At 45.7% G+C, this 57,671-nt stretch carries 45 protein-coding genes (2 of these 45 cut by a window edge); 23 read left to right on the forward strand and 22 right to left on the reverse strand.

Features of this window, described 5'->3' with window-relative positions; all coding sequences use genetic code 11:
- Both AWH61_RS11670 and AWH61_RS11675 read left to right on the forward strand, forming a co-directional pair.
- Positions 1-910 carry the 3' portion of a cyclic di-GMP phosphodiesterase gene (locus AWH61_RS11670; RefSeq protein WP_075177149.1) on the forward strand. Its footprint begins 290 nt before the window's first position, so only the last 910 of its 1,200 coding nucleotides appear in the window; its start codon lies beyond the left edge, outside the window; its stop codon occupies positions 908-910.
- A 350-nt stretch (positions 911-1,260) separates the two neighbouring features.
- Positions 1,261-1,902 carry a YiaD family glycine zipper/OmpA-like lipoprotein gene (locus tag AWH61_RS11675; protein ID WP_014951442.1) on the forward strand — a complete coding sequence of 214 codons (642 nt, stop codon included), beginning with the start codon at positions 1,261-1,263 and terminating at the stop codon, positions 1,900-1,902.
- 52 nt (positions 1,903-1,954) lie between these two features.
- Here the strand turns inward: AWH61_RS11675 and AWH61_RS11680 are convergent, their stop codons facing one another.
- A complete protein-coding gene (locus AWH61_RS11680; RefSeq protein WP_075177150.1) occupies positions 1,955-2,422 on the reverse strand; it encodes a nuclear transport factor 2 family protein in 468 nt (155 codons plus the stop codon).
- A 201-nt stretch (positions 2,423-2,623) separates the two neighbouring features.
- Here AWH61_RS11680 and AWH61_RS11685 point away from each other — a divergent pair, with 201 nt between their 5' ends.
- Positions 2,624-3,793 (forward strand): acetyltransferase domain-containing protein, encoded by a 1,170-nt coding sequence (locus AWH61_RS11685; protein ID WP_075177151.1) that lies wholly within the window; start codon positions 2,624-2,626, stop codon positions 3,791-3,793.
- Between the two features lie 140 nt (positions 3,794-3,933).
- On the opposite strand, the gene AWH61_RS11690 is transcribed toward AWH61_RS11685, so the two are convergent.
- Genes AWH61_RS11690 through AWH61_RS11700 form a run of 3 tightly spaced genes read right to left on the reverse strand, consistent with a single transcriptional unit; the run spans position 3,934 to position 7,943 of the window.
- A complete protein-coding gene (locus AWH61_RS11690) occupies positions 3,934-4,935 on the reverse strand; it encodes a LacI family DNA-binding transcriptional regulator (RefSeq protein ID WP_075177152.1) in 1,002 nt (333 codons plus the stop codon).
- Between the two features lie 45 nt (positions 4,936-4,980).
- Entirely contained in the window at positions 4,981-6,588 is a 1,608-nt protein-coding gene (locus AWH61_RS11695) for an MFS transporter (protein ID WP_075177153.1), read from the reverse strand.
- 17 nt (positions 6,589-6,605) lie between these two features.
- Positions 6,606-7,943, reverse strand: coding sequence for a GH1 family beta-glucosidase (locus AWH61_RS11700; RefSeq protein WP_075177154.1), 1,338 nt, complete (start codon positions 7,941-7,943; stop codon positions 6,606-6,608).
- 525 nt (positions 7,944-8,468) lie between these two features.
- Between AWH61_RS11700 and AWH61_RS11705 the strand changes: the two genes are divergently transcribed.
- From AWH61_RS11705 to AWH61_RS11715, 3 genes are all read left to right on the forward strand, one after another.
- Positions 8,469-11,399: a TonB-dependent receptor gene (locus AWH61_RS11705; protein ID WP_014977831.1), complete on the forward strand. Its 2,931-nt coding sequence runs from the start codon at positions 8,469-8,471 to the stop codon at positions 11,397-11,399.
- Positions 11,400-11,541: 142 nt separating this feature from the next.
- Positions 11,542-13,215: a tryptophan halogenase family protein gene (locus AWH61_RS11710; protein ID WP_075177155.1), complete on the forward strand. Its 1,674-nt coding sequence runs from the start codon at positions 11,542-11,544 to the stop codon at positions 13,213-13,215.
- Positions 13,193-14,698 (forward strand): tryptophan halogenase family protein, encoded by a 1,506-nt coding sequence (locus AWH61_RS11715; RefSeq protein WP_075177156.1) that lies wholly within the window; start codon positions 13,193-13,195, stop codon positions 14,696-14,698. The genes AWH61_RS11710 and AWH61_RS11715 overlap by 23 nt, the downstream gene beginning before the upstream one ends.
- A gap of 158 nt (positions 14,699-14,856) precedes the next feature.
- Here AWH61_RS11715 and AWH61_RS11720 read toward each other — a convergent pair whose 3' ends face one another.
- Positions 14,857-15,720 carry a YicC/YloC family endoribonuclease gene (locus AWH61_RS11720; protein ID WP_075177157.1) on the reverse strand — a complete coding sequence of 288 codons (864 nt, stop codon included), beginning with the start codon at positions 15,718-15,720 and terminating at the stop codon, positions 14,857-14,859.
- A gap of 301 nt (positions 15,721-16,021) precedes the next feature.
- Here AWH61_RS11720 and rph point away from each other — a divergent pair, with 301 nt between their 5' ends.
- The 3 genes from rph to tusA are packed head-to-tail and all read left to right on the forward strand — an operon-like array spanning position 16,022 to position 17,684.
- The gene (rph, locus tag AWH61_RS11725) at positions 16,022-16,735 is read left to right on the forward strand and encodes a ribonuclease PH (protein WP_014951432.1); all 714 of its coding nucleotides are present in this window, start codon (positions 16,022-16,024) and stop codon (positions 16,733-16,735) included.
- Positions 16,736-16,792: 57 nt separating this feature from the next.
- Positions 16,793-17,434 (forward strand): orotate phosphoribosyltransferase, encoded by a 642-nt coding sequence (pyrE, locus tag AWH61_RS11730; RefSeq protein ID WP_075177158.1) that lies wholly within the window; start codon positions 16,793-16,795, stop codon positions 17,432-17,434.
- Positions 17,424-17,684: a sulfurtransferase TusA gene (gene tusA / locus AWH61_RS11735; RefSeq protein ID WP_014951430.1), complete on the forward strand. Its 261-nt coding sequence runs from the start codon at positions 17,424-17,426 to the stop codon at positions 17,682-17,684. Before pyrE ends, tusA begins: the two co-directional genes overlap by 11 nt.
- 21 nt (positions 17,685-17,705) lie before the next feature.
- Here tusA and AWH61_RS11740 read toward each other — a convergent pair whose 3' ends face one another.
- The 6 genes from AWH61_RS11740 to AWH61_RS11765 all read right to left on the reverse strand — a co-directional run bounded on the left by AWH61_RS11740 (position 17,706) and on the right by AWH61_RS11765 (position 22,023).
- The gene (locus tag AWH61_RS11740; RefSeq protein WP_014951429.1) at positions 17,706-17,885 is read right to left on the reverse strand and encodes a hypothetical protein; all 180 of its coding nucleotides are present in this window, start codon (positions 17,883-17,885) and stop codon (positions 17,706-17,708) included.
- A 25-nt stretch (positions 17,886-17,910) separates the two neighbouring features.
- Entirely contained in the window at positions 17,911-18,372 is a 462-nt protein-coding gene (locus AWH61_RS11745) for a hypothetical protein (protein ID WP_061486861.1), read from the reverse strand.
- Positions 18,373-18,534: 162 nt separating this feature from the next.
- A complete protein-coding gene (locus tag AWH61_RS11750; protein ID WP_075177159.1) occupies positions 18,535-19,125 on the reverse strand; it encodes a YqaA family protein in 591 nt (196 codons plus the stop codon).
- A 24-nt stretch (positions 19,126-19,149) separates the two neighbouring features.
- Positions 19,150-20,442 carry an amidohydrolase family protein gene (locus AWH61_RS11755; RefSeq protein WP_075177160.1) on the reverse strand — a complete coding sequence of 431 codons (1,293 nt, stop codon included), beginning with the start codon at positions 20,440-20,442 and terminating at the stop codon, positions 19,150-19,152.
- 149 nt (positions 20,443-20,591) lie between these two features.
- The gene (locus AWH61_RS11760) at positions 20,592-21,176 is read right to left on the reverse strand and encodes a DUF1285 domain-containing protein (RefSeq protein WP_069945233.1); all 585 of its coding nucleotides are present in this window, start codon (positions 21,174-21,176) and stop codon (positions 20,592-20,594) included.
- Complete coding sequence (locus AWH61_RS11765) at positions 21,163-22,023, reverse strand: DUF3014 domain-containing protein (RefSeq protein ID WP_075177161.1); 861 nt, start codon at positions 22,021-22,023, stop codon at positions 21,163-21,165. Before AWH61_RS11765 ends, AWH61_RS11760 begins: the two co-directional genes overlap by 14 nt.
- 381 nt (positions 22,024-22,404) lie before the next feature.
- On the opposite strand from AWH61_RS11765, the gene AWH61_RS11770 reads away from it, so the two are divergent.
- Entirely contained in the window at positions 22,405-22,797 is a 393-nt protein-coding gene (locus tag AWH61_RS11770; RefSeq protein WP_014951423.1) for a hypothetical protein, read from the forward strand.
- Positions 22,798-22,887: 90 nt separating this feature from the next.
- Positions 22,888-23,196 carry a DUF6482 family protein gene (locus tag AWH61_RS11775; protein ID WP_014951422.1) on the forward strand — a complete coding sequence of 103 codons (309 nt, stop codon included), beginning with the start codon at positions 22,888-22,890 and terminating at the stop codon, positions 23,194-23,196.
- Positions 23,197-23,371: 175 nt separating this feature from the next.
- Here AWH61_RS11775 and AWH61_RS11780 read toward each other — a convergent pair whose 3' ends face one another.
- From AWH61_RS11780 to AWH61_RS11795, 4 genes are all read right to left on the reverse strand, one after another.
- A complete protein-coding gene (locus AWH61_RS11780) occupies positions 23,372-24,739 on the reverse strand; it encodes an ABC1 kinase family protein (protein WP_069945231.1) in 1,368 nt (455 codons plus the stop codon).
- A gap of 375 nt (positions 24,740-25,114) precedes the next feature.
- On the reverse strand, positions 25,115-25,534 hold the full coding sequence (locus tag AWH61_RS11785) for a hypothetical protein (RefSeq protein WP_014951420.1): 420 nt from the start codon (positions 25,532-25,534) through the stop codon (positions 25,115-25,117).
- A gap of 283 nt (positions 25,535-25,817) precedes the next feature.
- A complete protein-coding gene (locus AWH61_RS11790) occupies positions 25,818-26,402 on the reverse strand; it encodes a DUF6702 family protein (RefSeq protein ID WP_014977821.1) in 585 nt (194 codons plus the stop codon).
- Positions 26,392-28,854 carry a M1 family aminopeptidase gene (locus AWH61_RS11795; RefSeq protein WP_014980757.1) on the reverse strand — a complete coding sequence of 821 codons (2,463 nt, stop codon included), beginning with the start codon at positions 28,852-28,854 and terminating at the stop codon, positions 26,392-26,394. The genes AWH61_RS11790 and AWH61_RS11795 overlap by 11 nt, the downstream gene beginning before the upstream one ends.
- A 193-nt stretch (positions 28,855-29,047) precedes the next feature.
- On the opposite strand from AWH61_RS11795, the gene proB reads away from it, so the two are divergent.
- From proB to AWH61_RS11815, 4 genes are all read left to right on the forward strand, one after another.
- Positions 29,048-30,148 (forward strand): glutamate 5-kinase, encoded by a 1,101-nt coding sequence (proB, locus tag AWH61_RS11800; RefSeq protein ID WP_039228812.1) that lies wholly within the window; start codon positions 29,048-29,050, stop codon positions 30,146-30,148.
- Positions 30,149-30,273: 125 nt separating this feature from the next.
- Complete coding sequence (locus AWH61_RS11805; RefSeq protein ID WP_014951416.1) at positions 30,274-30,711, forward strand: acyl-CoA thioesterase; 438 nt, start codon at positions 30,274-30,276, stop codon at positions 30,709-30,711.
- Between the two features lie 3 nt (positions 30,712-30,714).
- Positions 30,715-31,716 carry a D-2-hydroxyacid dehydrogenase gene (locus AWH61_RS11810; RefSeq protein ID WP_075177162.1) on the forward strand — a complete coding sequence of 334 codons (1,002 nt, stop codon included), beginning with the start codon at positions 30,715-30,717 and terminating at the stop codon, positions 31,714-31,716.
- A gap of 24 nt (positions 31,717-31,740) precedes the next feature.
- Positions 31,741-32,643, forward strand: coding sequence for a DMT family transporter (locus AWH61_RS11815; protein WP_075177163.1), 903 nt, complete (start codon positions 31,741-31,743; stop codon positions 32,641-32,643).
- 16 nt (positions 32,644-32,659) lie between these two features.
- Here AWH61_RS11815 and AWH61_RS11820 read toward each other — a convergent pair whose 3' ends face one another.
- Positions 32,660-32,935, reverse strand: coding sequence for a hypothetical protein (locus AWH61_RS11820; RefSeq protein ID WP_014951413.1), 276 nt, complete (start codon positions 32,933-32,935; stop codon positions 32,660-32,662).
- Positions 32,936-33,145: 210 nt separating this feature from the next.
- On the opposite strand from AWH61_RS11820, the gene AWH61_RS11825 reads away from it, so the two are divergent.
- Together AWH61_RS11825 and AWH61_RS11830 are read left to right on the forward strand one after the other, a co-directional pair.
- Positions 33,146-33,652, forward strand: a complete 507-nt coding sequence (locus AWH61_RS11825; protein WP_014980752.1) for an RNA polymerase sigma factor — start codon at positions 33,146-33,148, stop codon at positions 33,650-33,652.
- The gene (locus AWH61_RS11830) at positions 33,645-34,265 is read left to right on the forward strand and encodes a hypothetical protein (RefSeq protein ID WP_075177164.1); all 621 of its coding nucleotides are present in this window, start codon (positions 33,645-33,647) and stop codon (positions 34,263-34,265) included. The genes AWH61_RS11825 and AWH61_RS11830 overlap by 8 nt, the downstream gene beginning before the upstream one ends.
- A gap of 42 nt (positions 34,266-34,307) precedes the next feature.
- Here AWH61_RS11830 and AWH61_RS11835 read toward each other — a convergent pair whose 3' ends face one another.
- Positions 34,308-38,180 carry a translocation/assembly module TamB domain-containing protein gene (locus tag AWH61_RS11835; protein WP_075177165.1) on the reverse strand — a complete coding sequence of 1,291 codons (3,873 nt, stop codon included), beginning with the start codon at positions 38,178-38,180 and terminating at the stop codon, positions 34,308-34,310.
- The gene (locus AWH61_RS11840) at positions 38,177-40,015 is read right to left on the reverse strand and encodes an autotransporter assembly complex protein TamA (protein ID WP_061486851.1); all 1,839 of its coding nucleotides are present in this window, start codon (positions 40,013-40,015) and stop codon (positions 38,177-38,179) included. The genes AWH61_RS11835 and AWH61_RS11840 overlap by 4 nt, the downstream gene beginning before the upstream one ends.
- Before the next feature lie 617 nt (positions 40,016-40,632).
- On the opposite strand from AWH61_RS11840, the gene AWH61_RS11845 reads away from it, so the two are divergent.
- Together AWH61_RS11845 and AWH61_RS11850 are read left to right on the forward strand one after the other, a co-directional pair.
- The gene (locus AWH61_RS11845) at positions 40,633-42,624 is read left to right on the forward strand and encodes an alpha/beta hydrolase family protein (RefSeq protein ID WP_075177166.1); all 1,992 of its coding nucleotides are present in this window, start codon (positions 40,633-40,635) and stop codon (positions 42,622-42,624) included.
- A gap of 140 nt (positions 42,625-42,764) precedes the next feature.
- Positions 42,765-44,012 (forward strand): multidrug effflux MFS transporter, encoded by a 1,248-nt coding sequence (locus AWH61_RS11850; RefSeq protein WP_170870510.1) that lies wholly within the window; start codon positions 42,765-42,767, stop codon positions 44,010-44,012.
- A 133-nt stretch (positions 44,013-44,145) separates the two neighbouring features.
- Here AWH61_RS11850 and ilvC read toward each other — a convergent pair whose 3' ends face one another.
- A complete protein-coding gene (gene ilvC, locus AWH61_RS11855; protein ID WP_014951396.1) occupies positions 44,146-45,624 on the reverse strand; it encodes a ketol-acid reductoisomerase in 1,479 nt (492 codons plus the stop codon).
- Between the two features lie 157 nt (positions 45,625-45,781).
- Here ilvC and ilvY point away from each other — a divergent pair, with 157 nt between their 5' ends.
- Positions 45,782-46,654 carry an HTH-type transcriptional activator IlvY gene (gene ilvY / locus AWH61_RS11860; protein ID WP_014977812.1) on the forward strand — a complete coding sequence of 291 codons (873 nt, stop codon included), beginning with the start codon at positions 45,782-45,784 and terminating at the stop codon, positions 46,652-46,654.
- 20 nt (positions 46,655-46,674) lie between these two features.
- Here the strand turns inward: ilvY and AWH61_RS11865 are convergent, their stop codons facing one another.
- A complete protein-coding gene (locus AWH61_RS11865; RefSeq protein WP_075177167.1) occupies positions 46,675-48,189 on the reverse strand; it encodes a YifB family Mg chelatase-like AAA ATPase in 1,515 nt (504 codons plus the stop codon).
- Between the two features lie 226 nt (positions 48,190-48,415).
- On the reverse strand, positions 48,416-49,033 hold the full coding sequence (locus tag AWH61_RS11870) for a trimeric intracellular cation channel family protein (RefSeq protein ID WP_014951393.1): 618 nt from the start codon (positions 49,031-49,033) through the stop codon (positions 48,416-48,418).
- A 442-nt stretch (positions 49,034-49,475) separates the two neighbouring features.
- Here AWH61_RS11870 and ilvD point away from each other — a divergent pair, with 442 nt between their 5' ends.
- Both ilvD and ilvA read left to right on the forward strand, forming a co-directional pair.
- Positions 49,476-51,326 (forward strand): dihydroxy-acid dehydratase, encoded by a 1,851-nt coding sequence (ilvD, locus tag AWH61_RS11875; RefSeq protein ID WP_014977810.1) that lies wholly within the window; start codon positions 49,476-49,478, stop codon positions 51,324-51,326.
- Positions 51,326-52,879 carry a threonine ammonia-lyase, biosynthetic gene (gene ilvA / locus AWH61_RS11880; protein WP_014977809.1) on the forward strand — a complete coding sequence of 518 codons (1,554 nt, stop codon included), beginning with the start codon at positions 51,326-51,328 and terminating at the stop codon, positions 52,877-52,879. The genes ilvD and ilvA overlap by 1 nt, the downstream gene beginning before the upstream one ends.
- Before the next feature lie 245 nt (positions 52,880-53,124).
- On the opposite strand, the gene plsB is transcribed toward ilvA, so the two are convergent.
- Entirely contained in the window at positions 53,125-55,578 is a 2,454-nt protein-coding gene (gene plsB, locus AWH61_RS11885; RefSeq protein WP_075177168.1) for a glycerol-3-phosphate 1-O-acyltransferase PlsB, read from the reverse strand.
- 267 nt (positions 55,579-55,845) lie between these two features.
- Between plsB and AWH61_RS11890 the strand changes: the two genes are divergently transcribed.
- On the forward strand, positions 55,846-57,671 hold the 5' portion of the coding sequence (locus tag AWH61_RS11890; RefSeq protein ID WP_014951389.1) for a sensor domain-containing diguanylate cyclase. It continues 460 nt past the right edge of the window; the window shows 1,826 of its 2,286 coding nt (coding positions 1-1,826); the start codon lies at positions 55,846-55,848; its stop codon lies off the right edge, out of view.

A 57,671-nucleotide genomic window follows, 5' to 3' on the forward strand; every position in this document is an offset into this window, starting at 1 on the left:
AAAGCTTCACGAGCAAGGAAAGGCAATTCAAAAGTTGTTACTTGCCAATGTACAAAAAGAGACGCCTTTTGATGCGAGTATTCCCAAAGCATTTTCAAACAAGTTGGTAGAGTCGGTAGATAGAAACCCCGATGCGTTGCTTTGTCTAACTAAAATTCGAGAAAAAGACGACTATTTACTAGAGCATTCTCTGAACGTTGCTATTTTACTCGCCAACTTTGGCAAGTATTTAGGGATGTCTGAAGAAGAGGTGCAAGACCTTTCCTATGCTGGCTTTCTACACGACTTGGGCAAAATCAAAATTCCAGATGAAATTCTTCATAAGCCAGGCCGCCTTACGGACAGCGAAATGGAGATCATGAAAGGTCATGTAAAGCACGGGGTCGACTATTTAAAAAGTACGGAAATTGCGCAGCCACTGATTCAAGCGATTAGTGAGCATCATGAGCGATTGGACGGGTTAGGCTACCCTGCTGGGACCAAAGGTGAGGATATTAGTCAAGCAGGCCGAATGCTTGCCATTGCCGATATGTACGATGCACTCACCGCGGACCGGGTGTATAAGGCCGGTATGTCTAGCCAAAAGGCATTCTCTATTTTGATGAGTGATGCGCCAACGCGTCTTGACCAGTCGCTCGTTCAACAGTTTATAAAGTGTCTGGGCGTATACCCCGTAGGGAGCCTAGTTCTATTATCAAATGATAAATTAGCGATGGTGCTTGAACAGAGAGACTCCCCGCTTACGCCACTCGTAAAGGTTTTTTATTCGGTTCGCAGTAATCACTATCTAACGCCGAAAGATGTTGACCTATCATCGGATAAAACAATCAGTATCAACAAAGCCGTCATAGCGTCTGACTATAAGATTGATGTGAACGCATTTTTTGAGCGTTCAGTTTCAATAGGCTAAAACGTTACTTTTTAGCAACACAGTGTAGTATTTACACTGTGTACCAACGCATTTTTTCTTCTTTATTCCAACGTTCATTTAGCTAACGTTCAGGTTTGATGTCCTACAATCCTCTAAACATGAAGTGCTGTAGTGCCTATGAGTGCTGATTTTTAGGAAAAGTTAAGCAGGAAACGAACTCGTGGCGCTCAGATACTCGTTATTGCTTACATACAGAATATTTGCCAGTGGAACGCTAATTGCTATCACTGTAGTTGTTTAATGCAAAACTAACACTGAGCTTATTGAGAGTGGCAATGGATAAATGAAACTCATCAATATTGAGCTTTTAATTGAAATAAGAGGAAGTTATGAAAAAGACTCTTGCTGTAAGTTTGATTGCTGCGTCACTAACGGTAGCAGGTTGCGCAACTGATCCGAATAATACGCAAAAAGGTGCCGCTATTGGTGCAGTAGTAGGCGCATTGCTGGGTAAAGCGACAGGTGATAACGACAAAAGTCGTTATGCGTGGGGCGCTGCGGTAGGTGCAATCGCAGGTGGTGCGATAGGTAACTACATGGACAAACAGGAAGAAGAGCTTCGAAATGAGCTTTCTGATACTGGCGTTCAAGTTGTGCGAGAAGGCGATAATCTGCGATTGATCATGCCGGGCGACATTACCTTTGCTACTGACAGTTCTAGCATCAGCCCTAACTTCAATCCGGTTCTTCAAGACGTTGCCAAAGTCGTAAACAATTACGAAAAAACCGTTCTTATGATCAAAGGCCATACGGATGACACTGGTTCTGAGCAGTACAACCAGTCTTTGTCTGAGCGTCGTGCAGGAGCGGTTAAGAATTTACTTATTAACTATTCTGTTAACCCGACGCGTATCACGACGGTAGGTATGGGCGAATACGCACCTAAAGTACCTAACAATAGTGCAGCAAACCGCTCGATGAACCGTCGAGTAGAGATGGAAATTCAACCACTCACACAGTCTAATACCTAAAGGTAGTTAAGATTTAAAGAGAAACAAAGGCCCCGTTACGTCGGGGCTTTTTTTATTGCATGGTTTTAATTTGATTAGCAACGCTATCTGCAAGCGCGTTGGGGATAGGGATTGTTAAATGGTATTGGGTTACTTTCCACTTCGCTCCCTCTTTTATTAAGACACCCGTGCCTCGTGTTTCTCCCAGGCTTTCATTATCGAGCAGTTCATCAAACCAGGCTACATCGTGTTTAGGGGAAAAATAGATATGCCTGTCTCGCGGGTGGTATGTCCATCCTCTGCCCTTGTCAAAGTGAGGTTTGGCATACGCCTTAAACGCTTCTTTGGTCCATACCTCAGATGCGTCGGTGCCAATAAAGATCGCGCTGTCGTGATACAAACCAAAATACTGCTCAAAGTCTGCAATAGACGCATTGTGATGTAGAGCATTAAGTGTCTGATTCACTGCGTCGCGGTCGTTGTTCGCAACGGCCGTCGTCGCAACAGCAAGCATGACCAGACCTAACAATAGATATTTCATAGTGACTCCGTTTTTCTTCTAGTATTTCTTATTATGCTGTTGAACGCATCATTAGTATATTCGAAGCAAATAATTGCCACTGTTTACTGCAATGTTATAGCATTGGGTTAATCGTTTAACTATCGATGCTGTGAGTGGCTAAAACTACCGCTAAATTCTGAACGAAGTTGTGTTGATAGCAAATATTTCCTCCTTGATGTAATGGCTAAAATGTCTTCTAGTATTCAACGAAACCGTATTCGAAGCATCGATATGATGCGTGGCTTGGTCATGCTGATTATGCTTATCGATCACGTGCGAGAGCGCTTTTTTCTGCATTTGCAGGTATCTGATCCTATGGATATCGATACCACGTCACCTTCTCTATTTTTCACACGGTTAGCCGCCCATTACTGTGCACCCACATTTGTGTTTTTGACGGGGCTGTCTGCATGGCTCTATGCCAATCCAATGGACTCAACGAATAAGGCCAAGCCGACACGTAATGTCAGAGAGTTCTTAATTAAGCGTGGATTGTTTATTTTGTTCTTAGAGGTCACATTTATTACGTTTAGCTGGGGGGCGAGTTTCCAAACGCTTTATCTTCAGGTGATGTGGGCCATAGGTATCAGTATGATTGCTCTGGCTGTATTGAGTTATCTTCCAAGAACTCTGTTGCTCATTTTAGGCCTCTTAATCGTCTTTGGACATAATGCACTAACGCCAATTAGCTATGTTCCACATGAAACAGGCTATACGCTTTGGACAATGCTGCACGATAGAGGATATATACTTCAGTCAGCCGCCCTAAACATTAAAGTGAGTTATCCCGTACTTCCTTGGATAGGGGTAATACTGCTCGGTTATGCATGTGGGCCCCTTTACAGTCAACAGCTTGATAAAGCGCGACGCGGTCGGTGGTTGCTTGGTTTATTTGCAGTGTCGCTCAGCCTATTTTTCCTACTTCGCGGTTTAAATATTTATGGTGAGACCTTGCCTTGGGAGCTACAACAAAGTGCCATCACTACGTTGATGTCATTACTTAATTTGACCAAATACCCCCCATCTTTAGCATTTTTGCTCTTTACGCTGGCCGGCATGTTTCTATTGTTGTTTGCTTTCGAGCGCGTTAAGGATACGCAGTTTGCGTTTCTCGACACCTTTGGCTCGGTCCCGATGTTTTTCTACATCCTGCATTTGTACGTATTGCTGGTGATGTACGGTATTGCATTCTTTATTTGGGGGGCGAATAAAGGAAAATACGTGGGCGTAGACCATATTTATCAAATATGGTTAATAGCTGCTGGCCTTAGTTTAGTGCTTTATTTCCCTGTTAAATGGTTTAGCGCCTATAAATCAAAGCACCACGCCCCTTGGCTTAAATACTTGTAAGACAGGCCTTCGCGTCTATTGTGGGTCGTATCATTATTAAGGTGGATAGCAAAGTGCGCTATTGGGAGCGAAAGGCACTTAATTGAAAGTTTTAATTAAGAGTTTAGATGAGCGTCGGTTTTCGACTTACCAGCTTGGCTTCATCCTTCATGTTTTACCGTAGATTCCCGAACAACCAAGGAAGGTTCGAAATACAGCTGAACGTTATTAGCCTGACCATATACTTTATTAAGAATGTACTTGGCTGACATTTCAGCCATTTCCGCAATTGGGTTACTGACCGTGGTAAGACGAGGAAAAACATGGTGGGCAAATACCACGTCATCGAAACCAACCACAGACAAGTCGTGGGGAAGGCTCATGCCTAAATCTCTCGCGCAGCTTATCGCACCCGATGCCATCCAATCGTTGGCGCACACTAAAGCCGTGAAAGGCACATAGCGCGCCATGAGCTCTAACAGGCCAATCTTCCCGTCTTCTTCAGAATAGTCGCCGTTAAATATCAACTGTGGGTTTATGGGCAACCCTGCTTCCGACAAGGCGCGTTTATGTCCTTCCAAGCGCAAGCTCGCGTCACACTTGTCAGTCGGTCCAGAAATATATGCAATGTCTTTATGGCCTAGCTCGAGTAAGTGGCGGGTAGCCAGATATCCACCCTTTTCATTATCGAGGCTAGTGCATGCCTCAGGTAGCCCTTCCACCTGTCTGTTAACCAAAGCAACGGGAAGTTTCGACTGGTTTAACTCCAATAAATACTCATCGGATAATGCTTCTGCATGCATGATGAGTGCATCGCAGTTACGGCTAATAAGAAACTCTACCGCATCTTTCTCTGTTTCTAGGCAATTTCGTCCTACCGAAATAATGACATGTTTATCTGCAGCGCGCAGCGTTGACTCTACTGCCTGCATCAGGTCGCCAAAAAACGGGGCGTTGAGTTCAGGTACAAGTACTCCGACGCTGTCAGTGCGGTTATTTGCCAATGAACGAGCGACAGAGTTTGGACGGTAATTTAGCTCTTTAACCGCTTTCTCTACGCGTTCTTTCAGTACTTTGTTTACCGAAGCCTTACCATTTAATACGCGGGATACCGTAGATAAAGAAACACCTGCACGCTCGGCAACTTGATAAATGGTGGGCACGTGATAAGACCTCGTTCTCTAAAACAATCACTCTAACTGACTGTATTATGCCGATATCGGCGGTTGTTCGCTACGTCGAGAGAGTAAAGCTTGTGTAACTTCTTTTTGTTTTTCGTCATTTAATGGGTACAGACAGATTAACGCCGCGCCAGCAAAGCCAAATAGCGCCGGTATCCAACTCATTAAAGACTTCATACCCGGGAGCGTTTGATTAATTGTATTGATATCAAGACCGTTATAGCCATAGCTTCCTAATACCAACAAGACGAGCGCCCCTGCGAAGCCTCCCCCTGTTTTTTGAACAAAAGAGCCTGCAGAGTAGACGAGTCCGGTGGCTCTTCGACCTGTCTTATATTCGCTGTAGTCTGCCGAGTCTCCTAGCATAGAGAAAAATAAGGTAGGCAATATGGCTGCAAAAAACTCTGCACTGCAACCTAGAATGAATATGGCGCTCACGCTTTTCTGAGGAACAAAATAAATGCCAGAGGTCAATACGCTACTTGCTAACAGCGCGATAATAAAGAGCTTCTTGCGACCAAACATAGCGGCTAATTTGGACGTTGCTAATGCGCCGAAAATCGACACCACCAGCAGTGAAATGAAAAAGTAGCCTGTGAGTAGCTCATTGCCCATGTAATATTTGAAATAGTAGGCAATAACGCCATATTTGATGCCATTAAACATCATGGTTAGAAAACCCATTCCTAACAAAATTAGCCAGGGTTTGTTGGAAAGCAGGTCGATAATATCCTGCTGAGAACGGGTGTTCTCGGCTTCCGGTCGGCGAGTTAACCGTTTAATTGCAATAGTAGTAAGCGCTATAACAATAATGAAGATTGCCCCAGTTAAAACGTCTCGATAATAAAAGAAGGCGGTTATTGCTAAAAGAGGAACTAGAATTAACGGTAGTTGCTTTCCCAAGTCGATGAGTTCAGATGTTAGTGAACGAGGAGCGGGCGCTACTTGGGTACCTGTCTCTGTTTTTGGAGAGTCGAGTTTAGTGTCTTGAGGCTTTGAAAGCTGCTGCAACGTAACGCGCTCTTTCGTGGTAAAAACTGTTACACACATTAATATGACAAGCAACGTGGCAAACAACCACATGGTATATTGATATCCTACAGCAGTGTTCCCTTGGCCTAGCAAGTCCACCAGCATAGGCAAACATCCCATAACAAGCAGTCCACCAAAGAATGCCCCAGCAAAACGAAAGCCAGACAAACTTGTACGCTCTCTATCATCACTGGTCATCACGCCCATTAGCGCTGAGTACGGTACATTATTAACCGTATACGCTAAGGTTAGTCCGATGTAGGTCAGGTAAGCGTAAATGAGTTTGCCTGAATACGAGAGATCAGGTGTGGTAAAGCAAAGGACCATGAAAAGGCCAAGAAAAGGAGTGGAGCCTAATATCCAAGGGCGAAACTTTCCCATCTTAGTCTGGGTTCTGTCAGCAATCATTCCCATGATAATATCGGTCACACCGTCAGAAAGACGAACGACAAGAAATAGCATCGCAGCTGCAGCGGCTGTAATACCGAAAGTATCGGTATAAAATACCGCCAAATATGCAAGTGCGCCCCGCCAAACTAAATTGGCCGCAGCGTCGCCCATGCCATAACCCACTTTTTCTTTTAATGTCAGCTTATGGTTCATTGCTATTTCCACTGTTGTTATGTTCGACTTGCTATGAGCGCTTTATAAGCATTGGCGCTAAGTTTAAGCGTACGCTTTTGCGTTTCAAAATCCACATAAACTAGCCCAAATCGCTTTTCATATCCTTCCGCCCACTCGAAGTTATCAAGGAGGCTCCATGCGAAGTAACCACTCACTTCTACTCCATCAATCACTGCGTTGTGTACCATGTTTAAATGGGCATTGTAGTAATCAACCCGATCTACATCATTAACAAGACCATCTTTGAGTTCGTCTGCCATTGCAGCACCATTTTCAGTTATAAAAATGGGAGGGAGCGTATATCGTTCGTTTAATGAAGTAAGTAAATCATAAAGCGCTTTTGGATAGATTTCCCAACCAATATCGGTTAATGGACCTTGATGAGGATGCTCGAAATACAATGCGCCTTTCTCTCTGGGGGCAGAATAGTGTAATCGCGTGTAGAAATTTACCCCTAAGAAATCGATGGGCTGACAGATTGTCTCCATATCACCAGCTTCAACTGGTGGTCTATCCGCTTCGTCTATATCAAATAACACTTCGGGGTAGCTTCCCTCCATTACAGGCTGCATATACCATTGGTTGATATAGTCATCTGCTTTGCGGGTGGCTAAGAGGTCTTCTTTCTTTTGTGTAGCGGGGTAGCATGGCGTAAAATTCAATACTATACCGGCTTCGCTATTTGGGACATTTTTTCTAAGCACCTTCATCCCAAGGCCGTGTGCTAGCAAAATGTGATGAGCCGCAGTTCTTCCGTATTTTCTACTTGTTCTGCCCGGGGCGTGTACGCCTATTTCATACCCTAAATAAGCACTGCAAAAAGGTTCATTGAACGTTGCATAGGAAAAAACGGACTCGCCTAACGCCTGCGTAATTTTGTCAACATAGTCTTCAAATGCAAAAGCAGTTTGTCGGTAAAGCCACCCACCTTTATCTTCCAGGTGCTGAGGGAGATCCCAGTGATAAAGGGTAACAAATGGCTTAATGCCTTTTTCATTTAACGCATCAACTAGCGTTTTATAAAAGGCAACGCCTTTTGGGTTTAGCTCACCTTCTTGAGTGATAACGCGCGGCCAAGAAATAGAGAAACGGTAAGCATCTACATTTAAGTCTAACAAAATGTCGAAATCTTCTCTCCAGCGAGCAATATGATCACAGGCGACATCGCCATTGGAGTGATCAGCGATGGCTGAAGGCCGTTCACAAAATCTATCCCAAATACATTCGAGACGGTTATCGACATCCCCTTCTATCTGAAAACTTGACGTGGCAGTTCCATAAAGAAACGAATTTTTGAGTAAGGGACTGCCTGCGGGAAGCGAAATGTTTTTCATATGTCGATAACCTTTTTCTTACTGCACAAATTCTAAACGGATGCTGGCAGTACAATGAATCTGAAATAACAAAGCGGTTTATAGCACAAATAAAAAACAATTAGAAAGCGCTTTCTCATATTTATGTCATTTTTACGTTAATGGAATTAAGTGACTGATAATATTTAAATGACTATTACCGGAATCTAATGGAGCTTTGGTTTTCTTGTAAAGTATTGAATTAAATTGTTTTTAATTTTCCTGTGAGAAGTTTGGTGTTCTCGATACAGTTGTTGCCTGTGAATTAATTGTAAAAAATGTGTTGATCTTAAACTTTTGTTGAATTAATGTTCGGAAAGCGCTTTCTTACGTCTGGGTGTTCTAGCTTCTCTTTGGGAAAGCCCTTTCTGGTAGCGCATAAGGTTCACAACTCACATAAAAGCCACTATTAAAGAGAGATAGACCGTGACACAAACAACACCAAATAAAAGCAAGATCGCAGCAAGTTTGTCATTGATACTCGGGACCGCTTTGAGTAGCGGTGTGATGTCATCTGCGACGGCGCAAGAAACAGAAAAAGACATAGAAGTTATTCAGGTATCAGGTATACGAAGTAGTGTTCAAGAGTCGATGGGTATCAAGCGTGACTCTGCTGGTGTTGTTGATGCCATCTCAGCAGAAGATATTGGTAAATTTCCTGATACCAACTTAGCAGAGTCACTACAGCGTATCACTGGTATTTCAATTAGTCGGAATAATGGTGAAGGAAGCCAAGTCACAGCGCGCGGTTTTGGACCTGACTTTAATATGGTAACGCTGAATGGACGTACGATGCCTGGTTCTGCGTTACCTGGTGGTGGCGGAGCAGCAAATTCTCGCGCCTTCGATTTTTCTGACCTTGCTTCTGAAAGTGTTAGAGCGGTTGAAGTGTACAAAACAGGTAGAGCGAGTATTGCAACTGGGGGTATTGGGGCTACGGTAAATATACGAACAGCACGTCCCTTTCAAGCATCTGACAATGGCATTACCGCAAGTGTAGGCGCAAAAGCACTGCATGATACGACTAACCGTGTAGGTGATGATGTTACGCCTGAAGTCTCAGGCTTTATCAATTACCTCAATGATGACAATACCTTTGGCGTTACGTTTACCGGTTCATTCCAACAGCGTGACAGTGCTGCACAAGGTGCGTTTGTGAACGAGTGGCGCGTAAATCCATTTGATGGCACGGTGCCCCAATCACCTGATCCAGCGAACCCAGATAGCGGTGACCCAATTGTGCTGAACAACGCACCAGCCATGGGACAGCTTTTCGCCATTCCCTCAGATTTACGTTATTACATGGCAGACCGAGAGCGTGAAAGAACGAATGCACAGCTAACGTTCCAGTTTGCTCCTTCAGAAAAAATGACGGCCACGCTTGATTACACCTATTCAAAGCAAGACTTATACGAAGCTCGAGCCGAGCAATCGATATGGATGGATGATAGGTACTTCACCGAACTAACCTTTGATGATGAAACGGTAAAAACGCCAGTATTGATAACTCAAGAACGCCGAGATTTGCTACCTCGTGATCTAGGCTTGGCGCTTCAAGAACTAAACCAAGTTAACGAAAACAAGTCGATCGGCTTAAACCTTGAGTACTTCGTAAATGACGAGCTAACTCTAGTCTTCGACCTTCATAATTCGACGGCAGAAGGACGCCCAGATGCGCCCTATGGAACGTGGACAAATCTTGGTTTAGGCGCAAACGTAGTTAAAGGGCAAGGTGTCGATTTCAGAGGCGACTTCCCTATTATGTTCGTCGATTTTGACGATGAAGCTCGTGATAATCTTAACGGAAATGGCGTGCTTGACCAAGATGATGTAGGTACATCGATATTGGACATGAATTTCTCGTCGCAAGACACCGAAATTACTCAAGCTCGTCTTGATGGCTCTTACGTTATGGATACCGGAAGCATTAACTTTGGTATTGAGTCACGCTCAATGGAGAGCACATCGCTCCAATCTCTAACTCGCCACACCATGGGCAACTGGGGAATTGAGAACCCGGGTGAGCTTCCTGCTGGTTCTTTAACACCGCTGGATTTGGCGAGTGAGTTTAGCGATTTCAATACTGAGGGGATGTTCTCTCAGGGCTTTACCGGTAGTGTTGCGCAAATTGGTGCATTCGCTGCTCAAGAATACGGTTTTGATTTTCTTGCCAACAACCCGTTTGCAACTAACCGTACTATTGAAGAAGACATAACTGCGGTGTATTTCGAATTGGATTTATCTGGCGAGTTAAACGGCATGGAGTACAACCTGTTGGCAGGTGTACGCTACGAAAATACCGATGTAACTTCAATTGCAAATATAAGTTTACCTAGCGGCATTGCGTGGGAAGGTAATAATGACTTCAACGTCCGTTTTGGAAGCGATATGGAAGATGTTGAAGTTGAATCAAGTTACGACCATGTACTTCCTGCATTAGATTTCGATATCGAAGTTGTTGAAAACATGATTGCGCGATTCTCTTACAGTAAGACAATAGCGCGACCCACGTACAACAACTTGAGCGCCGCTGCGACAGTATCGCCTCAAAGCGGACCGACAATTCTTACTGACAGCATTACCGCCACCGCGAGTTCAGGTAACCCATCGCTGATACCATTAGAATCAGACAACCTTGATCTTTCATTCGAATATTATTTCGATGAGACAAGCTATGTGTCGGTTGGTTTTTACGATAAGCGTGTTAAGAACTTTATCGGTAATGAACAAGTTGAAGAAAATATCTTTGGGTTGAGAGACGTTACCAATGGACCGCGTGCAGAGGCGGCTCGCGCTGAATTAGAGGCGCGTGGTATTCCAATTAATGATACGTCATTGTTTAACATGGTTGCTGCGATGGAAAACGGTATCGAGTATGACTCATTGACTGACGAGCAGTTTGAGCAGCAATTCGATGTGCTGCCCAATAGCGAAGATCCGTTGATTACCTTCATTAACTCTAAACCTGTTAACAATAAAGCGGCGAATATTTACGGTTTCGAACTTGCTGCGCAACACTTCTTTGGTGATAGCGGCTTCGGGGTACTGGCTAACTACACCACAGTGCAAGGTGATATTGGTTTTGATAATGACGCAAATCCATCGATAACTCAGTTTGCCCTTGTGGGACTAAGTGACACAGCAAACCTCATCTTGATGTATGAGAAAGATGCTTTGCAAGCGCGTATTGCCTACAACTGGCGTGATAAGTTCCTTGATACAACCTCTCAGTACATTAATGAGCCGGGCTATACCGAAGACTATTCACAAATAGACTTCAATGTTTCTTACGACATCACTGAAGATCTTACGGTGTCATTTGAAGGGATAAACATCACAGATGAAAATATCCGTAGACACGGCAGAACAAGTGCTATGTTGTGGAAATTAGATGAGCTTGGCGCTCGCTATGCACTGGGAGTTCGCTACAAGTTTTAACGATTGGGGTGTGTTTACCCGCTAAAGTGCTTAGGGTTGCGCTTTAGCGGGTTTTTTTGTCATAGTGCTGTGTGAATAGTAAACAGTAATCAGATTAAAAAACTTAGTGGTAGTGCTTTGGATATTATCGTGGTTTTAGCGTATGAGTGATAAAGACAGTCATGGCAATATGCACAGGGTCGTCATTGTCGGTGGCGGCACCGCAGGGTGGCTTGCTGCTGGAGTACTAGCCGCAAAACTAAGCGCGAAACACACCATTACCCTTATCGAATCTCCTAATATCCCTTCCATAGGTGTTGGTGAAGGCTCTTGGCCATCACTGCGCGACACCCTTCTTGATATCGGCATTAGTGAAACTGAATTCTTAACCCTGTGTCAGGGCGCTTTCAAGCAAGGCTCCAGCTTTGTTAATTGGCGTAAAGGCGGGCACTCCTATCATCATCCATTTACCGTTCCAACAGGGTACAACGAACTTGATATTCATACTTGCTGGCAAGAACTCGCTCCCAATATGTCATACGAAGATGCGTTTTCGTTACAAGCCGCCATGTGTGCCGCAGGCAAGGCGCCCAAGCAAATTGCTACGCCGGACTACGCCCATGTGCTCAATTACGGTTACCATTTCGACGCCACAAAGCTTGCTGAGCTGTTAAAAAATCATTGCGTAGACAAGTCAAATGTCGCCCATGTTGTTGGTCATGTTGACAGTGTTCACTCTCATCAAAACGGAGATATTGAATGCGTATCAACAAAGGACGGGGAAAAAATAGTTGGCGATCTATTTATCGACTGTTCAGGCCACAGCGGCCTGCTCATCAATAAACACTTTACTATTCCCTGGATACCCGTTAAGCGCACAATGCTCAACGATCGCGCCGTTGCGCTTCAAGTGCCTTATTCAAACGAAGATGCTGAAATAAAAAGTACCACAGTGGCCACTGCACAAACCTGTGGGTGGACGTGGGATATTGCGTTGCAGCACCGCCGAGGTGTAGGCCTAGTTTACTCTTCTCAATTCACAGATGAAGATCAAGCAAAGCAGGTGCTGATTGACTACGTTCGTGAACGTTACCCTAGTGCACAAGATGCAGAGCTTTCTTTTCGTACACTCTCCTTTGAGCCTGGCTATAGATCACAGTTTTGGGTAAAAAACTGTTTGAGCTTAGGTATGTCTTCGGGGTTTGTTGAACCGCTTGAAGCATCAGCCATTGCTATGGTCGAGCTTGGCTTACGTATGCTCTGTGAGGCTTTTCCGCAAAACAAAGCACACATGGAAATAGTCAGTAAGCGCTACAACTCGCGCTTTGCATATCGCTGGCAGCGCGTTATCGACTTTCTAAAACTACATTATGCTTTAAGCGATAGAGAAGAGCCGTATTGGTTAGCGCAAAGAGAGAAGGCGTCCATACCCGATTCTCTCGCTGAATTGCTTGAACTGTGGAAGTATCAAAGCCCTTCACGCTTAGATCTTATCGAGAACGAAGAGATTTTCCCCTCTGCTAGCTACCAGTATGTACTGTATGGAATGGGCTTTTCTTCTTCTACATCGCCTTTACGGCTAAATGAAGAGCATAAGCGTAAAGCAGTTCACATTCGCGAAACCTTACAACAAACTAAAAACGCTTATCTGCAGGGATTGCCGTCTAACAGAGTTTTGCTCAATGATATTGCAAAGCGCTACAACAATGAAAAACAACACGTGCCCTCGCTTGTTCAACGTGAAAAGAACGAACACGCTTCAGCTTCGAGTTGTAATGACATAAAAAATACTTCAGATAAAAAGGACACCTCTTATGACCGTATCGGGTTTAGATAGCAGTAAAAATCAAACGCCCGTTAAGAACGTTGTTATTGCGGGTGGCGGTACTGCGGGATGGATGGCGGCCACAGCGCTGTCACGGCTTTTGGGTAAGTCAATAAACGTTACGTTAGTCGAGTCGAAAGATATTGGTATTGTAGGTGTGGGCGAGGCGACTATTCCGCCTATTAGAACATTTCACAAGTTGCTTGGCATTGACGAAAAAGCATTTATGCGTGCCACACAAGCCACGTTCAAACTGGGTATTGAGTTTGAAAATTGGCGTGAACAAGGTCACAGCTATATTCATTCTTTTGGTATAACCGGAAGAGAGTGTTGGGCTGGCGAGTTTCACCATTTTTGGCTGAGGGCTAAAGAATACGGATTTGGTGGTGAATTTGGTGATTATTGCTCGGAACTTATTGCCGCTAAACAGAGCAAGTTCGCCACATCAGAAGCCATGCCGCTTAACTTTGCCTATCATTTTGATGCCGTTGCTTACGGTCGATTTTTAAAGTCTCTAGCGTGTGATGCTGGGGTAACTCACAAGGAAGGAGATATAGAAAAGGTCGTAGTATGCCCGCAATCAGGCAACATCCAGTCCCTTCGATTAGCAAGCGATGAAGTCATAGATGGCGACTTTTTCATAGACTGTACAGGCTTTAAAGGGCTGCTTATTGAACAAGCCCTTCACACCGGTTACGACGATTGGCAACACTATCTATTTTGCGATAGTGCGGTAGCCATGCAAACTGAGCTTACAGCGCCGCCTGTGCCATACACCAAAAGTGTGGCACATCAGGCCGGTTGGCGCTGGCAAATACCTCTTCAAGAACGAATGGGTAATGGATTGGTATTTTGTAGCCGATTTATGAGCGATGAAGACGCCATCAATACACTTAAATCGCAGGTGACAGGCGCGCCCATTAATGAGCCGAGAGTGATTCGTTTTACTCCTGGAAAACGCAGGCGTGGTTGGAATAAAAACTGCGTGGCGCTAGGGCTATCCAGTGGCTTTATTGAGCCTTTAGAGTCGACCAGTATCCATCTAATCATGACTGGCCTTATACGCTTAATGCGCCTATTCCCTTTCGATGGCATAACCCAAAGCGCAATCGACGAATACAATAATAAGTTTGATAGCGAAATGTCGGCCATACTCGATTTTATTGTTATGCATTACAAGGTGACACAGCGCGAGGACAGCCCCTTTTGGCAGCAGTGTCAACGCATGGACATTCCGTCTTCTCTTAAACATAAATTGGATTTGTTTGCTGAATCTGGCCGTGTATTTTTAGATGACGGAGATATTTTCCGTGTTGATTCCTGGACCCAAGTATTAATGGGCCAGGGCATGACACCTAGCCAGTATCATCGTGTTGCCGATGAGATGAGTGAACAGTCACTTAAGCAGTTTATGGCAGGATTAAAGCAGCAAGTGGATAATCACGTGGCTAAACTCCCCTCGCATGAGGCCTTCTTAACACAGTATCTGAAATGAGTTATTAGAAGCGTTAGATGTTGGCGGCAGGTAGCGCGTCAACAGTGACTCAAGCAGCTCGTAACCGACGATCTACCAAACGCTCTACAGAAGTATCAAACCCAGCTAGAAAGCTGGGGTTGGTGTTATTTATTGAATGAGTTTGAGTCTGCTTTTAATTACTCAATATTCTGAATTTGCTCGCGCATCTGCTCAATCAGGACTTTAAGTTCAACCGCCGATTGTGTGATGTCGGTGCTGATAGACTTTGAACCTAACGTGTTCGATTCGCGGTTAAACTCCTGCATCATGAAATCAAGACGGCGGCCTACTGCTCCACCCTTTTTAAGGATATTGCGGGTTTCCTTAACGTGAGCATTCAGACGATCTAACTCTTCTGCCACATCTACTTTTTGCGCCAGCATGATCATTTCTTGTTCAAAACGGCCTGCATCAAGTTCAACCTTTGCCTCTTCAAAGCGGGTTTGCACTTTTTCTCGCTGCCACACCATGATTTCAGGCATACGTGCGGCCACTTTTTCAGCTTCCACTTCAATGGCATCTAGGCGCTGCGTGATCATACCTTTAAGGGCTTCCCCTTCGGTAGCGCGGGCACTGATAAAATCGTTAAGAGCTTGGTCGAACGCGGTCATTACGTCAGCGTGGATGGCGTCCATATCGGCTTCTTCCGCTGCAATTACCCCAGGCCAGCGCAAAACGTCTAGTGGGTTAACCCCCGTGGATTGGCCATGGGATTGCACCCAGTCAGCGGCGTGAAGCACTTGCTTAGCCAACTCTTCATTTAAGCTTAGCTTAGTTACAGCAGCATCGTTGGCAGTAAAACGCAGCGCACATTCCACCTTACCTCGGGCTAGCTTTTTACGGAATCGTTCACGTAAAACCGGCTCCAATGAGCGAAACTGTTCCGGCAGGCGAAAGTAAGTTTCTAAAAAGCGTTGGTTGACCGAGCGTATTTCCCACACGGCTGAGCCCCACTCTTTTTTGGTTTCTACGCGTGCAAACGCTGTCATGCTGTAAATCATAAATATCCTTTAAATTTAACTGAAAGCCTGCAAAAACAACCCGAACGTCGTGTTGTATACGTGAATATCTACAGCAGGTTTTCTTGTATTTTGTATATTAGCGCACATTTACGTAATTCAATAAGCAAACATGTAAAGTTCGTTTTTAACGGCCGCGGGTATTGCGTTATACTTAGGCGCAATTTCGTAGCTACATCGAATTTATAGGTTTTGACCGCGAATTGGGCTTTCTATTCACATATCGCCAATAAAACCTGTAAAACGCTACCCTTTTTTAAGCACTTACGTTGTGGAGAACACTATGCGTCCAAGCGGCAGAACCGCCAGTCAAATTCGCCCTGTTACAATTACTCGCCAATACACTTGTCACGCAGAAGGCTCTGTTCTTGTAGAGTTTGGTAACACTAAGGTGTTGTGTAATGCGACGGTAGAAGAAGGTGTGCCACGCTTTATGAAGGGCCAAGGGAAAGGCTGGATTACAGCTGAGTACAGCATGCTTCCACGTGCTACTCATACGCGAAGCGGCCGTGAAGCGGCGCGCGGTAAACAAGGCGGCCGCACGTTAGAGATCCAGCGTCTAATTGCGCGTTCACTACGCGCAGCGGTAGATTTAAAACTTCTGGGCGAAAACACCATTACGTTAGACTGCGACGTTATTCAGGCCGACGGCGGTACGCGTACAGCGTCAATTACCGGTGCGTGTGTAGCTCTTGTTGATGCACTTACTTACATGCGTGCAAAAGGCATTATCAAAACTAACCCGCTTAAACATATGATTGCCGCCCTTTCAGTAGGTATTTACGAAGGTACGCCAATCGCTGACCTTGAGTACACCGAAGACTCTGAGGCAGAAACAGATATGAACATTGTAATGACCGAAACCGGCAAGCTGATTGAAGTTCAAGGTACTGCAGAGGGCGAACCGTTCTCGTTTGAAGAGCTTGACGAGATGCTGAAAATTGGTAAGCACGGTTTACGTGAATTGTTCGACATTCAAAAAGCGGCGCTAGCGTAAGCGAGTCATCGACACGTAGTTAGAACCAACGCGTAAATTAGAAATTAAGAGGTCATCATGAAAGCGTTTCAGCGTGATTTTATTGAGTTTGCCATTGAACGTGGCGTACTTAAATTTGGCGAATTCACTTTAAAGTCAGGCCGCGTTAGCCCGTACTTTTTCAATGCCGGTTTGTTTAATCGCGGTGGCGATTTGGCTAAGTTGGGGCGTTTTTACGCTGATGCGTTAATGGACGCAGACGTTGCGTTCGATGTACTTTTTGGTCCAGCCTATAAGGGCATTCCTATTGCGACAACAACAGCCGTTGCATTGGCCGATAGCCACAAGCTTGATGTCCCTTATTGCTTCAACCGCAAAGAAGCGAAAACCCACGGTGAAGGCGGCAATCTAGTTGGCAGCCCACTAGAAGGTAAGGTTATGCTGGTGGATGACGTGATCACTGCGGGTACGGCTATTCGCGAATCGATGACCTTAATCGAGCAACAGCAGGCTAGCTTGTCTGGCGTGCTGATTGCGCTAGACAGACAAGAGCGCGGTAATGGCGAACTGTCAGCTATTCAAGAGGTCGAGCGCGACTTTGGCACTCAGGTTATCTCTATTGTATCGCTTGCCGATGTCGTGGCTTATCTGACCGAGAAAGGCGGGTTTGATAGCGAAATCAGCGCCATTAACACCTATCGTGAAAATTATGGCATCTGATTTTGACAGCGCATTTAGCGCGGCTAGTCAGCATTTAGATGCGCTAGGATTGCGTTGCCCAGAGCCAGTAATGATGGTGCGTCTGAATATTCGAAAGCTGGCCGATGGGGAAACTTTATCGGTCACGGCTGACGATCCCTCAACGGCCAGAGATATTCCTAGCTTTTGCCGCTTTATGGACCACACGCTGGTTGCGTCTCAAACCGAGACCATGCCTTACCAATACGTAATTAAGAAAGGGCGCGCTTGAGCGCCTTTTTTGTTACTGTTTCTACTCGCGGCCGCTAGCAGCCTGCAATAAAAGTTGCTTCAAAACCTGCTTGCTTCGCGAACAGGTACAGTGAATATCTGTCATGTGTAGCACTTCACCATTAAGCATTTTTTGAAGTACAGAAGCTCTAACGTTTAATGAGACAAAGCCGTCTTCGCTTGAAATTTGTTTCGACGCCATAACTATCTCCTTTTATCTAAAGTATTTAATGCACTGCCACAGAAGCGAGTCGTTTGCTTGCTTGGGGGACATAGGTTTGCTCAAGGGTATGCTGAATGGCCGCGATTAGCCTGCATATAGAAGGATTGGTGGCATGCAGGGGTAATATGGCAATAAGCTGTTGCTGACATTCTTGTAAAATAGCGTGAGATTCTCGCTTCCTATGTTCTTCGGCAAGCAGAGATGATAAGTACATTCCCATAGTGGAAAAAGCGAGTACGTCTTCTTGAACTACACTGACTTTCTGCAAAGAGGTAGGCTGAAGCGCATTAAGGATAACCTTTGCGGCCTCAAAGGTCTGGTAACCTAATTCTCTCGCATAATCCAATTTACCCTGTTGATGAGCCTGTTGCGTCTGCGCTTGCATAGCATAGCGATGCTGTCGCGCGTTTGAAGGGTTTAGCTGTAGCCACTTTTTGTAAACTGGGCATAGCCGCTGAACATTCATATAAGCACCTCCTGTTTTTTATTACATTAGTGCAAATAAGAATCATTATCAAATGTAAAGTTCAAAAAATCTATTGGGTTGATTTGATATTTACGTTGTCGTGAACCAACGGCATCGTTTGTCTCGCCTATTAAGTGCTTTGAGTCACTAGTACAGGCAAGCTTATTGGCTGATTAAATTTGAAAGCCACCATAAAAGAAGCACTGCAACTGTGATAGCAATAACCGCTTTCATTTTGTAGCGCTTAATGAGCTGCTCAGCTTTGTCTCCTGCGTAATAGACCACGGCTGCGAGTCCGAAATAGCGAATTGAACGTGCAATAACAGTAGCTAAAAGAAAAAGCGGAAGTGAGTATTGGGTTGCACCTGCTGCAAGCATCGCAACCTGAAAAGGGATAGGGGCAATACCTAAGGTCATTACGAACCAAAAACCTTGGTTTTGCATCTGCTGTTTAACATTATCAAATTGTTCCTGGCTGAAAAAAGTATCTATAAGCCACTGACCAACCATATCGAAAAGATAATAGCCAAGAGCATAGCCGAAGACTGCGCCAATCACGCAGCCTATGGTGGCCATCAATGCAATTTGCCAAAGCGACTCTCGTCTTGCTTGCATTAGTGGCACCATTATGGCTTCTAGTGGTATGGGAACAATGGTTGATTCTAAAAATGAGGCAAGAGTGATGCCCTTTAACATATGCTTAGAATCGACAAGTTTTTTGGTTTTGTGCTTAACCTTTTTACCTAGTTCCATGTAATCCCTACCACTTTATTTTCTCTACTGCTTGTAAACAACTCCGTCTTTCATCACAAAAGACACGCTTTCCATAAGCGATATATCGTCAAGCGGGTTGCCTTGAACCGCAACAATATCAGCCAACTTACCCTCTTCCAGCGTGCCAAGAATATCGCTGATACCTAGTAAATTCGCGCTATTCACGGTGGCACTTAGCAGCGCGTCGGCAGGCTTCATACCAGCTTCAACCATTAATGAAAACTCTTGCGCATTGTCGCCGTGGGCTGATACACCACTGTCTGTACCAAAAGCAATTTTTACGCCTGCTTTATGTGCTTGTTCAAAGGTATTTTGGATAAGCGGGCCAATGGCTGCAGCTTTCGGGCGCACCAATTCCGGAAAGAAGCCATCAATTTTGGCTTTGTCTGCTACAAACTTTCCTGCCAGTATTGTTGGTACATAGTAGGTGCCGTGCTTCTTCATTAATGTGCGAATTTCGTCGTCCATATAAGTGCCGTGTTCAATAGAGTCCACACCGGCTTCAATAGCCCGCTTCATGCCTTCTTTCCCATGCGCGTGCACTGCTACTGTCATACCGTAGTCTTTTGCCGTTTCAACAATTGCTTCTAGTTCATCGGTCATGAACTGCGGGTTTTGGCCGCTTTTAGCAACACTCAATACGCCGCCGGTTGCGGTGATCTTGATTAAGTCCGCACCATCTTGGTAACGAGTTCTTACTGCTTCACGGGCTTCAGCTTCGCCATTAACCACACCTTGCTTAGGGCCTACGTCTGGGCGAAGTAAATGAGATAAGCCATTACTTGGATCGGCGTGCCCGCCTGTAGTGGCAATAGATTTGGCAACGGTATAGATTCGCGGACCTGTAGCATAGCCTTTACTAATAGCGTTCCTTAGCGCAACGGTTTCGTTGTAGCCATCCCCTAAGTTGCGAACCGTGGTGAAGCCCGAATCTAACGTAATCTTAGCGTAGTTCGCTGCCCGTAATGCATAGTCGGCTTCATTTAGTGAAAAGCGCTCCAGATACGTTTGAGGACCACCATGTTGAGAAGACAAATGAACATGCATGTCCATCAGACCTGGCATAACGGTTGACGTCTTCAAGTCGATGACAGTATCGCCTTCTTGGGCTTCAGCAAACCCCTTTTTTACCGCTTTGATCTTGTTGTCTTCAACAACAATAGTCACATTTTCCTGAAGAGAGTTTGATGTGCCAGTAAACACTTTTCCTGCATGAATCAGCGTGTCGGCTACAGTGGAAAAGGGCGATGAAAGTAAGGCACTGGCAACGGCCAGCGTAATCAGAGGCTTTTTCATGATATAGGTCTTCTTGTTGATTGTTTTATAGACTATATCGAATGTAATGCAGTCAGAGGTATAACGCAAAACAAAGCGCTGTTAACGGTGCTTTATTGAAGATGAATTACGTTTTGATATGTTCGAAGAGACAGAAGCAACAAAGTAGGCTAGTTGCTTACTTCACCTAAAATAAAGGTGATGCCGTTTGACTGAATACTAAATTGCGTGCCGGCTTCATCCGGTTTTTCATCAGCTTGTTCAAGCAGTTGATAATAGGCATTTTGATGTAGTCTTGCCCACAAGTTTCTGCGAACGCATAGGTAGGGAATGGGCGTTGCCTCTGGATCTTGTATGGCTTTAGGCGGAACGCGAAGTTCGAGCTGATCAGCACGCTCTAACCTTACAATGTCGCCTGTTTGTGTGGTAAACACATAGGTGTTATCACTCGCTGATTCACCCTCTTCCCTATGCCATTGAGTTACAAGAAAAGGTGTGTCTTCAACGGTAATGCCTACTTTTTCTACGGGAGTAACTAAGAAGTACTTGTCACCTTCCCGCTTTAACACCGAAGCAAAAAGCTGAACCAAGCTTGCGCGCCCAATAGGACTGCCTTCATAAAACCATCTTCCATCAAGCGCTATAGTTAGATTAATGTCACCGCAAAAATCGGGGTTCCATTGTTCAACAGGAGGTAAAGGGCGCGCTTTTGACGACGTGCCCTTAAGCTGCTGCTGAAATCTAGTTAGATCCACGCTCTTCAACCAATACTTTTAGTTCGCGTAGCTTTGCCTTTATGCGACGCATGTTATCTGGGCCAGTACGAAGAAGTTGTTTCTGTGGCTCGTTTAAACTTTCTAGACGATCATCAGCATACTTATAGGCGACCGAGTCGGTATAAACCTCTACAGGAACCGGCACTTCAGGTGTATCAAGAAGCTGATCAATCGCTTCTAGCAATACGCTGTTGAAGTCTTGGTCAGGGCTTCCAATTTCGGCGTACTTCGCCTGAATGTCGTCTTTATAAATACCGTAGATGTTAAGCAGTGCTTCGTTATTGAATGACTCCAACATATCTACGTATGGTGTATAACGTTTATAGCTTGCTGCATCAATCCATTGCTTGCCTGCTTGAGAGTATACGCGGAAGTTCTGCTCAGGTGGCGTTAGTAACTGGTGATTAGGCGCCATTTCATCATTTGCTAGATTCGTAACCGACACCACAAAGCGTTGAATTAGACCTTCGTCAACCAGCATGCGGTTAACGGTTTCTTCGCTCGCAGACGAACTCTCAATAAGTGAAGCTTTCACCGCAGGATCGCTGGTATCCAGAGGTTCCGGTTCTGGTTCAACTGGCTCTGGAAGCGGCTCAACCTCGTCTTTTTCCTCAAGCTCTACTGTTGGGGCTGGCTGAGTAGGCTCAAATACTTCAGGCTCTTCTGGCGTAGTCACTTCAGGTTCAGTCACTTCGGGCTCAGGCGTAACTACTGACTCAGGCTCATCGTCGCTGGGCCAAAACACAACAGCCAGAATAACAACAAGAAGGATGCCTACAATGATAAAGTGTGGGCCTAACGATTTCTTTTCCGACGATTCGCTCATAATGACTCCGCTACAAAACTATCCTTTTGGTAATACTACCAGAGATAACACCCAAATTTAGAAAATCAATCAAGAGAAATGTTCCCTTAGATTGTAAATTCCTTATTTTGAACACTTTTTAACGTAAAAAAGTCACTTTCCGATTTCTTTTTATACAAATTTAGTGGAAAACCCTCATTTTTTCTTCTCATTCACATTCGATATTATGTAAATGCAAAAATTATTTTTAAACAAATGTTTAACAAATTGGGTTTGTGTACTAATGTGTTGATTAGTCATTGAAAAGCAAATGCTAGCTCGTTGTTATCTATAATAATTAGTGAATATTTCGAGCCTCACGACCCCGTTTCAACTTAAATGTGCCCTTATAGGATAATTAGCGTGAGTAAGTTTAGACAGTATCACCCTAAATTACACCGAGCAGTAAAACGCTACAGTGTTATGCAGCATCTAATCATGCTGGGAGTAATGCTTTATCTCCTTTTAAATATCAATAACTTGTCAACTAAGCATCAGATCATTGCTGTAGCGACTGTCATTGTTATGAGTATACAAAATGGCTTTATACTGTCTAAAGCGAAAGTCGCTTTAGCTGTTGAAGGCCCTAGGTTGCTGGTATTTCCATTACTATGGATTGCTTCTGGAATGGGAACGGCGGCGTTCCTATACAGTGCCTGCTCTCTTGCATCCTTGCTGGTGTTGGCAAATGCAGTACGGTTTAAAAACCACCGACCTCCGCTAGACCTATCTAATGAACCTGAGCACCTTGCTTAACGTATATATTCTGTTTTTTCGCCCTAACTTCCGTCATTAAATAAGAATATAGGGCGTGCAAGGTGCATACTTGGTTCATGAGGTAGAAAAATGCAGAAGTTCTATTTTCGAGATATTGAAGAGTCGCCTACCGCGATAGATTATCTGGAAGTTCAGTCGTATGAGATGAATGTTTACTTGGTTTATCTCACTATCGGCAGTCAAAGTGGCATGCTTTACGACAACAAAGATAAGCCCATGCGTTTTTTTAGTGCCGGCCACATTCGCGAAGCCTTCGCGCATTGTCATGTTCAGCAGGCGGTAATGAAGCACGATACGCCTTACGATGAAATGATTGGCAACCCGCCAAAAAGTAAAGAACAGATGGCGTTACCGTTCAGTATGGATTTGCCTTACTAGACTGTTGTGCGAGTGCTGTAGGCTTTTTGAAGTGGGTCCTATTTGAGTTCAGTAAGGTCGCAGCGCAACGTTTTCACAGTAAAACATGGCACAGCACCGCAAAACCGATTTAAACGATATATAAGCTGCGTAATAAGTAGTTTCTTACTCGCTTAACACACCAACGAAGTGCAGGTTATAGATTCAGCCATGTACCTGCAGCCTTTCGCATATCTACTTTAGCTTTCAATCGTTTAGCCAACAGAAATAAGCCACCTAGCTTCCTGTGTATAAACAGGGCATCTACTGGCGGCGTGTGCCAAAAATTGTGCTCCATAGTCAGCGCCATTCCCTTTTCGTGAAGCCTTGCAATAAGGTCGCTTTGTCCAAAGTCATAAGCGCCCTCGCAGCGAATCGCTTCACACGCCTCCATACCAATGTTTATGACGGCGTCGACTTGCGTTTGAGAGTGGCTTTCGTCAATTAATCCTATGCGAAACGCGGCTTGCTGCATCATCGCTCTATCGTTGGCTGCGGCGCTGTTGAGTAACGTTTGATACTGGGCTGAAATGGCGTCAGGCACATCCCGTGTAGCACCAAAATCTAACAGAACGATTTCTTTTGTATCGGGTTTAAACTGGTAGTTGGCTAAGTTAGGGTCGCTCTGCAGCAGCTTAAAATGAAAAATTTCATTAAAAAATAAAGTCATTAGCGCCGTCATCACGGCATCTCGGACGTCCTGAGGCTCGTTTAATAGCGCATCTAAGTCTTGCGCCTCTATGAAATCCATCGCTAACACGGTACCGGTGGTAAGGGGAGCAAAGGTTTGCGGAATGACAAACGCATTACTCCCCTTGTTTTGGATGTCGGTGCTTTCAACCAACGCGCGATAACGGTTGAGCATGTCAGCTTCTCGCACATAATCAGCTTCTTGGTGAAGCTGAGCTTTAGCTTCTTGTAAAAGCGGGTTGATATCTAATGATTTGGGTACCAAGCCAGTGAGTTTTATAAGTGTAGCTACGTTGTCTACATCGCTATCTATGCTTTTTTTCACACCTGGATACTGCACTTTTACTGCTAACATCCGACCGTTCATCGTAATGACTTTATGCACCTGACCAATAGAGGCCGCAGCTATAGGGGCAAAGGAAAAGTAAAGTAAGTCATCTTGCCATTTTTCGCCCCAAGACTGATTCAGCGTGGCAATTAACTGGTCTTTTGGCATCGGGTCAGCGTCGTCCCGTAATCGCCCTAGAATTACCGCAAGCTCTTCGGGGAGAAAATCTCCTGCATCCATTGAAATAAGCTGCCCGAGCTTCATAGCTGCACCACGCATACTGGCAAGCTGATCTGCAATGTTTGAAATGTTTTTGGGCGTTAAGAGCAGCGAAGACAACGCGGGCTTCTCGCCCTTTAACAGTTGTCCTGCACCTTGTGATACTACGTTACCTGCAATTCTACCTGCCAATGAGCCCAAGCGGCCTATGCGCGATAAACGCGACGACGGTACCGCTCTACTAGAACGGGTTGGTGATTCAGCGGATTTATTGGGCTTCTCTGCCATAGGCTCACTCAGTTTTATTAAGGGCGAAGGGTAACGTTTGGTTTTTTATTGGCTAAACATAACCTAAAAAAGTAACTGGAGTTTATAAATTATACTGTCGGACAAAACGTCTGGATCGGGTTTCCAGCCAAAAGTCATTGAGGACCTGTTGACCATTGCTGTACATCAAAGATCAACAGGACTTAATGTTTAGGAAGTGAGGTTGCTAACAGGGCAATCAACGGATAAGACAGCTGTTTAAACAGAAGTCTGATTTAAAAGCCGCGTTTAGATTGCCCATAATGTACTTAAAAGAAATGTGTACTTGCCGTTCCTAGTCGCTTAGCGCTTTCTTACTAGGAGAGTTGTACAAGGCAATTGTAAAAACACTGTGTGCTAGATTATCTGTGAAATAAATTGAATCACTAGTCCAACAACGCTTCCGTAAGCAAACCCAGCCCAGCCACTTGTCGCTCTATAACGCCAAAGTGCTGCACCAAAAAAGCCACACCAAAGCATGGCAGAATAGGTGGAAACAAGGCCGCCGCCCATCCCTGTATCTGGCAAAAACAGCATGACGACAAAGGTTAGCGCCATTGCGCCACTTAACAGCACCCACATGATATTTTTCTTATCAGCGAACGCATTGTTTTGTTTGACGTTCTTTGCATCGGCATCTTGCATTTGCTGCGCATCTTCTGCTTGAACAGCGCACTGAGCTGCTTTGGATGCACGTAGTTTTCGTGCACTACGCTCACTTCTTGATTGGGGTTTCTTGACCTGTGAAGGCAACGGTGATGCAGCGCTATGGGTCATGATGTACCTCATTAACTGAATTTAGTAACTGTTTATCCATAATTAAGGTAGAGCATGCATGCCAAGATGACTATACGACTTCGGTCTCACACGACAATTAGAAAACGTGTTTTAGGATTTTCCCTATTCGAATGCGGCGCTCGAATTAGAGGGGCAAAAGCTGAGGTAGGCATCCATTATCTACAAGAACACCGTGAAGCACGTAAACAAAAAAGCCCACCCGCAATCACTGCCGTTTGACAAGGAATGCGGGTGGGCTTTCACAAACTTATACCGTTAGGTATTAGTGATGGTCGCTATTTTGGCTTTTGAAGCTTACTTCCAGCAAATTTACGCTATCAGCAAAGGTCAGGGTTTTGATATCACCCTTGCCTTCTACATTTAGCGTATTCACTTGTTTTGGCCACAAGTCACGCAATGCATCATGGCGAATTTTAATGCCTTCAAGTACAGGCGGCTCAGCAGTTTCCTGATAAACCCAAAAGTGCTTACCTTCAACTTCAAAGCCAACATCAGCAAGCTTTAATGGCTCGCCTGCTGCATTTAAAATTGCAAAGTGGTGGGCGACGTAATCAGCGAATTGTTGCTGCGTTTCTATGTCGTCCATAATATCTGCGTGCTTGTCGAACAATGCTTTAACCGCGTGTTCAGCATCGTGCAAATTAAAGCGGTGCATCACCTCAATATTTTCTGTTCTAGGATTGAACAGTACCGTGGTAATTGCTGCTTTTATTTGATGCGCTTGGGCTGCAGTGCTGTACGACATTGCGCTAACTAATAGCGCAGCCGTAATTGCGAATGCACTTACGCTTGCAAGCAGAGCATGAGCGCTCTGCTGCAAGCGAGCCAAAGACAACTTATTCGTCATCTTTGTCCTCGTCGTCGGTTTTCAGTTCGGTCTTTGAGTCGTGCATAAGGTCGCGGTACTCGTAAGTGTTACGCGGCTTATTCTTATACGCTTCAATACGCGAAGGAATGATACGACGCGGGTAGTGGTTATTTTCCACATCTACGTCTGCGGTTTCCCAGTGCGGATCAACGGTTACGCTTACCAGCTCTTTGTCTTTGTCGGTAACAATAAGCTTGCTTACGGCTTTAGGTGTACGACGCCAGATTTCCGCAGGAATACGCATTTCTTCTTTCGTGCCGTCTTCAAACGTTAGTTCAAGAATGATTGGCATCACCAACCCACCCTTGTTGCTGAAATCTAGCACGTAGTAGTTTTTGTCTTCTTTCACCGCACGCTCAAACGCTTTACGCTCCCAAGGCTCAAGATCTTTCAAGAATTTCTTGTACTTGTTGCGCTCTTTGTTAGTTACGGTGTAACGATCGTTTTCGTCGTAGAAGTCACTGATATCTTCAAAGCGATCTACCCAAAGCTTTTTGCCTTCTTCTTTATTACGAAGGTCGGTAAGTGACTTCGGTTTTTCCATCTCTGCTTCACGTTCGCGAGCAAAATCGATATCTGGATCTTCAGTGTCTAAACGAAGCTTGTATACGCTGTCTAGGCTAATATCTACATGGTCTGTGGTGTAAAACCAACCACGCCAGAACCAGTCTAGGTCAACGCCTGACGCCTCTTCCATAGTACGGAAGAAATCTGATGGTGTAGGACGTTTAAACATCCAACGCTGCGCGTACTCTTTAAACGCGAAATCAAACAGCTCACGGCCAAGAATAGTTTCGCGAAGAATGTTAAGCGCTACTGCAGGCTTGGTATAGGCATTTGGGCCAAGGCGAAGTACTGAGTCAGACTGGGTCATAATTGGCACCTGCGTCTGAGACTTCATGTAGCCAGTGATATCACGTGGCTCAACGCCCCAAGGGATCGTAGGATCCCACTCGCGACCGGCAACGCCGTCTAGGAAGCTGTTCAGACCTTCATCCATCCATGTCCACTGGCGCTCGTCAGAGTTAACGGTCATAGGGAAATAGATATGACCTACTTCGTGAATAACCACGCCAATAAGGAAACGTTTCTCAGCAAGCGAGTACGTGCGTGAACCATCGTCACGAAGCTCTGTACGCGGGCCGTTGAAGGTGATCATGGGGTATTCCATGCCGCCAACTGGACCATTTACTGATTGGGCTACTGGGTATGGGTAATCGAAGCTAAAGCGGCTATAAACATCCATCGTGTGGATGATTGATTCTGTAGAATACTTCTGCCATAGCTCGCCACCTTCTTTCGGGTAGAAAGACATAGCCATTACCAATGGTTGAGTGTCACCGCCTTGCTGATAGCCACGCGCATCCCACGCAAATTTACGCGAAGAGGCCCATGCAAAGTCACGTACGTTTTCTGCCTTAAAGGTCCAAGTTTTAAGCTTAGTCGTGCCTTCTTTTTCGTTCTCAATTGCTTCTTCTGGTGAAACAATGAATACGATACGGTCAGCTTTTTCTGCCTTTTTCAGACGGTCGCGCTGTGTTTTAGTTAACACGTCTTTCGGGTTTTGAAGCACACCCGTTGACGATACGATGTGGTCAGCAGGAACCGTAATATCTACTTCGTAGTTACCGAACTCTAGCGTGAACTCACCACGGCCAATAAATTCTTTATTGGTCCATGCTTCGTAGTCGGTGTATGCAGCTAGGCGTGGGAACCACTGTGCTAGCAAGAAGATGTCATTACCACCTTCACGTTCGTCATCTGGGAAATGCTCGTAACCTGCACGTGCTGAAACAGCGTCTTCTTCAACAATGTTAAACGCAAAATCGATATCAAACGTAACTTTGCTGCCTGGCTTCAACGGTTGAGCCAAGTCAACACGCATTAAGGTGCCAACTACTGTGTGACGTAAGTCATTGCCCGCTTTGTCTTCAACACGAGAAATGGTATAGCCCAGCTCGTTGTCGTCAACAAACTGCTGACGGCGCAATGCACCCATGCTTAGCTTAGCTGGCGCATCGCCGCTAGCAGCTTGCGTACCCGGCCCGCGGTTACCGATACCGCCAAACGTGGTAGTAAGCGCAGACATTGAATCGTCGCGGAATTTGTTTTGGTCAAGCTGGATCCACAAGTACTTAAGCGTGTCTGGCGCGTTGTTGTGGTAAGTAATGGTTTCGCTTGCTTCAATGCGGCGTTTGTCTTCAAGTAGCTTTACGTCAATATCGTAATCTACTTGTTGTTGCCAATATTGGTGGCCTGGCTCACCAGCGGCGTTACGGTATACGTTTGGAGTAGGAAGAACTTCGTCCAGCTGACGGAATTTATCTTCGAAATCGCCTTTAGTTTGTTTAATAGCGGCGGTACTAGGAAGAGAAATCAGCATAGACAACACTGGCGCTAGCCAGAAAAAGTGTCGTTTTGCGGTGCTCATGCAGGTTCCTTGCAACTTGTAAGTTAGAATTGTTATAAGATAACACCGCCTAGTATATAAGTATGCCTGTCACAATCCAATTTTTTGACCGTAAACTAACCATGTTTTAACGCAAAAAAACTGTAACAGATCGTTTTGTTTCGCGCTTTAACTGTCGTATTCTTAAACTCTTGTTTTCTTTTTTCTTCCCCCTATGAACCGTTTTAATTGGCAACGTGCCGTTATAAAAGTTGGCAGTGCGCTTATTGCTCCTGAAGGCAATGAGTGTAGTGGGCGTTATTTACTGTCTCTTGCTCGATTTATTACTGCTAGTCGCGAAGCTGGCAAAGAAATTATTCTTGTCTCTTCTGGCAGTGTTGCCGCGGGCCGCAGCAAAGTGAAGGTTCGTCACAACGCATCTATTGCCGAAAAACAAGCCATGGCTGCGATTGGCCAGAATTTAATGATGGCCAACTGGCAGCGCTTTTTCGACTTTCCCTGTGCACAAGTATTGTTAACGGCGGATGACCTGCGCGATAGAACCCGCTACGTAAATATTAAAAATACCTTGCGCGAAATTTTGAATCACAATGCGTTACCTATTGTGAATGAAAACGACACCGTAGCAGTCAACGAACTCAAAGTGGGTGATAACGATAACTTGGGTGCTTACACCGCCCTGGTCGCCCAAGCAGACACCCTCATTATCTGCTCAGATATCGACGGTTTATTTACCGCAGATCCAAGAAAAGACGTCAACGCCACACTCATTCCACAGGTAGATAAAATAGACAGCACCATTTACGGTCTTGCCGGCGGCGCTGGAACTGCGGTAGGAACTGGCGGCATGCGCACAAAAATTGAAGCGGCAGACAAGTGCACCAGTAGCGGTATTCAAACTCTTATTGTAAACGGGCGAAAAGGCGAAACCTTCGATGCATTGCTTGAAGGTAAAGTGCCAGGAACCCTATTCAATGCTAGTAGCACTCCCGCCAGCGCGCGCAGACTGTGGCTTACCCATACTCTAAAAACCGCTGGCAGAATAGACGTTGATAGCGGTGCGAAAGAGGCGTTAGTGCGAAAAGGCGCGTCATTACTGCCATCGGGTATTGTTGATGTCGCCGGTTTGTTTGAACAAGGCGACGCTGTTGAAGTGGTGTGCCAAGGCGAAGTTATTGCCAAGGGGCTTTGCCTGTATAACGCAAAAGACTTAACGCTTATAAAAGGGAAAAAGTCGAAAGAAATTGCCAGTGTGTTAGGTTATGAAACAACGGATGTTGCCATTCACCGTGACGATATGGTGCTTTACTCATAGCGCTACTCAAAAGAATCGCTGCAATAGACTACCGCACATTAAACATTAATTGGCGTTAGTCGTTCATCGATTTTCATTATTTGCGCCAACAACAAAGCGATACATTTATTCACTAAGGGACGATCATGACTGATATCACACCTACACTTGCCGACTACCCTTACAAAGTCACTATCGCCACGCGTTGGCAAGACAATGATGCGTACGGACATATCAACAATGTTGTGTACTATGGTTTCTTTGATACCGCGGTAAACCGTTTTTTAATTGAAGAAGGTGGGCTAGATATACACAACGGGCAATCCGTGGCGTATGTGGTAAGCAGTCAGTGTCAGTACATTGCTCCGGCAGCCTACCCTGAAGACATTTTTGTAGGCTTGCGCGTTATCAAAATTGGTAGAAGTTCAGTGACTTATGGTCTATCGGTTTATGCCGGAGAGAATAAGCGACGCGTGGCTCATGGCCAATTTGTGCATGTGTTTGTAGATAGAAAAACCGACAAGGCCATTCCTATTCCTGTTAATGTGAAAACAGCGTTAGAGTCGATTGTGGAAGTAATGTAGAGCATGGCAAAAATGACGAAATACAATGCATCACAAGCGATGAGCAACGGCAAAAGAAAGCAGGTTGTCTTTCTAGACGCCGAAACCATGGATTTGCCCAGTCTTGATACCTCGTCACTAGATGACTTACAAACTAATTTCGGCGCAGGTATTACGCTTCATCAACAAACTCAAGCCGAAGACGTTGCCGAGCGTATTAAAAATGCCGATGCTGTGCTGGTTAACAAAGTCGTGCTACAAGCCAAAGATTTACAGCAGGCCAGTCAGCTGCGCTATATTGGTGTAACTGCGACCGGCATGAACAATATCGACCGTGATTACTGCGAACAGGCTGGTATTACCGTTCAAAATGTAGAGGGCTATGGCACTGATAGCGTTGCTCAACATACGTTGACCTTGGCGTTGAATTTGGCCACCAATTTTGTGACGTATCAGCGCGATATGCGCAACCAAGCATGGTCTAGTTCTTCTCATTTCTGCTTACTCAATCATCCCGTGGTGGAATTGGCGGGTAAGCATGCGGTAATTGTTGGGCATGGCGAGCTTGGCAAGCGTGTAGAGGCATTGTTTAAGGCTTTGGGTATGCAGGTGAGTATCGCTGCTCGCCCAGGTAAACAAGATGACCCTCGTCCAAGTCTTGCATCGCTTTTATCAAATGCCGATGTGGTAAGTCTTCATTGCCCGCTTACTGAAGCCACCGACAAGCTTATTAATGCCGATACATTGTCGCTGATGAAGCCAAGCGCTTTTCTCATTAATACGGCTCGCGGCGGCTTGATTGATGAGGAAGCACTCTATCATGCGCTTAAAAACAACCAAATTGGTGGCGCGGGATTAGATGTACTAAGTGTCGAGCCTCCGCCTGTTGATCATATATTGCTTAAAGAGGCACTACCTAACTTGCTGGTAACGCCGCATAATGCGTGGATTGGTAATGGCGCTAGGCAAAAACTGCTCGATAGTGCTATCGACCATTTATCTGCCCACTTATCTTCTTGTTTATGAGCTTCCCAGGGCTAGAACACCGCTATGAATAACGCAACCTTATTTGCTCTGTGCTGCCTGATTTGGGGCTCAACCTGGATAGCCATCACTTACCAAATAGGGCATACCTCTGAAACGTTTGCCATTGCGCTGCGTTATTTATTGGCGTCGGCCTGTTTAGGGATTTACTGTGTTATTAGGCGTTTGCCGCTTAAGCTACCGGTACATGTTCATGTGAAAATGGCCGCAGTCGGTCTCTTTTTATACAGCTTAAATTACACGCTGCTGTATATGGCGCAAGCGCACATAATTAGCGCGCTGTTAGCCCTTATGAGTTCTTGTATTATCTACATTAATGTTGTGCTTCGGCGATGGTGGCTTAAAGAGCCTATAAGAAAAGAAGTGGTTGTAGGTGCTACATTTGGCTTGCTGGGCATTGTGTGTTTGTTTGTGCCGGAGTTTTCCAAAGTCTCCATGGATGCGGCGCTTGCTACCGGCCTCGCTATAGCGTTTGTCAGCTTTTTCTGCGCCTCAACAGGTAACGTTATCTCCGAGCGTATTTTGACCTCGGGTACACCTGTTATCCAAATGAACTTCTATGCCATGAGCTATGCCATGGTGCTGCTTTTCATCACCTCACTGGCAATGCCGGGTAAGTTGGTCATTCCTACCCATACCGAGTTCTATCTGTCGCTGCTTTATCTGGCTATCTTTGGCTCTGTGTTTGCGTTTGGCGCGTACATGAAACTGTTAAAGCAAATGGGCGCTGACAAGGCTGCATATGTGGTCTTGGTATACCCCATGGTTGCACTGGTTATTTCCACCTTTTTCGAAGGCTATACCTGGAGCGTTTTATCTGTGGTTGGGGTGGTCATTGTGCTGGTAGGCAACGCCATTGCAATGGGAAAAATTCCCCGCTTTATGCGTCGCCCACCGGTGTCGAGCTAGGAGCTGGTAAAGCCGTTTATTTGAGCGCGTTGATTTTCTTATTCAGTTCGTAAGCAGGCTCGGTAACAATGGTTTCAAGGGTTTCGATTCGCGCCATCAAAGCTTCAATCTGCGCATCTTTTTCCTCTAAACGCTGCTGCTGTTTGTCGGTCACGCTTTTAACGAACGGGTTGCTGCACTCGCCGTTCATCCAGTCGTTTAGTCGCCACTGAAATTTTGCGTCTAAGTAGCTTGCCAAAAGCACAAGCGACGTCAGGCTGCCAATTAACAAAACTATACTTAACGTAGACATAATTTTTTCCTAATCCAAATTTCAAGGTTGAAGGCTTTTAGGGAAAATGCCCTAAACGCACGTTACTGCACTTACTGTTTTAACTAGTCTTTTGTTGCTTAAAAAAATTACAGCATTGACGAAAAAAGTTTGTAATAAAAATTCGTGGGGGCAGACTGATAGAAGTAACACAATAAAATAACAACAGTTTTTGTGATTAGGGATGTGACGTTGGGGCAGGGTTTTGAAGATGTTTTTGCGCAATACGGGGCAATACTGAGCCGTGTAGCCAACAGCTATGAAGCAAACGAAGCGATGCAGCAAGAATTATTGCAAGAAATTGCTATTGCCGTCTGGCAGGGGCTGTCTCGCTTTAAGGGCGATAGCAGCGTGAAAACCTATATTTTGAAGATAGCTCATAACCGCGCAGTTACTCACGTAGCAAATCAAGTGAAGCGTCTCGATACCCATCAATATGACCACGATGATTTGGGCTCTGACGGGTTCGCGAGTACTACCCATTCACCAGAGGAAATGTCTAGTCAGCACCAGTCATTAGAACGCCTACTTCGCGCGGTACGGGCACTTCCATTGCAGTCAAGACAAGTGCTAACGCTTTCTCTTGAAGGCTTAAGTTACGATGAAATTGCAGACGTCTGTGGTCTGACTAAAAATCATGTTGGTGTGATTTTAAAGCGCGCCAAGCAAAGTATCATGCAGGAGCAACCGCATGCATAATTTAGATAAAGAGAATCAAACGAACCCGCCCGTATCAGTAGACGATGCGCAAAATGATGGCCTTTCTGCGCTATGGCAAGCTCAGCCAGTTACGACTATCAACCTCTCGGAAGTAAAAGCCAGCCTAAGCAGTGAGCGAACCAAGCAACGCTGGTATATGGTGGTTGACTCCTTAGCGTTTATCCCAGCGATCTACTTGCTAGTTGTTACTTGGGAAAAGTTCACTTTTGTCGCCCACGCGATGTTTGTTTTTATGCTGGTCACGGCTCTTCCCCTACTTGTTTATCAGCTGTGGTTAAGAAGAGTGGCCGCATTTTCAAAAGACACTCAAACCGCTGACCACCTAACGCAGCTAATAAAGCAAATTAAGAATAACGTGAAGATTGCTGTAATCACTAAACACTCAACATGGACTGCAGTGTTATTTGGATGTGCCTTTCTGGTGGAGCGCTATTTTTATGGGGAGCTTACCCCAGAGAAAGTTATGAAGATGGCTATAGTTATGACGTCCATGAGCGTTGTGATGCTAGTGTGGTATGTGTGGGCGAGCAAAAGACAAAAGCGTTTTGAGCGTCAACTCGAAACGCTTGAGAAGATGGCGCAGCAGCGTTAAGGGCGCATGAGTGCAAAAGTACGATGTTTTGACTTTGAGCGCTTAATTGTTATTACTTGTGCTCGGAGTGCTCACATTATCTTTCAGATCTTGCTCTGCGCTTTCATCGGACTCGTCAGATTCACTGTCGTCTTCATCACTATCTCTGCGGGTTCTGTTATCACCCAAGAAAAACTCATAATAAAGGTCTAACGCGAACTCAGATTGGTCTTCCAGTGTGGTTTGAATGGCTTCTAAATATAAACTAGGTAGAAGCTGATATTTTACCGCCAAGTCAGGCGGTAGTTGTCTGCGTCGTAGCGTGCTGTTGGCGTCGTTGTTACTTAGACCAACGTCCACATTGTATTCCACAGATAATCGCTCGTTAATCTGCCCTCTTACCGACAGTAAATCTTCGTTAGTGCTTAAACTAAAATCATCAATACCTAGCGCGCTTCCTACTTGTCCTGTCAGGGTTTTGGTGTTGGATAAACCAAAGCCTACCAGCAGCGCAGCGTAGTTAGGATCTTGTGTGCCCGAGTTCGGTCCAGAACCTGTGAGTAGATATGACAATACGCCCTGTTGATCCATCGCAGGCTCAGAGAACAGGTTAATACTTGGCGAGTCAGCCGCGCCATCAATTCGGATACCTGCTATTACGTCGTCATCGGTTTTAGCCGGGTCGCGGATGGCTTCGACCAGCAACAAAGGTTGGTCAATTGGGCCGTTAAATTGTACTTCACCGGTTTGAATAATTAACTGTTGTCCGTAAGCGTTGTATCGACCATTTAAAATTTGAAGGTCACCATAGCCCACAAGTGCAGGTTGCGTGTTTACGCGAATGCCACCATACAAACTTGCAGTAAGGCCAAACGCTTCGAGTTTTACTTCTTCGGTTTTGTTTTTGTCGATGTTGACCAATACCGAAGCGTGGACGATATCAAGCGGTTCCTCTCTATCCGGTTCACCACGCAGGTGCACGTCTTTTGATGGGGAAACAGCACTCTCAGGTAGCGACTCTATTTCAATTCTCGCCCAAGGAATATTTACCTCGCCACTCACGTCCACTTTTTCTTTTGTGGCGGCGATATCGATATTTGGTGATACCTTGAGTCGAATGTTTGGCTGACGAATTTCGAAACCGTTTCCTTTTAGATTAAATGTCGCACTGGGGTTGGATGACCAGTCTAACTCGCCTTTTAACGCCCCTTTTCCTCCGCCTAGTAAGAAGGTGCCGTCTAGTGCAGCGGTTTGACCATTAAGCGATACTTTTTGATTCCAATCGGCCAGTGTCACAGGTGTATCTTGTATATCGATAGCGCCATTTGAAACTGTCAATTCACCGTTAAGCGTAGGGTCGTCAATGTAACCACTTAACGATACGTTCCCGTTTAACTTTCCTGTAAGGGTTCTGATAGCAGGGGAAAGGGGTTTGAATGGTGCAACATTAAGCCCTTGCATCTCTAGTTTACCATCAAGTGGTATACGCGATTCGAAAGGACGGGTATTCAAGGTTAGTGTTGCATCCCCGACATCTTGGCTTGAGATCACAGATGTTGATGCTAACTGCCCCTGCTTTATCTCTCCTTTAGTTTCTATGGAGTTAATAGTGAGCGTTAGCGGGCGCGTTTCACCAAGTTGCCATGGCGCAGAACTCATAGACGCAGTAAATGTGGCATCGATGGGATCGTTAGCCGAGTAGCTGCCTTTGGTTTTTACGGTAAGTGTTGCTTGTGAGGGACTTGAAACAACAGTAGGCGCTAACTCGTTCGCCCACAACCCGATGGGCAGCGCCGTCGCGCTGATATCCCAACTGGCTTTGTTTTGTTGATAATTCACGTTTGAAATACACAGCTCACCTTCTTTTCGAGAGGTCCAACAGTGCTGACCTATTTTAGCCGTTATAGGTGTGGTGCCTATGTCTACACTGAACGGGCTTGATAGCGTCCACTGCATATTAGCGAGCTTCAATGTGGTATCACTAATTTCCCCCACCCAGTGATTGTTCGTCCATGCACCTTTTAAAGACAGCCCAATATTATTGTTGGGCACAGCTAGGTCAATATCTGCGGTGTGATCGCGATAGGTACCGTTAACTTTGATTTCGCCGTTCAATGGTCCTTGCTGCGCGGCAGAGGCATTTAAATTGGGTGACACAGCGATATTAGATAGAGCGAGTGTGCCGTTAGCAGTTGGGTTTTGCCAAGGACCGGCGGCTGTGATATTGCCACTTACCGCACCTGTCACTTCTGGGTATAGGCTTGAAATAGCGTTAACGTTTATCGCAATATTTGCATTTAAATGCCGCTTATTCAGTACTTGAGCAATGGCGCGTATCGTGTTTCGCTCTTGCTCGTGTTCTTGAATGATATTGACGTTAGTAACGAATAAGTCGCTGGGGCCAGCATAAACCGCATTCCCCTTCACCTGAAGCGGTTTGCCCTGAAGTACACCCGAGACAGTCATATCTCTTAGGCTCATGTGTAATCCGCCGCGCTCAGAGTATTGCAATATACTGTCTATTTCTCCGCTAATTTTTTCAGGCGCATAAGTGCTGAATTGCCGCCCTGATACATTCTTAAGCGTTGTCTTACCTTCCCACGCGATACTTTCATTTAGATAAAGGGTACCTGTGTTGGTTAAGCTCCCATCCAAAGCGTTTATATTGGCTTGATTAACAAAAATATTGTTCTTTTTCAGCACCACATCAAGTGATACCGGTACATTGCCAATGTCAGGCAATGTAGCTGCGCCAGCTCCTTTAAGTACATAATCACCCATGGTGCCGGAAAGCGTTAACTGTCCTTCTTTGAGCGTAGTGTTTTCCACTGTCGGTATGGCTTGTTCTTGCCAGTTCGCAGTGAATTCTATGGGAAGGTTACTGTCTAGAATGTTGGCCATTAGGTTGGCGTTTGCGGTTACCGCGCCTTTGGCTACAACTGACAGCGTTAAATCGTCCAACGCACCCGCGGCCGCTACACTCAGTTCTTGTGGTGTGTCGCCAAGCTTCGTTTTCGCGTTAATAGCCACATTTAATGGGAAATTTCCGTCAAGTGTTGCGCTCGCTTTTCCTTTCACCTCACCTTGTTCATGTACAACGGTCATTTCTTCAATAGCGACATCGCTGCCCTTAAAGTGAGCCTCTAACAGCGAGATGAGTGAAATGTGCTGTTTGCTCTCCCCTTGAATTATGTGTAGATCTTCTACTAAAAAAGTACCAAGAGACAAAGGAATAGGCGTAGCTATATTTGGTAGTACGGGGACGTCGTAGCTTAGTGAGTATGACGTAGGCAAAGCGCTATCAGCACTTGGAGCCTGTTCTTTTTTGGGAGCAGGCTGCTCACTATTAGTTTCCGATGCATTGGTCATGGCTGCCGGTGTAGAGCTGGCAGCTTCATCTTGGTTTAGCAGAGCAATGCGAACACCTTTCGCGGCTATGCTGTCAAGTATGAGGTCGCTATTTCCTTCAAAATCGGTTAGCTCGAGCTCATCAATTTCTACTGTTGTCGTAAGTAGAGCAAGTTTGATATTCGTTAGCGCTAAATACCCAACATCAATAGGCAGCGGTAATTCAACCTGGCCACCTGCAGGAGCATCATCGGAAGAGTCAGGCGCGTTTGAGCGCTGTGTAAGCGTAGCGTTTTCCAGTGTGACTTCATTGACACATACTCTAGGCTCAAACAAACAACGCCAGGTAATATCAATGTAGGCATATTGTGCAGACACCTTCCATTGCGGGTTTTCCCACTCCACATTATGCACTTCTAGTGTGTCAGCAAACCCACCGTCAATGGCATCGATGGAAAGGTTTTCAACAAACGTGTTGGCCAGTAACTTAACGGTAGGGCCGCCTAGAGGACTTATCAAAACCGCATACAACGCGACCAGTATAAGAACCGGTGAAAGTAAAATAGCCGAAAGCGTACGTTTTCTCATAGCTCAGGCCCCAACAAAATATGTAACTGCCATGTATTCTCGTCTGGCGCAAAGCCTCTTGCCACGTAAAGTCTGACTGGACCAATTGGTGAAAGCCAATGTACACCAGGTCCAACGCTATATGTCAGCGTTGTGCTGGTGTCGTTTGTTGCTGTACCTGCATCGACAAACGCTGCCACTCTCCAATTATCTGCCACTTGATAGGCATACTCTACACTCGATGTAGCAAGGTACTTCCCTCCAATAGAGTCAACAATGAGTTCTCCTGTTTCTGGATCAATGACTTCAGCTGTCGGAGAAATTTCGCGATAGTCGAAGCCGCGAACACTTTTATCGCCCCCTGCATAGAAACGCAACGACGTTGGCACTTCATCAAAACTATTGGTTTTAATAACCCCCGCTTCACCGCGTATGGTTATTCTGTGCACATTGTTAAAGGTACGGATAAGCGTGGCTTCAACTACTGCCTTTGCAAAATCGATATCAGAACCATAACCTTCTCTGCCTATTTGAGTGAGCATTTGAAGGTAGGTACCATTATTAATGTTGAGCTCACTGTCTTTATCGCGATAGGTTAACGAGTACCCGGGTAATACTAGGGACGTGGTGTTTGTGCTCAATTCCCCTTGATCATAAGTTTCACGTAGATATGTCACCGAGCCATCGTGTTGCCATGGTGAATTGTCATGTTGCCAGTAACGGTGTGCAGACAAAGATAGGGTTTCACTCTCAAAGGAAGTGTTGCTGTACTCTATAAATTGGTAACCCGCCTCTATACTCGCGTAATCCCGCGTTATGTTTCTCATCGGTATACGGTAGTCGGCAGTCACTGATTGTTCTGGCGCTGAAATGAAAATATCAGATGAAACAGAGTGCCCTTTACTATTCACCCAAGGACGCTCCCATCCTAAGCGAACCCGTGGGCCCGTGTCAGTGGCTGCGCCAACAGAAACGTTAAATGCGTCTGTGGGTCTGTGAAGTAACGATACCTCAACCGGTACCAGCAAACCATCAGCCTCACTTACAACCGGGCGAGCAATAACGCGGGTAAAATACCCAGATTGATTAAGGCTTCTGTTGAAATCGGCAAGTGTTGATGAAGAGTACGCATCGCCTGTTTTAAACGGCTTTAGCCGCTCAATGATGGCTTTCGCCTTGTCATCGCCAATAAATTTTAGCTCTCCAAATTGGTACTGGGGCCCGCTTTGCGCAATCAAAAGTACGTTTGCTTGTTTTTCGTCACGTACTAGGTCGAGACGCGTCGCCTGCCAAAAATAATCAAAATAGCCATTAGATAAGGCGTAGTTAAACATGGACGACTTAAACGACTCGTAAATGGTTTGGTTTAACACGTCGCCTTCTTTAAGCTTTAGTGAATTAAAACGTTCTCTGAAAGCCTTATCTTCACGTCCTGCACCTATTATTTCGCGAGTAACCTTATTTATGGTAAGCGGCGCATTCAAAGCAACATTCACTGTAACCTTGTCGCCCTCTTCAATACTTACCTTGGTCTCGCTGTTGTAATAACCATAAGGTTGAACCGCTGTCGCTACTGTTTCGCCCACTTCATCTTGCCAGTAAGGGTCAGTAAGCAACGATTTTTCCACGTCGAGACTGTTTAAATGCAGGCGGATATTATTACGCAGTTTGTCGTCTTCTACGCCCTGAATGTTATAGGAAATAGGGTCTTGGGCATGTGAAAAAGTAAAGAGAGCACACGCTAGCGTGCACAATGTACTGCCCACCAAAACTCGGACTGCTTTGGTGATTCTGAACATAAATTGTCGGAAAAGATGGTCTTGCAAACTGGCAAGCCCGCTCCAAATCGAAGGCATGAAAAGGCTAAGTCCTTAAGGTAACGCTGGGCTGTGAAGCTTACCGCTTGATGGTAAAATCCATATTATGTCTGTGGTTAATGATACCACATTTGCAATTTGTATCCGCAAACTACGACGAGAGATCAAATAATTGCGCTGACGTCGGTAAATAATACCAATCCGCATAGATCATTGCCCACTCAGAAGGCGCTGGCAAGTTTCCTAGCAAAGCGTGGGAATGCAGGAATGGCTGTTCCCTTTCAAATTCCCAGAATGAAGCTAGGAAGCTTGCCAGACCTTCCCGAAGGGCGAGTTTAAAATGTCCGTACTCTTTGTTGTGTCACCTTGATGTAGACCACTATACCTGCGGTAACACGCCGCGATTACGAACATTTTAACTCTCGCTGAGTGGGTAATGATCTATGCGGATTGGTATAGAATGCATTCAACGTATTTTCCTGACTAGAATGCCCTTCTTCAGAACATATCTGGCACATCCACTCACTTAACATAGAGCCTAGTATTGCTTTGTTTTTGTACATATGGGCATGAGTGAGTATACTCTGTGTAACTTAACTTCGAGTTTTTTGCCTAAGCTAAGTTCCACTAACAATAAAAAACAACAAGGGAATGTTATGTCTTCTAATAAGGCTCTCTTACCTACGACACTAGTTACTTTGCTACTGTTGGTTTGCTCTTTCTCCACACTGGGCGCAGATCAAACTAAGGCAGAACCCGAGTACGAAAAATTCAGTTCTTTGCCAACTTATTGGACTCCGTCGCTGTCACCCGATGGCTCAAAAATCGCTTTTGTTCAAAACGTTGAGCAAGAAGAAGCGTTTGCCATGCTTGCCACTTACGACTTAAAAAAGGGTGAAAAGCACTACCTACTGCGATCGGACAATGAACGCGTAAAAATTAACTGGTACAACTGGGTGAACAATGAACGGCTGGTGGTTAGCGCTCGTTACGAAACCCGACGTGGCACCACGAAAGTTCATGACACACGGTTGTTAAGCGTTAAGTTTGACGGTGAAGGCGGTGCATTCAACTTGGTTGAATGGGAGAGAATAAAGCGTCGAGCAGGTAACCCGAACCACATTCCTCAATTTCACGATGACGTTATCGACTGGCTGCCTGACGATCCAGAACATATTCTAATTGCCTTAGACGCTGAGGTGTTGGGGCTGCCGTCGGTTTACAAAATCAATGTTAATGATGGTGGCGTAAGTCGCATTATTCGCGGGAAAAAACGCATTAGAGATTGGATGACGGACCAACAAAATAACGTTCGTATAGGTGTTTCGCTTGATTACGATACAGGGGAGCGAGAAGTCTTTCTAAAAGAAGGAGACGATTGGCGCACCTTATTTGCTTACAACGCTATGTCTGACAAGGGTGAATACCCAGTTGGCTTTGCAAAAGACCCAAATATTCTTTATTTCAAAGGTTATAAAGGAGACTTCCGTGCATTGTACACCTTGAACCTTACTACTAATGAGCGAACAGAGGTGTATGCTGATGAAGGGTACGATGTTAATGGTAGCCTTATCTATTCACCGGTTACCCGAGATGCAATAGGAGTACGCCATGACGGTCGACATTATTGGGATGAACGTTACGTCGCTCTTCAAAATGGTATCGATGCTGGTCTTCCTGATTACGACAATACCTTAGTGAGCTTTAGCGACGACGAACAAACATATATTGTTTATTCAGAGTCTGACACCTTACCAGGAGTTTATTTGCTGGGTGACCGTAAAGAAGGCACGTTAGTGATGCTTTTTGAGCAATATGCTCAAATAGACCCGGCAAAATTATCTGAGCATACGTTAATTGAATATGAAGCCAGAGACGGCATCAAAATCGAAGCGTATTTGACTTTACCAAAAGGCGAAGGCCCGTTTCCTACCATTATTCATCCCCACGGTGGCCCTGGAGCAAGAGATTTCAGTGGTTTCGACTATTGGACAGCGTATTTTACATCGAAAGGTTATGCAGTACTAAGGCCTAACTTTAGAGGTTCTAGAGGGTATGGGTACAGCTTTGCGCAAAGCCAAATGAAAGGTTGGGGCTTGGCTATGCAAGATGATATCACCGATGCGGCAAACTGGATGGTAGAGCAGGGGCACGCTGAGCAAGACAACATGTGTATTGTGGGCGCTAGCTATGGCGGTTACGCCGCCCTGATGGCAACTGTTAAAACCCCGGATCTGTTTAAGTGTGCGGTGAGCTTTGCTGGCGTAAGTTCACTTAAACACGTCATTATTCATTCTCGCCGTTTCCTGAACAACGAATTTGTGAAAAACCAAATTGGGGATGATTATGACGACCTTGAAGCGCGCTCGCCTTACTACAATGCGAAAGGGATAAAGACGCCAATTTTGCTGGTACATGGAGATGAAGATAGAGTTGTCCCTCCACTTCATAGTCGCTACATGGCTGACGAGTTAGATGATTACGACAAGGTCTACAAATATGTAGAGCTTGAAAGTGGCGACCACAATTTGTCTATTCAGCGAAATCGTCATATTTTCTTTAAGGAAATGGATGCATTTTTAGACCAACACCTTAGGCCAGCGAGTAAAGCGAGTGCTGCAACGGCAAACGTTTCAGCTTCCGAGTAACACCCGTTAAATGCACCAGTATTTACGACAAGATTTTGCTTGGCTGGCGGCTTTTTAACCAAGTTTCAGGTATACTCAACAAGGCGCGTTAATTTCGCGCCTTTTTAATTTCCCCCACTTTATTTCATATTCGAGACTTTATGCCCCAGACTTCTAATGGCGTATCTGAGGATACTGCAGTTGTGCAAAAGCCAGCGCTTGGCCTTGTTGAATTTGTTGCGCTAATGGCTACGATGACATCCCTTGTCGCGTTGAGCATTGACGCTATGCTGCCTGCGTTGATTCAAATTGGCGAGTCACTACAGGTCGCCAAGGCGCATCAAACCCACTTAATCGTTACCGTGTTCTTTTTAGGCATGGCACTGGGTCAAATGTTCTTTGGGCCTTTTTCCGATAGCCGCGGCCGTCGCCTAACTATATTAGTGGGCCTGTGTATTTTCGCCTTAGGTACATTTGTTTGCATGATGGCCACCAATTTGGAGACCATGCTGGTAGGTCGCGTTATTCAAGCATTTGGGGTGTCTGGGCCACGAATAGCCTCTATGGCAATTATTCGCGACCTTTACGTTGGCGATGCGATGGCAAAAGTCATGTCGTTTATCATGATGGTGTTTATATTAGTGCCTATGTTGGCGCCTATTATTGGGCAAACGGTGATGGAGTTGACCTCATGGTTCCATATTTTCACTATGTTTCTCATTGTGGCTACCATGGCCGGCATTTGGTTTTTTTCTCGTCAAGGGGAAACCCTGCCAAGAGCAAGGCGTAAAAAGTTTTCATGGGCGCAGTTTTTCGCATCTTCAAAGTTCATTCTCACTAACCCAGCAGTGATGGGTTACACCTTTGCCATGGGCTGTATTTTTGGGGCATTCTTGGCGTATTTAAGTGCTTCGCAAACCATATTTACTGTGTTTTACAACGTAGGTGAATGGTTTCCCTACATCTTTGCAACGCTTGCTTTTTCAATTGGTCTCGCCTCTTACTTTAACGGCAAAATGGTAATGCGTTTTGGGATGCGCAAGCTTTGTCGTTTTGCACTTAAAGGAGTTAACGGGTTTGCTGTTGTGTATTTAGCGTTGCTGTTGGCGTACGACGGCTTGCCGCCTTTAATTCCTACGGTTACGGTTATGTTTGTAGGCTTTTTCTTTGTGGGCATACTGTTTGGTAACTTAAACGCCATGGCGATGCAGCCGCTTGGCGATATGGCAGGTTTAGGCGCGGCCATAATTGGCTCATTTTCTAGCCTTTTCTCGGTGCCTGTTGCACTGTTCGTCGACAGTTTCTTAAATGGAAATTTAATGCCTATCGGCTGGGGATTTCTCGTCTTTTTTGCTTTATCTTACGTATCCGTACGCTATGCCGAGCGCGTTCGTGAAGGTTCTATTTAGAAGGTGTATCGGCGTGTCGCAGAGGTCAGTTGCGTAAGAAAGATACTTATTAGCAGGCTTACGGACATAAAAAAGCCCGACCAAAATGGTCGGGCAAGAGGGCTTAGTTAAGCACCTAACGACAGAAACTGTCCTAACCTATGATGGCCTTCATGTCAGTCATGTAGCCACGTAAGGTCTTACCTACCGATTCCACACCGTGTGAGCGGATGGCTTCGTTAATTTCAACAAGGCGTTTGTTCTCTACCTGATTAGAAGTAGCGGCTAAACCCTTACCGATAACGCTGGTATCAATGGTAGGCATAAATTTCTCACGCAAAATTGGAATTGCTGCGTTAGCAAACAAATAGTTTCCGTATTCTGCTGTGTCTGAAATAACCACGTTCATTTCATACAAACGCTTACGTGCGATTGTGTTAGAAATAAGCGGTGTTTCATGCAGTGATTCATAGTACGCAGACTCAGGTAGAATACCGGCTTCAACCATTACGTCGAACGCAACTTCAACACCGCACTTGATCATGGCAACCAGTAAGATGCCGTGGTCAAAGAATTCTTGTTCACTAATTTCACCTTCATAAGCCGGTGCGTTTTCAAACGCGGTTTCACCGGTTTCTTCACGCCACTTAAGCAGGTTCGCATCGCCATTCGCCCAGTCTTCCATCATGGTGCGAGAGAACTCACCGCTGATGATGTCGTCTTGGTGCTTTTCAAATAGCGGACGAAGTAAATCAGTTAACTGCTCAGAAAGCTCAAACGCTTTCACTTTCGCAGGGTTTGAAAGACGGTCCATCATGTTAGTCACACCGCCAATCTTAAGTGCTTCAGTTATAGCTTCTAGGCCGTACTGAATAAGTGCACCTGCGTATCCTGGCTCGATACCGTCATCAACCATTTTTTCAAACGCAAGTACCGCTGCAACTTGTTGCATACCACACAAAATGGTTTGCTCGCCCATGAGGTCAGATTTAACTTCAGCCACAAATGATGACTCAAGTACACCTGCGCGGTCACCGCCCGTTGCACTTGCAAGTGCTTTGGCCTGATCCCAACCTTTACCTTCAGGGTCGTTTTCTGGGTGTACAGCAATCAGAGTTGGTACACCGAAGCCACGCTTATATTCTTCACGTACTTCAGAACCCGGGCTTTTCGGCGCACACATGATTACTGTGATATCGCTACGAATTTGCTGCCCTTCTTCAACGATATTGAAACCGTGAGAGTAACCTAGCGTTGCACCTTCTTTCATAAGCGGCATAACGGCTTCGACTACGCTAGCGTGCTGTTTATCAGGTGTTAAGTTATAAACTACGTCTGCTTCTGGAATGAGCTGTTGGTAAGTACCAACGGTAAATCCGTTACTGGTTGCGCGCTTATATGAGTCGCGTTGCTCATCAATGGCTGCTTGACGCAGCGCATAAGAAACATCTAACCCTGAGTCACGCATATTCAAGCCTTGGTTAAGGCCCTGCGCGCCGCAGCCTACAATGACAATTTTCTTGCCTTTTAAGAACTGACAACCGTCAGCGAATTCATCGCGTGCCATGAAACGGCAGCGGCCAAGCTGATCTAACTGCTGGCGAAGTGACAGGGTGTTGAAATAATTAGCCATAAAAATTTCCGAACAACATTCATTTTTGTCAATATCAAACACCGACCTTGGTGTTGACAGACCTCGTCTATGACGACTTGATATTGAGACTAAAAGATTTCTTTTGTTTTGGAAAATGATATATTTGCAAGATAATATTGCATAAAGTGAAATGTTTATGGATTTTCGCAGTCTACAGCTGTTCAATCACCTAGCCACCAGCCTACATTTTGGCATTACCGCCGAGGCCATGTATGTGTCGCCTTCTACGTTAAGCCGCGTGATTCAGCGCCTTGAGGACGAGTTAGGCTGTACACTGTTTAAACGTGATAACCGCAAAGTGGCGCTAACTCACAGTGGGCACAAGCTGCTGTCTTTTTCAAAGCAAGCGCTGAAAGATTGGCAGCAGCTAAAGGTCGACTTAAAAGAAGATAACGACGCATTGCAGGGCGAGCTCAGCGTATTTTGCTCGGTTACCGCCAGTCAAAGCCATTTACCCGCTATGCTTAGACAGTTCAGGCAACAGCACCCGGGTGTGGATATACGCCTTATCACTGGCGATCCCGCCCTTGCGATAGAAAAAGTCAAAGGCAAGCAGTGTGACTTATCAATTGCTATTTACACCCCTGATATGCCGACAGATTTGCATTTCACCGCCCTTGATAATGTGCCTTTGGTACTTATTGCCCCAAGAGAATGGCGACTCACCCAACTAAGCCAGTTAGACTGGACCAAACATCAGGTGATTATGCCTGAAACTGGACCAACCCGTCGTACCGCCTATCATTGGTTTGCTGAACACGGTATTCGCCCTAATGTGTATGCTTATGTCGGCGGTAACGAGGCTATCGTGAGCATGGTTGCACTTGAATGTGGTGTGGGTTTTGTGCCTAAAGTGGTACTTGATCACTCCAGTATGGCCAATGCTGTAACCCAAATACCTGTTGAAGATATTGAACCTTATGCTTTAGGTTTATGCTGCTTGCAGGATAAGCAAAACGAGCCACTTATTAACGCCTTTATGCAGCTTAATTTGCAAACGCGTGGCTAAGTTTAAGGCATAGCTGGTGCTCAGCTAGCGCTCAACTGTTTAATAAGGTTATCGAGGGCGCGATAGCCCAATGCTTCTGCAATGTGCGCCCGCGATACAGCGTTCTGCTCTTCAAGGTCAGCAATGGTTCTTGCCACTTTTAACGTGCGATGAAATACCCGCATAGACAAATTAAGCTGTTTAGCAGCGGCTTGTAAAAACTGCAAATCAGCGTCATCAAGTAAGCATATATCGGCAAGCTCACCCGCGTGCAGCGCCCCATTTGGCTTACCTTGCCGTAGCCCTTGTTTGTGACGCGCTGCAATGACCCGCTCTCGCGTTGCGTGTATCGAGTCGTCAGATCTATTGGCACGCTCTGGCAGGTCGTAGTCAGGTAGCCGCGGCACTTCGACTTGTATATCAATTCTATCAAGCAGTGGGCCCGATAATCGGTTCAAGTAGTTGAGCTGTTGCTGCGGGGTTAGTCGGTTATCATCAATGTCACCTGTCGGGCTTGGGTTCATTGCCGCTACTAATTGAAAGTTAGCGGGGTATGTGGCGCTTCCTGAAGCACGAGACAAATGCACGTCGCCGGTTTCAAGTGGCTCGCGCAATACATCCAGTGCTTTTCGCCCAAATTCAGGCAGTTCGTCTAGAAACAAAATACCATTATGAGCCAGCGATATTTCACCCGGTACAGGGTTTGAGCCACCGCCAGTAAGTGCCACCGCAGAGCTAGTATGGTGGGGCGAACGCAAGTGGCGGGTTAAAAACCGCTCTGCATGCAGTTTTTCGCCTTTCACAGAGTGAATGGCAGCCACTTCCAACGCTTCTTCCTCGCTCATATCGGGTAATAGCGATAGCATTCGGCTGGCGAGCAGGCTTTTACCTGTGCCAGGAGGCCCCACCATAAGTAAATTGTGTGCTCCACTTGCTGCGATAACAAGCGCTCGTTTGGCTTGCTCTTGGCCGATAATGTCATCCCACCCTGAAAGGGGGCTGTTAAGTGCTCGCGAGGTAAACGGTTGGCCTTTAGCAAGTTTTTTGTTGCCGGCAAGGTGTTCATAAACAGACTGTAAATCGAAAGCAGGATAGCGTGTTGCGTGAGAAACCAATGCAGCCTCTACGTCATTATCACCCGGGTATACGAGCGCAATATCTTCGTGTGCAGCTGCCATTACCACAGGAATTAGCCCGTTTACTGGCTTTATTTCGCCGTTTAATGCAAGCTCGCCCACAAAAGCAATGTTAAGTAGGCTAATGTCTGAGATGTAGCCCGACGCAGCTAAAATGCCTACGGCAATGGGAAGGTCGAACCGCCCGCCAAACTTGGGAATATCTGCTGGCGCTAAATTGACGGTTATTCGTTTTGCGGGAAACTCAAAACCACTGTTTATCAGGGCGCTGCGTACTCTTTCTCGCGCTTCTTTAACGCTGGTTTCTGCCATGCCGACCAGTTGAAAAGCAGGTAAACCATTAGCTAGGTGAATCTCTACACTTACCTCTGGCGCTGCCACGCCCTGCCCTGCAAAGGTTTTAACAACAGCCATTCCCATAATCTAAACAACCTCCTCTCGCTGAATACTTATGATTCGTGGTTATGAAACGCAAACGTGTCAGCGCGGTAAAAATGTAAGCCAACGCAGTCGGCGTAAACTTTAGAGAGAGTCGGGATAAGATGTAACTGTACTAACGATGGGATCTACTGAGAGTGCATAAAACGCTTGGCATGTAATGATCCTGCTCAGCAAACTTAGGCTAGTGCTAGTGCTAGTGCTAGTGCTAGTGGTGGTCGTTGTAGAAAACGGGCAGCTGCCAATGCCAGCGCATGGCGCCAAGCCTAAACAGTACGGTTGTGACAAGGGCCGCAATACCACACCACTGTGTGGCGAGTTCCATTTGCATGCCTATTCCATAAACCACGCCCCCTGCAATACAGGTCATGGCATACAGTTCGCCGTTGAGTACCAGCGGTACCTCTCGGCAAATAACGTCCCGTAACAGACCGCCAAACACGCCGGTAATGGTGCCCATGGCAACCGCCACGGCCATGCCTGTATCGTTTGCCAAGGCTTTCTCTATGCCTACTACGTTAAACAGCGCCAGCCCGAAAGCATCGGCAATTAATAAATAGTGAAAAGGAAAGCGTGGACTAATACGCAGCCAGATAATGGGTATAAAGGCGGCTATCAGTGTGGTGTATAAATAATCGGTATCGGCAATCCAGAAGACGGGGACATCTAACATGACATCACGTAGTGTTCCGCCGCCAATGGCGGTTGCGCTGGCAAGCACGACCACGCCAAATCCATCCATACGCTTTTGATAGGCCATCAGGGTGCCGGAAATTGCGCACACTGCAACCCCCGCTAAGTTTAACCAATGAAACCAATCAAACATCTTCTTGTACCCTTTTACTACCCTTAAAAACTCGCCATTCCTACCGCAAAATACTTGATCAGGCCTTATGTTTCATGCTATTTCTTTGCCCAATATCGAAACGTACTGTTGAGATTACGGTTCGTGATATTGAGTGATGAGGTAAAGCCATAACCTCTAACCAACAACATTTCATAATTACAATGCCAATGGATATAGGTATTGTATGTCAAATATATCATATAAAACAAAGCGCTACTGATGTGTTAGCAGTTAGGCTTTGTTGCTCCTCGCTTTGAACGACCTTAGATGATGTGTTACATCATCAGTATGACATGCAATTTTGAGTAAAACAGCGCGTATTGGAAGTTGAGCCAAAGCATTACTGGTTTACCACTGTTTTTTAGTTTCACAAAAAGGTCTAGCGCCTAAACCTAGACCCTTAAATTAACGGGAAGGATTTATGCCCAAGTTACGTTCAGCAACTACCACCCAAGGTAGAAATATGGCGGGAGCTCGCGCGTTATGGCGAGCAACTGGAATGAAAGACTCTGATTTCGGCAAGCCTATTATTGCTATTGCGAACTCATTTACGCAGTTCGTACCTGGGCATGTTCACCTAAAAGATCTCGGCCAATTAGTGGCGCGTAGCGTTGAAGAAGCGGGTGGTGTGGCGAAAGAATTCAACACTATCGCAGTGGATGACGGTATCGCCATGGGGCACAGCGGTATGCTGTATAGCTTACCATCTCGAGAAATCATTGCTGATGCAGTGGAATACATGGTGAACGCACATTGCGCCGATGCCATCGTTTGTATTTCTAACTGCGACAAGATCACTCCGGGAATGCTAATGGCGTCTATGCGCTTGAACGTACCGGTCATTTTTGTGTCTGGGGGCCCAATGGAAGCGGGTAAAACCAAGCTTTCAGACCAGCTTATTAAACTAGACTTGGTTGACGCCATGGTAGCGGCTGCTGACGACAAAGTTAGCGATGCTGATACCGACGAAATTGAGCGCTCAGCCTGCCCTACCTGCGGCTCATGTTCAGGGATGTTCACCGCGAACTCCATGAACTGTCTAACCGAAGCGTTAGGTTTATCCTTGCCGGGCAACGGCTCTATGCTGGCTACCCACGCCGACCGTGAAGGTTTATTTAAACAAGCGGGCAAACAAATTGTTGAGCTGTGCAAGCGTTACTACGGCGACGATGATGACAGTGTATTACCACGTAATATCGCTAACTTTAAGGCTTTTGAGAATGCCATGAGCTTGGATATTGCCATGGGGGGGTCGACCAATACCATTTTGCATCTGTTAGCAGCGGCAATGGAAGGCGAAGTGCCGTTTACTATGGCAGACATCGACAGATTGTCTCGCAAAGTCCCTCACCTATGCAAAGTGGCACCTTCAACACCCAAATATCACATGGAAGACGTACACCGAGCGGGTGGCGTTTTGGGTATTTTGAACGAGCTAAATAAGGCTGGCTTGCTGAACACCGATGTTAATCATGTTTTAGGAAAACCGCTTACCGACGTTATCAGCGAGTGGGACATCACTAACCCTGAAAACGAAGACGCTATTACCTTTTATCGCGCGGGTCCTGCGGGTATTCGCACGACAAAAGCATTTAGCCAAGATTGTCGCTGGGACGAAGCCGATGACGACCGCGAAAACGGCTGCATTCGCTCTATCGACCATGCGTTCAGTCAAGAAGGTGGCCTAGCCGTGCTATACGGTAATGTGGCTGAAGATGGCTGTATTGTAAAAACGGCTGGCGTAGATGAGTCTATTTTAAAATTCAACGGAACTGCGAGAATCTACGAAAGCCAAGATGATGCGGTAGCAGGTATCTTGGGCGATGAAGTAAAAGCCGGTGATGTGGTCTTCATTCGCTACGAAGGTCCCCGCGGCGGCCCGGGTATGCAAGAAATGCTGTACCCAACGTCTTACTTGAAATCTAAAGGGTTAGGCAAGCACTGCGCTTTGGTAACAGACGGACGCTTTAGTGGCGGTACCAGTGGGTTGTCTATAGGTCACTGCTCACCTGAAGCCGCCAGTGGTGGTGGCATTGGCCTAGTGGAAGATGGCGATAAAATTGAAATAGATATCCCCAATAGAAGTATCAATATTGCTATTAGCGATGAAGAACTAGCAGAACGCCGCGCGAAAATGGAAGCCAGTGATAAGCCTTGGAAGCCGAAAGATCGCGTTCGTGAAGTCTCCACATCACTTAAAACCTTTGCGGCGTTAGCAACCAGTGCCGATAAAGGTGCAGTGCGTGATGTGACTAAGCTGGAAAATCTATAATGGCAGCCGAACACGTTAGCGATCATGAATATTTGAAGAAGATCTTACTTGCCCCTGTTTACGATGTAGCAGTGGCAAGTGAACTTTCCTATATGTCTTTGCTTTCAGCCGAGCTTGGCAATGAAATTTTTCTGAAACGCGAAGATCAGCAGCCGGTAAAAAGCTTTAAGCTGCGCGGTGCCTATAACCGTATTTGCTCACTAAGCGACGAGCAATTGCAAGCTGGCGTAATTGGCGCCTCGGCGGGTAATCATGCGCAAGGCTTAGCGTACAGTGCAAAAATGAAAGGTATTCAGGCGACTATTGTCATGCCTGAAACCACGCCTGATATCAAGGTAGACGCAGTACGACGCTTCGGCGGTGAAAACGTGAATGTGGTATTGCATGGCACCAGCTTTGATCAAGCAAGTAGCCATGCAAAAGCATTATGTGAGACCCACGGTTATACCTTTGTTCCGCCCTTTGACGACCCCGATGTCATTGCAGGGCAAGGTACAGTCGCGCGAGAGCTGCTAGAGCAAAACCCACACCTCGATATCTTATTTATTGCTGTGGGCGGCGGTGGTTTAGCCGCTGGTATTGCGGTTTACTTAAAGCAACTAAAACCAAGCATAAAAATCGTTGCGGTAGAGTCGGAAGAATCGGCCTGTTTCATTAAAGCAAAGGCGCAAGGCGCGCCTACCGAGCTTGAAAGCGTCGGCATTTTTGCTGATGGCGTTGCTGTTAAAGTGATGGGGCAGGAAACTTTCCGTCTGTGTAATCGTTTAATTGATGAAACCATTACGGTTACTAATGATGAAATATGCGGAGCAATTAAGGATATCTTTGATGATACCCGTGTTATTGCAGAGCCTGCGGGCGCATTGTCGGTGGCGGCAATTCGCAAGTACGCTAAGCAACACGACCTCAAAGGTAAGAAGTTAGGCGGCATTCTGTGTGGCGCAAACATCAACTTTCATACCCTTCGCTATGTGTCTGAACGCTGTGAATTAGGTGAGCAGAAAGAAGCGGTCTTTGCGGTTAAAATTCCTGAAAACAAAGGTGCGTTTAAACAGTTTTGCGAGTGCGTTGGGGCAAAAGCAATCACCGAATTTAACTATCGCTATGCCAGTGAGAGCGAAGCACATATTTTCGTGGGCGTTAAGCTTAAAGGCGGGCAGCAAGAGTTTGCTGCACTGCAAAGCGACCTTGAAAGCAAAGGGTATGACTGCGTCAACTTAACCGATAATGAGTTAGCGAAGCTCCATGTTCGTCACATGGTTGGTGGCCGTCCGCCAACTATTCTCAACGAGCAAGTCTTCAGCTTTGAATTTCCTGAGCGTCCGGGTGCGCTACTGAACTTCTTAAATACGTTAGGTGAACAGTGGAATATTACCCTATTTCACTATCGCAACCATGGCGCAGCAGAAGGTTTGGTATTGGCAGGCTTTGATATCGCACCAGAAAGTAGAGATGACTTTAACCAGCATGTTGCTGAGTTAGGCTATAAGGTTGAAGAAGTAACAGACAACCCCGCCTATCGTTTTTTCCTGTCGCAACCAGCGAAGGTCTAAATAGCGAAACAGGCGAAACGAGCCTATCTCCCGTTTTCGCTTTGTATTGCTTCGCGTTAAGCGCAGGTTTACCGGGGAGCGATACGAAGCGGCACTATCTAGCGTCTATCTATCAATGAAGTATGGGGATTTTCAATGCCAGCCAAGATAGATTGACGCGCAATAAAAAGCCCATGCAGTAGCATGGGCTTTCTCTTTTTACCTAAGCTCCGTAGTGCTGGCAAATTCAGCCAGCTAGCGTCGCCTTAATTCGAAGCGTTTAGTGTAACGTTCTCCAAATGCTGCATCATTTCTGGCCAAATCAGGGCCATAACGTCAGCACGTAAGGCTTCACACTCTTCTGAGTACTTTAAGCTGCCATCTTTTTCAGAGTCCAGCCAGTGGTTTTCTTTCAATGCACTGATAAAGCTAGACAACACATTCTTATCGTAAAACTCTGGTGAGCTTAGCCCGTAGAGAGCAGATAAGCGTTCAGCCACTTGCTTACTTTCGCGCTCAAGCGCACTTCGGCTAATCACTTTTTCTTTATCAAGAATGGTCAATACCACCGCGTAACGCTGAAGCGTTTCCTGCATACATCGGCTTAACAGCCATGCTGAGTGGAATTGTTTGCAGTGTGCATCTGGCGGCAACAGTTCATCGCCCTCCTGACGCAACAATCCTTTGTTTAGTAGCGCTGTTATAAGCGCATCAGTATGCGCAAGCGCCTCATCTTGGGTAAGGTGCAAGAATAGCTCTTTTTGCAGCAACGGATAAAGCGCCGCAATAAGCTGAAAAATACTGTTCTTCGTGGTGCCTTTCTTCGCGAAGATAGACGCCATTATAAGACCTGGGATCGCGAATAAGTGCAAAATGTTGTTGCGATAATAAGTGAGGTATACCGCTGATTTTGGTTGAGGACTGATCAAACGCCCATAATCGTCTTCTTTTACGTCAAAGCGGCCTAATTTCAGCGTATCGCGCAGTAGCTCTTCCGCTGATGAATCTGGAATGGTGGCATCATCGCTGAACGGTACCGCTTTAAACAAGTCCATGAAGTCGCCCATTGCTTGTTTTAACTCTGCTTCACTCATGGTCTGTCGTTTAGAAGACAGTAAGCATAACGACGCTAACGCCATACCATTTAATGCCGCTGCGCGATTAATTCGCGTCATGACATTATTGGCCAGTTCGTTAACCGCAGGTGTCAGCCACGCTGGTTTTTTCTCTGGCTCGGCATCGCGACAATCTCGCCAGTTAGGCACATGATTTTCAAGAAACTGGTTAAGCGCAATGGGTTCGCCAAAATTCACGTATCCGTGACCATAATTCTTGAGTTTACGAATAGCCGAGAACCCCTGAAGGTTAGATTCCTTTTTCTTCTTAGAGCCTTTGAGTTCGTTCAAATAGCTCTTCACTTCCATCACGTTTTCATAGCCGATATAAACAGGCACGATACTAACTGGACGGTTAACGCCTTTGAGCATGGCTTGAATGGTCATGGCTAGCATGCCCGTTTTCGGTGGGATCAAACGGCCGGTTCGGCTGCGGCCACCTTCGGGATAGTATTTTACCGAATAGCCTTTGTTAAACAGCAGCTCTAGATATTCTCTGAAAACAGCTGTGTAGAGCTTGTTGCCTGCAAAACTGCGGCGTAAGAAAAAAGCACCGCCACGACGGAACATTTTTCCAACCGGCCAAAAGTTCAGATTGATACCTGCAGCGATATGTGGCGTAACCATACCCTCGTGATAAATCACGTAAGTCAATAATAGGTAATCCATGTGACTACGGTGGCACGGTACGTAGATGATTTCATGACCATTAGCCGCCAATTCACGAATGCGATCGGCATGACCTACACTAATACCGTTATAAATTTTGTTCCATATACGGGTAAGTAGCCTGTCGCCAAAACGAATTAGCCCTTCGCGGTAGTCTGCCGCGATTTCTGTGATGTAGGTTTGGGCAGTCTCTTTCGCTTTTTCATGAGACACCTTCTTGCTTCGTGATTCCTCAGCAATAGCGCGACGCACTGCATCAGAGCCCAACACACTATTATTGAGTTCTTGGCGCTCTAACAGCGTAGGGCCAGTCATGCTTTGGCGCTTTCTTTGAAAGTGAGTGCTTGCTACGCGCACAAGCTTATGTGCAATACTTTGGTCACTACCATGTTGATTGGACATCGCGCGTGCAGAAACGGCTTTAGAGTAGTTAATAAAGTTGTCGCGGCCCAAAAACAGCACAATGAACAACTTACGAAGCCAACTTGGCGCCGCTTTATCAGCAATGAGATCGCTTAAGCCTGGCTTACCACGACCCGGGGCACGGCCCCACGTCACATAGACAGGAACAACTTGTAAATCTAGGTTTTCATGGTCTCTATGCAAATGAAAGAGGTCAGTAAAAACGTCTTCAATTCCCGTATCTTTAGCCGACGAACGGAAAAGAGGCTGGGTTTTGCGTAAAAATAAGGTCGACGAATACTCTCGCCCCGCTAATGTGAGGGTTTCTGTAGGACTAGGTAAACCTAGCGCTTTAGTCGACATTCTCAGTGCAAGTTGGTCTGTCACTGAGTTGGTGGGGAGTAGATAAACGATAGGTTTACTTTTATCTATTCCTAATTCGGTTTCAACGTTAACTGGAATGCTGTGGGCTTTAACCAGTAACTTAACAGGATAATGAAATACCGACAGAAGGGCTTTTCGCATCCACGACATGAATTATGTAATCCTATGAAATAAAAACGGGTGAAGTGTAACACAAACGCGTCACAATCTCGCGACAAGCCAATTTCATCGCTTCTCATGCTGTAATGACTATCCATAACATGGGAAGTTCAAAAGCGCCCTTCTCCTTTTCTTGTGAGTCACAGCCATTTCTATAATGGGTTCGAATACAGAGAACGTAACATTAGCTGTATTTAATTGCGGTACAGCCGGACTGTTACTACTTTTATAAGGGCAAATGAATATGAGCAAGCAGTAGTGGATGATCAAAGCCGGTTAAAGACAATTGATGACTTTATGCTCAATAGCGAAGTGCCGTTAGATCTTGATGATTTAATGATGGTGCTCGCAGAGGCATACAAGGTGCCGATCGCACTCATTGGCGTCGTCGGAGAGTTTGAAGAAACCTTTAAAGCACACTACGGAACCACTCTTTCTAAAGTCACTCGTGAACATGCGTTTTGTAGTCACGTCGTTGAAGAGCGCAAGCAGGTGGTTGTTAGCAACGCGCAAGAAGATCCACGGTTTATGCATAATCCTCTCGTCACCGGAGAACCTCACATTTGTTTCTACGCAGGAACGCCGATCGAGATAAATGATCAGGTAATCGGTGCCGTATGTTTAATTGATACCGTGCCAAGAGAAATAGACGCAAAACACTTAGAAGTTTTAGAGAGAATAGGTGCTTTGGTTAGTCAGCATATTTCGCTTTCAAGAGAACACGAAGCGCTTAAACGCGAGCATGGGCTTATTGAGAAGTCTCCTATTGTGTTGGCAACGTGGCGCTATGATACGTCGTTGAGGCTGGTGTATATCTCGAAAAATAGTGAGCGTGTATTGGGAGTTTCACCCCAAGATTTGCTCACTGGAACGGTGGCATTGAGTGAGGTGCTGTCTGAGGAGGCGGAGGGTGATTTTACCTTTGCTATGCAGGCCCACATGGAAGGTGTTGAAACGCACACCTGCCGTCTTCAGATAAGGACGCCAACGCGTACTATTTGGGTGAGCATGATATCAACGGCAAATTTTCGCGAAGACGGCATGTTGTACTCGGTTCAAGCATTTTTGTTTGACACTAGTGACCAAAAGTATGTGGAAGATAAGCTCAACAAAACCAATCAGCGGATGCGTTTATTACTCGAGGCTTCAGAGTTAGGAACATGGGACTGGAACTTGGCCGCCGATGTTAATCAAGTCAACAAGCGCTGGTGCGACATTGTTGGTCTTGAGTATGAATACTATGACAGTGGCTCCCGCTTTTTTAGACAGCTCATTCATCCCGCGGATTACGTCAAAGTTGAAAAGCAGCTCAACATGCATCTAATTGGTAAGAGCAAAGTCTTTAACACCACATTTCGCATGAAACACACTGATGGCTCTTGGGTTTGGGTTGAAAGTTATGGGAAAACCGTTGAGACAGATGCCCAAGGTAAGCCGGTTCGAATAGCAGGTATTCATAGAGATATAACGCAACGAATGGAAAGCGAACTGCATGAGAGAAAGAAAACCCAGCTCCTTCAATTTATCAATAAAACCCGGGCATCATATCTCCAGAACAATGACTTGACGATGGCGTGTCAGTCCGTATTGGCCGAACTCATAGATATCTCAGATAGCCAGTTTGCCTTCGTCGGCCAAATGAAAGGAGACGGTAGCTCATCTAGACTTTTCATTCATGCGATTTCTGAAATTGTTTGGGATAACAGTAGCTTTTCTCAATATGCAGAGTACAAAAAACGAAACCTCTACTTTAGTAACTTCGATAACCTTTTTGGAACCTCAATTTTAACGGGAGAAGTTACCATTAGTAATGCGCCAAACAGTCACCCTAATTCCAAAGGTGTTCCGCACGGTCATCCGCGCATTAGCCGATTTTTAGGCCTACCAATAAAAGTGAAAGATAAAGTAGTGGGAATGGTCGGTTTAGCGAACAAGTTTGATACCTACACTGACGAAGATGCTGAGTTTCTACAGCCCTTTTTAGATGCTTTGGCTGGCTTGTTCTACGCAGTAGAGCTTGAGGAAGCCCGAGCCGTTGCTGAAGAGAAGCTTAGGCATTTGGCGATGACTGATTCTTTAACGGG

Source organism: Alteromonas sp. W12 (genome assembly GCF_001924945.1).
In the GTDB taxonomy this organism is placed as follows: Bacteria; Pseudomonadota; Gammaproteobacteria; order Enterobacterales; family Alteromonadaceae; genus Alteromonas; species Alteromonas macleodii.

What these genes read in the sequence shown, in the direction of transcription:
- AWH61_RS11750 (WP_075177159.1), bottom strand. Translation starts at nt 19,125, where the DNA reads ATGGAACTAGGTAAAAAGGTTAAGCACAAAACCAAAAAACTTGTCGAT.
- AWH61_RS11740 (WP_014951429.1), bottom strand. Translation starts at nt 17,885, where the DNA reads ATGGCGTCGAAACAAATTTCAAGCGAAGACGGCTTTGTCTCATTAAAC.
- tusA (WP_014951430.1), top strand. Translation starts at nt 17,424, where the DNA reads ATGGCATCTGATTTTGACAGCGCATTTAGCGCGGCTAGTCAGCATTTA.
- AWH61_RS11685 (WP_075177151.1), top strand. Translation starts at nt 2,624, where the DNA reads ATGGCTAAAATGTCTTCTAGTATTCAACGAAACCGTATTCGAAGCATC.
- AWH61_RS11785 (WP_014951420.1), bottom strand. Translation starts at nt 25,534, where the DNA reads ATGACCCATAGCGCTGCATCACCGTTGCCTTCACAGGTCAAGAAACCC.
- AWH61_RS11700 (WP_075177154.1), bottom strand. Translation starts at nt 7,943, where the DNA reads ATGAAAAACATTTCGCTTCCCGCAGGCAGTCCCTTACTCAAAAATTCG.
- AWH61_RS11840 (WP_061486851.1), bottom strand. Translation starts at nt 40,015, where the DNA reads ATGCCTTCGATTTGGAGCGGGCTTGCCAGTTTGCAAGACCATCTTTTC.
- AWH61_RS11850 (WP_170870510.1), top strand. Translation starts at nt 42,765, where the DNA reads ATGCCCCAGACTTCTAATGGCGTATCTGAGGATACTGCAGTTGTGCAA.
- AWH61_RS11810 (WP_075177162.1), top strand. Translation starts at nt 30,715, where the DNA reads ATGGCAAAAATGACGAAATACAATGCATCACAAGCGATGAGCAACGGC.
- AWH61_RS11775 (WP_014951422.1), top strand. Translation starts at nt 22,888, where the DNA reads ATGCAGAAGTTCTATTTTCGAGATATTGAAGAGTCGCCTACCGCGATA.
- pyrE (WP_075177158.1), top strand. Translation starts at nt 16,793, where the DNA reads ATGAAAGCGTTTCAGCGTGATTTTATTGAGTTTGCCATTGAACGTGGC.
- AWH61_RS11745 (WP_061486861.1), bottom strand. Translation starts at nt 18,372, where the DNA reads ATGAATGTTCAGCGGCTATGCCCAGTTTACAAAAAGTGGCTACAGCTA.
- AWH61_RS11720 (WP_075177157.1), bottom strand. Translation starts at nt 15,720, where the DNA reads ATGATTTACAGCATGACAGCGTTTGCACGCGTAGAAACCAAAAAAGAG.
- ilvD (WP_014977810.1), top strand. Translation starts at nt 49,476, where the DNA reads ATGCCCAAGTTACGTTCAGCAACTACCACCCAAGGTAGAAATATGGCG.
- AWH61_RS11795 (WP_014980757.1), bottom strand. Translation starts at nt 28,854, where the DNA reads ATGAGCACCGCAAAACGACACTTTTTCTGGCTAGCGCCAGTGTTGTCT.
- ilvY (WP_014977812.1), top strand. Translation starts at nt 45,782, where the DNA reads ATGGATTTTCGCAGTCTACAGCTGTTCAATCACCTAGCCACCAGCCTA.
- ilvC (WP_014951396.1), bottom strand. Translation starts at nt 45,624, where the DNA reads ATGGCTAATTATTTCAACACCCTGTCACTTCGCCAGCAGTTAGATCAG.
- ilvA (WP_014977809.1), top strand. Translation starts at nt 51,326, where the DNA reads ATGGCAGCCGAACACGTTAGCGATCATGAATATTTGAAGAAGATCTTA.
- plsB (WP_075177168.1), bottom strand. Translation starts at nt 55,578, where the DNA reads ATGTCGTGGATGCGAAAAGCCCTTCTGTCGGTATTTCATTATCCTGTT.
- AWH61_RS11845 (WP_075177166.1), top strand. Translation starts at nt 40,633, where the DNA reads ATGTCTTCTAATAAGGCTCTCTTACCTACGACACTAGTTACTTTGCTA.
- AWH61_RS11715 (WP_075177156.1), top strand. Translation starts at nt 13,193, where the DNA reads ATGACCGTATCGGGTTTAGATAGCAGTAAAAATCAAACGCCCGTTAAG.
- AWH61_RS11675 (WP_014951442.1), top strand. Translation starts at nt 1,261, where the DNA reads ATGAAAAAGACTCTTGCTGTAAGTTTGATTGCTGCGTCACTAACGGTA.
- AWH61_RS11710 (WP_075177155.1), top strand. Translation starts at nt 11,542, where the DNA reads ATGAGTGATAAAGACAGTCATGGCAATATGCACAGGGTCGTCATTGTC.
- AWH61_RS11820 (WP_014951413.1), bottom strand. Translation starts at nt 32,935, where the DNA reads ATGTCTACGTTAAGTATAGTTTTGTTAATTGGCAGCCTGACGTCGCTT.
- proB (WP_039228812.1), top strand. Translation starts at nt 29,048, where the DNA reads ATGAACCGTTTTAATTGGCAACGTGCCGTTATAAAAGTTGGCAGTGCG.
- AWH61_RS11865 (WP_075177167.1), bottom strand. Translation starts at nt 48,189, where the DNA reads ATGGGAATGGCTGTTGTTAAAACCTTTGCAGGGCAGGGCGTGGCAGCG.
- AWH61_RS11815 (WP_075177163.1), top strand. Translation starts at nt 31,741, where the DNA reads ATGAATAACGCAACCTTATTTGCTCTGTGCTGCCTGATTTGGGGCTCA.
- AWH61_RS11765 (WP_075177161.1), bottom strand. Translation starts at nt 22,023, where the DNA reads ATGAGCGAATCGTCGGAAAAGAAATCGTTAGGCCCACACTTTATCATT.
- AWH61_RS11870 (WP_014951393.1), bottom strand. Translation starts at nt 49,033, where the DNA reads ATGTTTGATTGGTTTCATTGGTTAAACTTAGCGGGGGTTGCAGTGTGC.
- AWH61_RS11835 (WP_075177165.1), bottom strand. Translation starts at nt 38,180, where the DNA reads ATGAGAAAACGTACGCTTTCGGCTATTTTACTTTCACCGGTTCTTATA.
- AWH61_RS11680 (WP_075177150.1), bottom strand. Translation starts at nt 2,422, where the DNA reads ATGAAATATCTATTGTTAGGTCTGGTCATGCTTGCTGTTGCGACGACG.
- AWH61_RS11780 (WP_069945231.1), bottom strand. Translation starts at nt 24,739, where the DNA reads ATGGCAGAGAAGCCCAATAAATCCGCTGAATCACCAACCCGTTCTAGT.
- AWH61_RS11705 (WP_014977831.1), top strand. Translation starts at nt 8,469, where the DNA reads ATGTCATCTGCGACGGCGCAAGAAACAGAAAAAGACATAGAAGTTATT.
- rph (WP_014951432.1), top strand. Translation starts at nt 16,022, where the DNA reads ATGCGTCCAAGCGGCAGAACCGCCAGTCAAATTCGCCCTGTTACAATT.
- AWH61_RS11830 (WP_075177164.1), top strand. Translation starts at nt 33,645, where the DNA reads ATGCATAATTTAGATAAAGAGAATCAAACGAACCCGCCCGTATCAGTA.
- AWH61_RS11790 (WP_014977821.1), bottom strand. Translation starts at nt 26,402, where the DNA reads ATGACGAATAAGTTGTCTTTGGCTCGCTTGCAGCAGAGCGCTCATGCT.
- AWH61_RS11805 (WP_014951416.1), top strand. Translation starts at nt 30,274, where the DNA reads ATGACTGATATCACACCTACACTTGCCGACTACCCTTACAAAGTCACT.
- AWH61_RS11755 (WP_075177160.1), bottom strand. Translation starts at nt 20,442, where the DNA reads ATGAAAAAGCCTCTGATTACGCTGGCCGTTGCCAGTGCCTTACTTTCA.
- AWH61_RS11695 (WP_075177153.1), bottom strand. Translation starts at nt 6,588, where the DNA reads ATGAACCATAAGCTGACATTAAAAGAAAAAGTGGGTTATGGCATGGGC.